Raw genomic sequence first — 57,671 nt, 5'->3', positions numbered from 1 at the left:
AATAAAAGAAATTAAAGAGATACTACCCCATAGATATCCATTTTTACTTGTGGATAGAATTACAGAAATGGAAGAAGGGAAATTAGTTAAAGGATATAAAAATATAACTTTTAATGAAAACTTTTTTCAAGGACATTTTCCACAAGAACCAGTAATGCCAGGAGTTTTAATACTTGAAGCTATAGCACAAGTTGGAGCAGTTGCAATACTTACAAAGGAAGAATTTAAAGGGAAGATTCCACTTTTTGCTGGAGCAGACAAGGTTAGATTTAGACAAAAGGTAGTCCCTGGAGATAAGTTAGAATTAAGCTGTGAAATAATAAAACTTAGAGGACCAGTTGGAATAGGAAAAGGAATAGCTACAGTAGATGGAAAGAAAGTATGTGAAGCAGAAATAATGTTTGCTATAGGATAGGTGAAATATATGTTTAAGAAAGTATTGATTGCAAATAGAGGAGAAATAGCAGTTAGAATAATAAGAGCTTGCAAAGAGCTTGGCATTTTAACAGTTGCAGTATACTCTGAGATAGATAAAGAAGCACTTCATACACAAATAGCTGATGAAGCTATTTGTATTGGAGCTTATCCTGCAAAGGATAGTTACTTAAATATAAAAAATATATTAAGTGCTTGTGTTTTAACAGGAGCAGATGCTATTCATCCAGGATTTGGTTTCCTATCAGAAAATTCTAAGTTTGCTAAGATGTGCAAAGAATGTAATATAAAATTTATAGGACCTGATTATACTTCTATAGAACTTATGGGAAATAAAGCTAAAGCAAGAGAGTTAATGAAAAAAGCACAGGTCCCAGTTGTTCCAGGTTTTGAAGGAATAATTAGGGATGAAAAACATGCATTAACTATTGCAAAGGAAATAGGCTATCCTATTATGATAAAAGCCTCAGCTGGTGGTGGAGGTAAAGGTATTAGAATAGCAAAAAATGATGAAGAATTTAAAAAGGGATATAATACAGCAAAGGCTGAATCATTAGCTTGCTTTGGTGATGATACTTTATATATTGAAAAATTTATTGAAAAACCAAGACATATAGAATTTCAAATATTAGCAGATGAATATGGAAATGTAGTTCATTTAGGAGAAAGGGAATGTTCTCTTCAGAGAAAAAATCAAAAGGTTTTAGAGGAAGCTCCATCTTCAGTTTTAAATGAAAAACTTAGAAGAGAAATGGGAGAAGTAGCTAAAAGAGCTGCTAAAGCTTGTAATTATAAAAATGCAGGCACTATAGAATTCTTACTTGACAAAGATAATAATTACTATTTTATGGAGATGAACACTAGAATTCAGGTTGAGCATCCTATAACAGAAATGGTAACAGGAGTAGATCTTTTAAAGGAACAACTTAAAATTGCAAGTGGTGAACCTTTAAGTTTTATTCAAGAGGATGTTAGAATTAAAGGGCATGCCATTGAATGTAGAATAAATGCAGAGGATCCAGAAAATGATTTTAGACCTTGTCCTGGATTAATAAATGAGCTTTATATACCAGGAGGATTAGGAATTAGATTAGATTCAGCAATTTATTGTGGTTATAAAATTCCTCATTGTTATGATTCAATGCTTGCAAAACTTATATCATATGGAAAAGATAGAGAAGAAGCTATAACAAGAATGAAAAGAGCTTTAAGTGAATTTGGTGTAGGTGGAGTTAAAACAAATATAGAATTCCAATATTCAATTTTAGAAATGGAAGAGTTTTTAAAAGGGGAATATGATACCTCATTTTTAGGAAATAAGATGGTGAAGAGAAATGCTTAAGGATTTATTTAGTAAAAAACAAAAATATGCCACAGTAAAAAAAATAAATATAGAAGAAAATGAAAAACCTAACATACCTTCAGGAATGTGGACTAAATGTGATAGCTGTCACTCAATAGTGTATCATGAGGATTTAGTAAATAATAAATATGTATGTACAAATTGTAATCATCATTTTAGACTTAAGGCTAATGAGAGAATAGAAATATTTTTTGACAAAAATTCTTTTAAAGAATTTGATAAAAACTTAAAAACTAAAAATCCATTAGATTTTAATGATTATGATAAAAAATTAGAATCTGCTAAAGAAAAAACTAAAAGTAATGAAGCAGTTGTTACAGGAACTGGTTTAGTTAATGGAATAAAAGTTTGTTCAGGTATTATGGATAGTTTTTTTATGATGGGAAGTATGGGAACTGTTGTAGGAGAAAAATTAACTAGAATGATAGAATTTGCAACAGAAAATAAACTTCCAATTATAATATTTACTACTTCAGGAGGGGCTAGGATGCAAGAGGGGATATTTTCTCTTATGCAAATGGCAAAGGTAAGTGCAGCTTTAGCTAAACACAGTGATGAAGGACTCCTTTATATAACAGTAATTACTGATCCTACAACTGGAGGAGTTACTGCAAGTTTTGCAATGGAAGGGGATATAATTTTAAGTGAACCTAATGCATTAATTGGATTTGCAGGAAGAAGGGTAATTGAAAATACAATAAAGGAAACTCTTCCAGAGGATTTTCAAAGGGCAGAATTTCTTTTAAAAAAAGGCTTTGTTGATAAAATAGTAAATAGAAAAGATTTAAGAACCTGTGTATATAAGTTATTAAAGTTACATGAGGTGAATATATATGAATAGAATAATGCCAAAAACAATGAAAGCATGGAATAAAGTGCTTATTGCAAGGGATAAAGATAGACCAACTGGAAAATTTTATTTAGAAAATATCTTAGATGAATTTATAGAACTTCATGGAGATAGAAACTTTGGTGACGATGAAGCTATAATTGGTGGAGTTGGTGAAATAAATGGAATTCCAGTAACAGCTATTGCTATTACTAAAGGTGAAAATACAAAAGAAAATATAAAAAGAAATTTTGGAATGCCAAGACCAGAAGGATATAGAAAAGCTTTAAGGCTTATGAAACAAGCAGAAAAATTTAAAAGACCTGTAATTTGTTTAATAGATACCCCAGGAGCTTTTTGTGGTATAGATGCAGAAGAAAGAGGTCAAGGCTCAGCCATAGCTGTAAATTTATTTGAAATGAGTAAATTAAAAACTCCTATAATATCAGTTATAACAGGTGAAGGAGGCAGCGGTGGTGCTTTAGCCCTTGCAGTTGGAGATAGAGTAGGAATGCTTGAACATTCAATATATTCTATACTTTCTCCAGAAGGGTTTGCTTCAATTCTTTGGAAAGATAGTGATAGAGTTTCAGAGGCAGCAGAAGTTATGAAAATTACTGCTGAAGATTTAAGAAAGTTTAAGGTTGTTGATTTTGTAGTTAAAGAACCTAATGGAGGAGCACATAAAAATCCATTACGTATGGCAAAAAGTTTAAAAAAATCTATTTTATCAGAAATTATTTCTTTAAAAGATTTAAAAATAGAAGAACTTTTAGAAAAGAGATATGATAAATTTAGAAATTATGGAAAAGATATATAAATAACTTTAAAAAAAGAATTAGAATAATGATTTATTCTAATTCTTTTTTTAAAATTTATTGACAGTTATGTTATATTAGAAATAATATATAAATATATAAATTTAATGTAATAATTTTATGAGGATGATGAAATGGATATTGAGCTGAAAGAGAAAGTAAAAATTTTTATTGAACTTAATGATGAATTTAAAAGAAATTTAAGGTGGGATGGAAAAGAGATTAATTGTTTAGCTTCTTTAATAGCAAATGTTTCTGAAAAAGGTATTAATGAGAAACGTATGAAGACTATAAGGAAGTATATTAGAAGGAACACTAGATTTAATTCAAAATTCAGAGGAGAGTTTAAGAATATTTTCTCTATTCTTATGAATGGTAGAAAAGACTATGAAGAAGTCTTTGAGAATACCAAATATATAAATTCTTCTTTAATAGATAGAGGATTTAAAGATAATAAAGAAGCACTTTATGCTTCATTTTTATTGTCAAAAAGATTTAAAGGAGAAGAATTAGAAGAAAAGTTAAGTAAATTATTTAATATAAAGTATGAGTTAGAAAAGAATAAATATGATTTTTTATTAAATGAAGACTATATAGTTTATGTGTACCTGACGACAATAGATAAAAACTTTGAGGAAATAATAGAAGAAATAAAAAATATTGATTTAAAAGTAAAAAGTTTAGATTTAAATACTAATGGAAACTTAGAAACCCTTTATGTATCATTATTAGTTACAAATTTAGATTTAGAAAACAAAACTGAAAGAGCAATTAAAATTAGAAAAACTTTAATGGAAAATTATAATTTTATTGATGATGATATATGTCCATTAATAGGACTTGCATCTAGTTTTGTTAAAAATGATGAAGTTTTTTCTAAGGGAGTTTGTAACATATACGAAATGTTAAGTGAAAAGAATAATTTTAATAGTAATGGATTATCAAGAAAATTTATATTTAAAATTTCTTTATGCATTGTATTAATGAGATACTTAGAATATATAAAAGGTGATATAATTGATGTAGATACAGAAGAAGAGGAAGATCTTATATATATTATTGAAGAATATATAGCTTTTTCAGTTATCTTATAAATTAAGGTTTAGAGGATGGAGAGAAGATAAAATGAAAAATACTAGTACTGAGGTAGCTAAGATAGCTACAAAAATGGCAATTTCAAGTAGAGAAGAAGAGGAAGCTTTAAAATTAGAGTATAAGGAAAAGGATTATTTAGTTACTGCTGTAAATATTGGAGGAAACATTAATGATTCAATACACAAAATTTTAGAGAGAGCACTTGTTGCATCAAAGAGAAATGGACTTATAAGAGATGAACATCTTCATGAAGGAGCTGTAATTGGAGCTACTAGAGATGCATTAATGCAAGTAGAAAGTAGAGCTAATGGTCAAAATGTAGGGGGAAAAGTTGGAATTGCAAGGAAAGGTGAACACCTATCAGTTTGTATTTTTTTAAGTATAGGATTACTTCATTTAGATGAAGTGGTAATTGGAATAGGTCATAGAGCAATTTCATTATAGAAATAAAAATAATTTATTCTTAAAAGGAAGAGGTAATATTTATGTACATTGTATTTGGTAGTAAGATTATGGACACAAAGGAAATCGGAGAAAACATTCAAGCAAATACAGAATTTAAAATTCTTAAGGATATGACTAATGGAATAAAAAGAGAAGATGTTTGTGCTTATAATTTAAGTATTCCAGTAGATATACTTAATGAGGAAATAGAAGAATCATATAATATAAATGATATTGATGAAGATACATTATTTGAAGAATATGTGGCAACAGCTGAAGAAATGGCTATGGAAATTGAAGAATATTTGCCAGAGGAAAGTAAAGTTAGATTTGTAACATATAAATGGGATCTATCAGATAATGATATTAAAGGAATAATTGTAGTTGGTAATGAAGAAATAAAAGAAAATAAAATGATGGATGTATTAAAAAGACTTTTAACACAAGTAGAATAATACAATAAAAAATTTGCTCTATGTTTTAGAGCAAATTTTTTTTATTGAGATAATTTATAGTATCTTTCAATATCTCTAATAAGTTTTTCAACACTAAAATACCTAGCTTCCCTTATATATTCTTTTCCATCTATATATAAAAGAACTGCTGGAAATGTAAAAATACTAAAGTCTGCTAATATTTTTTCAGTATTAAAAGGTGGAATTTCATAAGCTGATATATTAGGAAATTTAACTAATTCTGCTTCAAGTTTTGATTTTATTGCAGGACAAGCACTGCAGGTTGGTGAAGCAAAATATAATAAAGTTATACCTTTATTTTTTAATAAGTCTTCTATAGTCTTTTCATCATTTACAATAACCATAGTAACATCTCCTTTATTTAATTTTAGCACATGTGTCAATTTTATTTCCTGGAAAATATTTGAAATAAAAATTATTTATTTGATTAAATATATATAGAAGAATAATATTTTTATTTGGTGATATATGATTATAAAAGCTATAATTTTGCCTACTCCAAAAAGAATTATGAAAGCTATTAAAAGCTATTGTACTAAAGATAGAATATTAATATACTTTTTTATAGGGAGTGGAATTTTAGTAATATCATTAACTGACACAAAATTAAAAGGACTTTCAATTGGGGGATTATTGTATTGTGGTTTTACTTATGAAGTTATTGAAAGAACTGATCCTAAAATTTTAAGTATGATATATAAAAATTCTAATAATATAATCTCTAGAAATTATTGAGGTGTTTTATGAAGAGTGAAAAAGAAAAAATGATAAGTGGAGAATTTTATATGCCATGGAAGGAAGATTTACCAAAGGAAAGAATGCATGCTAAAGAAGTTGTATTTGAATACAATAATCTTAATCCAAAAGAAAGGGAGAAAAGAAAGGAATTATTAAGAGAACTTTTTTTAAATTCTCCAAAGGAGTTTTTAATTGAGCCACCTTTTAGATGTGATTATGGATACAATATTTCATGGGGAGAAAATTCATATGCTAATTATAATTTAACTATATTAGATTGTGCAAAAGTTACTATAGGAGAAAATGTTTTAATTGGACCTAATGTAGGAATTTTTACAGCAAGCCATCCAATAAATCCAGTTGATAGAAAAAGTGGATTAGAATCTGCACATCCAATTATTATTTGTGATAATGTTTGGATTGGTGGTGGAAGTATTATAAATCCTGGTGTAACTATAGGGGAAAATTCTATTATAGGTTCTGGAAGTGTAGTTACTAAAGATATACCTAAAAACGTAATTGCAGTAGGAAATCCATGTAAGATAATAAAAGAAATAGAAAAATAGATTATTTTGAATTTATATAAAGTTTTAATGATTTGTGTAAAAGTGATAAAATAAACCATGTGTGTTATCTTTTAAAAGATAGGAGATGGTTATTATGAAAATATTTAAAAAGACATTAGTATTTTTAATAATATTAATTCTTTGGGAATTAGTTACTTATTTTAAAGTTTGGAGTGGATATATATTACCATCACTTATGACTGTTTTAAAATGTTTTTTTACTATGCTTAATAATGGAGAAATATTTACTAATATAGGAGCTAGTCTTTATAGAATAATAATTGGATTTTTTATAAGTGCTTTATTTGCTGTTCCATTAGGATTTATTTTTGGACTAAAGCCTAAAATATATGAGTATTTTAAACCATTATTTGAGTTTATGAGAAATACTCCACCATTAGCTCTTATACCAATGCTTATATTATGGTTTGGAATAGGAGAGAAATCAAAGATTATAGTTATAATTCTTGCATCATTTTTCCCTATATTTTTAAATACTTTAAATGGTGTTCTTTCAACAGATAATAAACTTTTAGAAGTTGGTATAAGTTTTAATTTAAATAAAAAGGATCTTATAAAGAAAATTATAATGCCAAGTGCTATGCCAAATATTTTAGTAGGTTTAAAACTAGGAATTGGCTATAGCTGGCGTGCAATAATTGGGGCTGAAATGATTGCAGCCTCATCAGGTCTTGGATATTTAATACTTGATGCCAAGGAAATGTCTAGAAGTGATGAAGTTATAGTTGGAATAATTTTAATTGGAACCTTAGGGATTTTAACTGATAAATTATTTGGTATGATTATAACTAAATCTAAGTATGGAAGGAGAAGCAAAGCTTTTGAGTAAGTATTTAATAAAAAATTTAAGTAAGACATACAAAAAAGATAACAAAGAAATTATGGTACTTAAAAATATTAATTTAGAAATAGACTCTAAGGATATTACAGTTATTATAGGAAAAAGTGGATGTGGGAAAACTACATTTATAAGATTGCTTAAAGGATTAGAAGAATATCAAAGTGGAGAAATTCTTTTTAAAGATGATAATGGAAGCTATTGTAAGCCTAAAGTTTCTATGGTATTTCAAGAAAGCAGACTTATGCCATGGCTTAATGTTAAGGAAAATATATTAATACATGGTGAGAATAAAGAAAATTTAGATAAAGTATTAAAGTTAATTAAATTATCAGGTTTAGAAAATGCATATCCATATGAACTATCAGGAGGTATGGCAAATAGAGTTTCTATTGGACGAGCTTTGATATATAATCCAGACATATTAATTATGGATGAACCCTTTGCTGCACTAGATTATTTTACAAGAATGGACATGCAAAAGGAAGTTATTAAAATTTATGAGGAAACTAAAAAAGGAGTTATTTTTGTTACTCATAATATAGAAGAGGCAATGCTTATTGCTACACGGATAATTGTTTTATCAAAGAAAAAAGGAGTCTATGAGTTTAGTATTAATAAAGGGTTTAATAGAGATATTCATGAGAAATACTTTATAGAATTAAAAAAAGAAATTCTAAATATTTTAAAGGAGTAGATACATATGAGAAAAAAGAAATTTTTAGCTTTAATTTTAACAGTTGCAATGGGATTATTCCTTTTTGCAGGATGTGGTAATAATAGTGATAAAAATGATAAAAAAGAAGCTAAAAACCCTAGAGAAATTAATGTTACTTATGTAAAGGCACCACTTAATGTACCATCAATACTTGAAAAGAATGATAAGCTATTTGAAAAGGAATTTAGTAAAGATGGAATAGGTGTAAAATTCCATGAAATAACATCAGGACCAGATCAAACAGCAGCTTTAGCTGCAGGAGAATTAGATTTTCTTCATGCCCTTGGAGGAACATCAGCTATTTTAGCTGCATCAAATGGTGTTGACTTAAAAATATTAAATGTATATAGTAGAGCACCAAAGGGCTTTATGATATTAACTAAAGATAAAAAGATAAAGAATGTAAAAGACCTAAAGGGTAAGAAAATAGCAGGACCTAAAGGAACAGTTTTACATCAATTATTAGTATCAGCTTTAGATAAAAATGGTATGAGTATAAAAGACGTTAAGTTTGTAAATATGGGAATACCAGAAGCTAGTGCAGCTTTAAGTAATGGAAGTGTTGATGCAGCATTACTTGCAGGACCAGCAGCTCTTAAAGCAGAAAATAATGGTGCGAAATTAGTTGTAAATGGTGAAGGTTTAGTAGATGGAACAATAGTTACAGCAGTTAGTGGAAAATTCTTAAATGAACATCCAGACCTTGTAAAGAGATTTGAAAAAGTCCACAATGAAACTATAGAGTACATGAAAAATAATAAAGACAAAGTAATAAAAGAAACTGCAAAGGAAGTTGGATTAACAGATAAGGAAACAAGAGAAATGTATTCTTGGTATAACTTTGATCCACAAATAACTAAAGCAGACATTAAAGATCTAGAAAAAACACAAGATTTCTTAATTAAAAATGGTATGCAAAAAAAGAAGATAGATATAAATAGTATAATATTTAAATAATGTAAGTGTTGATTTTAAATAGCTCTTTAGATTTACTTATTAAGATGGTCTTACAGTTCTATCTAAAATCCACACTAGTATAAAGTGTAAATAAAAGTTAAAGTGAAAAACACAATAACAAATCTTTAAATTAGATTTGTTATTGTGTTTTTTTTGTGCATTAGTTTAAGTGAGTATTTTATTTAATTATAACTATAATCTGATATAATTATTTTTGATAAATAAAATTATAAATGAGGGATTTTGATGTTTAAACCTTTAGCAGATAAAATAAGACCTGAAACTTTAGAAGAAGTATTTGGTCAAAAGCATATATTAGGAGAAAATAAAATTTTAAATAGAATAATAAAAAGTGGAACTATAAATAATATGATTTTTTATGGACCACCTGGAGTTGGTAAAACTACAGTTGCAAATATTATTTCAAAGAGAATAAATAAAAAGTTTTATAAACTAAATGCTACAACAGCTTCATTAAAGGATATTCAAGAAATAGGAAAAGAGTTAGATACCTTTATGGGAAGGGATGGAGTAGTTTTATATTTAGATGAAATTCAAAACTTTAATAAAAAGCAGCAGCAATCTCTTCTTGAATATATTGAAGATGGAAGAATTACTTTAATTGCATCAACAACAGAAAATCCATATCATTATATATTTAAAGCTTTATTAAGTAGGTCAACTATATTTGAATTTAAGCCATTAACTGAAGAAGATGTAATCTGTGCTTTAAAAAGAGCTGTTGAAATTGAAGAAAAGGAATATGAAAATTTAAAAATAAGTATTGATGATGATGCTTATAAATATTTTGCAGCATCTTCAAATGGAGATGTTAGAAAAGCTTTAAATGGATTAGAGGTTGCAATAAATTCTACAAATCCTAATGAAGATGGAGAAATAATAATAGATTTAGAAGTTGCAAAGGAAAGCACACAAACAAAGGTTGTAGCTTATGATATGAATGGGGATAGTCATTATGATATTTTAAGTGCATTTCAAAAATCTATTAGAGGTAGTGATCCAGATGCTGCAATTCATTATTTAGCAAGACTTATTAAAGCAGAGGATTTAATTTCAATATGCAGAAGACTACAAGTTATTGCAAGTGAAGATATAGGGCTTGCTTATCCACAGGCAGCTATGATAGTAAAATCATTAGTTGATTCAGCAAGGGAACTTGGTTTTCCAGAGTGCAGGATACCTTTAGCAGAAGCGACAATACTTTTAGCAACAAGCCCAAAGTCTAATAAAGCATATCTTGCAATAGATGCTGCTTTAAGTGATTTAGATAACATGAAAATAGATGATATTCCAAATTATTTAAAGGATGCTCATTATAGTGGAGCAGCAAAACTTGGAAGAGGACTTGAATATAAATATCCTCATAATTATGAAAATTCATATATTAAGCAACAATATTTACCTAACAATATAAAAAATAAAAAATATTATAATCCGGGAAACAATAAATTTGAAAAAGCTATAGAAGAATACTGGGATAAAATAAAAAAATAAACAAATGAAAAATTTTGTTCATAATTAATTAATATATGATTATTGACAATAGCAGAGTGATTTGGTAAGATATAAACAGAAATCGTAGTAAGTTACTCTACTTTAAGGGGTGATAAAATGAAACTTTCCACAAAGGGAAGATATGGTGTTAAGGCTATGGTTGATTTAGCAATGAATTATGGAGATGCACCAGTATCAATAAAAACAATTTCAAAAAGACAAAATATATCTGAATATTATTTAGAACAACTTTTTAGTCCCCTTAGAAAGGCAAAGCTTATTAAAAGTATAAGAGGAGCTCAAGGAGGATATGTACTTAATAGAGAACCTAAGGATATAAAGGTATCTGATATTATGTATGTTTTAGAAGGTCCTATTGAAATTGCAGATTGCATAGAAGGCGCAAAGTGCGATAATATAGATTGCTGTGCAACAAGGATTCTTTGGAAAAAGATTAAAGACAGTATAGAAAGTGTTATGGAATCAATAACACTTGAAGATATAGTAAATGATTCTAAAAAAATAAAACAAAAGAATGAAGAATTAAATCTTATAAATAGAGGTGAATAGAAATGAAACCAGTATATATGGATTATGCTGCAACAACATATGTTAAACCAGAAGTATTAGAAGAAATGCTTCCATACTTCACAAATAATTTTGGAAACCCATCATCATTCTATGAAATATCAAGAAGGACAAAGATGGCGGTAGATAAAGGAAGAGCACAAGTTGCAAAGGCTTTAAATGCTGATGAAAGCGAAGTGTATTTTACAGGTGGTGGATCAGAAGCTGATAACTGGGCAATAAAAGGTATTGCTTCTGCTTACAAAAATAAAGGAAATCATATAATAACAACTAAAATAGAACATCATGCAGTATTACATACTTGTCAATACTTAGAAAAATTAGGCTTTGATGTTACTTATTTAGATGTTGATGAAGAAGGATTTATAAATTTAGAAGATTTAAAAAATGCAATTACAGATAAAACTATATTAGTTTCTATTATGTTTGCTAATAATGAAATTGGTACAATAGAACCAATTAAAGAAATTGGTAAGATTTGTAGAGAAAGAAAAGTATTATTCCATACAGATGCTGTTCAAGCAATTGGAAATGTAAAAATAGATGTTAAAGATATGAATATTGATCTTTTATCTCTTGCAGGTCATAAAATTTATGGACCAAAGGGAATTGGTGTTCTTTATATAAGAAAAGGTGTTAGAATCCATAACCTTATCCATGGAGGCGGACAAGAAAGAAATAGAAGAGCTGGAACAGAAAATATTGCAGGAATAGTTGGACTTGGAAAAGCTATAGAACTTGCAACAGATAATTTAGAAAATCATATTAAAAATATGACAGTTTTAAGAGATAGATTAATAGATGGTCTATTAAAGATTCCTTACTCAAGATTAAATGGACCAACAGGAGATAAGAGACTTCCTGCTAATGTCAATGTATCATTTGAGTTTATAGAAGGAGAATCAATATTACTTTCATTAGACTTTGAAGGTGTATGTGCATCTAGTGGTAGTGCTTGTACATCAGGTTCATTAGATCCTTCACATGTGTTACTAGCAATAGGTTTACCACATGAAAAGGCTCATGGATCATTAAGATTAACTTTGGGTGATGGTTCAACAGAAGAGGATGTTGATTATTTACTAGAAGTTTTACCACCAATTATTGAAAGACTTAGAAGTATGTCCCCACTTTGGACTGACTTCATTAAGAAGGGAGAAAATTAATTATGATATATAGTGAAAAAGTTATGGAGCACTTTAGAAATCCAAAAAATGTAGGAATTATAGAAGATGCAAATGGTGTAGGAGAAGTTGGAAACGCTAAATGCGGAGATATCATGAGAGTATACCTAAAGATAGAGGATAATATTATAAAGGATGCTAAATTTGAAACATTTGGTTGTGGATCAGCTATAGCTTCATCATCAATGGCAACAGAATTAATAAAGGGAAAGCCAATTGAAGAAGCTTGGCACTTATCAAATCAAGCAGTTGCAGAAGCATTAGATGGACTTCCACCAGTAAAGATGCATTGCTCAGTATTAGCTGAAGAAGCAATTCATAAGGCTATAAATGACTACAGAAAGAGACAAGGATTAGAACCTTGGGATTTCAAAGAACATGGAGATGACCTACATGACCATGTTCATGGCCAAGAATAGGTGATGGAATGGAAAAGAAAAAAGTAGTTGTAGGTATGAGCGGCGGAGTTGATAGCTCCGTCGCTGCTTACCTTTTAAAGAAACAAGGATATGATGTAATAGGAATTACTATGCAAATTTGGCAAGAGGATAAGGAATATGAAGAAAGAGAAGGTGGATGCTGTTCTCTATCTGCTGTAGAAGACGCTAGACGTGTTTGCGAAAAATTAGATATTCCTTTTTATGTTTTAAACTTTAGAGATTCATTTAAAAATAAAGTTATTAAATATTTTGTTCAAGAATATATAGATGGAAAAACTCCAAACCCATGTATTGCATGTAATAAGCATTTAAAATTTGATGAGCTTTTAAGAAAAGCTAGAGGAATTGGAGCTGAATATGTAGCAACTGGTCATTATGCTAAAATAGAAGAAAGAGATGGAAGATATCTTTTAATTAGATCTGATGATGATAAAAAAGATCAAACTTATGCTCTTTATAATTTTACTCAAGATCAATTAGCTCATACATTAATGCCTTGTGGAGAGTACACTAAGGATAAAATAAGAGAAATTGCAAAGGAAATAGGTCTTGCAGTTCATAATAAAAAAGATAGTGAAGAAATATGTTTTATACCAGACAACAATCATGGAAGATTCATAAAGGAAGAACGTCCAAATGAAGTTAAACCAGGAAACTTTGTTGATAGTAAAGGAAATATACTAGGAAGACATAAAGGAATAGTTTATTATACTATAGGTCAAAGAAAAGGTCTTGGATTAGCTCTTGGAAAGCCAGTTTTTGTAATAGGCATAAATCCTAAGAAAAATGAAGTTGTTATAGGATCAGAAGAAAATATATTTAAAACAGATTTAGTAGCTAAGGATGTTAATTTCATTCCTTTTGATGAGTTAAAGGAAGATATGGAAGTTCAAGCTAAGGTTAGATATGCAGCAAGGCCTGCAGATGCTATAATTTCACCACTTAAAGATGGAAAGGTTAAAGTTTCATTTAAAGATAAACAAAGAGCAATAACAAAGGGTCAATCAGTAGTTTTTTATGATGGAAATGTTGTTGTTGGCGGTGGAATAATAGAAGGATTAGCATAAAATATAGTTAAAGAAAAAGTATATAAATTTAAAGTGCCAATTTTATTGGCACTTTTTTTATAGAAAATAATTTCTGTCTGTATATAATTAATAATTGAATATTATTATTTTAGAATTAGATAAAGAGAACCGTACCATAAATAGGTATATTTTTTTTAGATATATTTAAGGCTATTTTTACAGGTAGAAATATTATATCGCAATTAAGATTCAAAATATTTTTATTAAGGAAATTAAAGTAACTAATAGTTAATTTTTATAAATAAAAGATGAAAATGCTTCAATTGTTTAAATTATATAGCTCTGATATCATTTAATTAATGAAGTCCTAAGTTAGTTAAATGTATAAATAAATGGAGGAGTTAATTTTATGAAAATAAGTGAAGTTATTAGAAATTATAGAAAAAAAGAAAATCTTACCCAAGAGCAAGTTGCTAACCATTTAAATATAAGTGCACCAGCAGTAAATAAGTGGGAAAATGGAATATCATATCCAGATATAACATTGCTAGCACCTCTTGCACGTATTTTGAAAATTGATGTTAATACTTTATTGGCATTTAATGAGGATTTAACAGATGCAGAAGTGAAAAAATTTACAAAAGAGATAGGTGAAATGGCATCAAAAGATGGATTCCAAAAGGCTTTTGAAAAGGCTAGTGATTTAATTAAAAAATATCCAAGTTGTGATGAATTGGTATATTGGATATCAGTAGTATTAAGAATACATTTATTGTCGGATCAAATTGAGGAAAAAGATAAATATGAAAGGAAAATAATTGACTGGCTTGAACTTGTATCAGGAAGCAGTAAAGAAAAGACAGCTTCTATGGCAAATTTAGAATTATCAGTAATGTATAGGATGAAAAAAGAGTATAAAAAAGCTCAAGAAGTATTAGATAAAATTCCAGAATTAGAGGTAGATAAAAAAATTCAACAGGCATTGTTATTTGAAAGTAGCGGGAATTTTGATGAGGCTTATGGTATTTATGAAGAAAAATTAAGAAATAATGCTCATGAAACATTCGCTGCTTTATCTTTTATAATAAATCTGTCATACAAAGAAAATAAATTTATTGAAGCAGAAGAATACATAGAGCGTGCTAAAAAGGTTGCTGAAGTATTTGATCTTGGAGCATACCATAAATATCAATTAGAGTTATCTTTAGCAAAAGAAAAACAGGATAAAGAAAAAGCCATAGAAATGATTATAAATATGGTGAATGAAGCAAGTAGCATGAACGATTCTCTGAAATCAAAACTATATAGACATATAAAAATTAATGTGCCCAACAGTTGGGATAGCGATAAATATAAACGATTAGTAAAAGGGATAATTAAAGAAGATAAAACTCTTGATTTTATCAAAAATGATTCTAGGATAAAATTTCTGTTAGAATAGTGCTGAAATTTAAAAAAGTAGTTAAACATATCCTTTTTTGATGAATAATAATATATATTTTAAAAATTTACTTAAAGTCCCTACAAATTTTAAATAAAAAATATATAGGTTTATTTTTTATAAAAATTTGATATAATATAAATAAGAAAATCTTAGTTCGCTAATACTAAGATAAATCTTGGAACATTTATTTTGTTTTAGGGCTATTGGACTAGAGTAATTGAAAATTAATTTGAAGGAAAAGTGCTAATCTTTGCGGGATGGAGCACTTTTTTATTTACTTTTAACTTCTATATCCATATCAAGGTACTTAATTTTAATATTTAAGTGGTATATGAAAAGATTATGTTTTAAAATTAATTTAATTATAAATTTTAATTTAAAGAGGTGATATGAGATGAATACAAGAACTATTATGATTTTTCCTGAATTTAAAAATATTGATGTTATTAATAATATCCGTAAGAAATATGATCCTTTAGCAGATTTAGTATTACCACATATTACTTTGGTTTTTCCTTTTGATAGTGAAATTACTAATGAAGAACTTAGTTTATATTTAAAAGAGTGTTTAAGTGATATACACCAATTTGAAGTTCAATTAGAAGGTTTTAGTAAGCAAGAAAATAAATATGGAAATTATTTGTTTTTAAATGTAGTACAAGGTATGGGTATAATTAAAAACATTCATGATATGTTATATAAAGATAAACTAAAGGAATTTGATTTAGGTTATGAGTATATTCCACATATGACAGTTGGAAAATTATCCTCTGCTGAATTACTTGATAAAGCATTTGATGATGTAAGTAAATGTAATGATAAATTTAGCACTGTGATTAAAAAAATATCAGTTGAAATGATTGGTGAGCATGAAGAATCAATTATTATAATAGAGCAGGAATTAAATTAATAAATTTCAAAGGAAGAAGGGCTTTATTATGCAGGTAAATAGATTATTTGAGATTATATATATTCTTTTAGAGAAGAATATTGTAACTGCAAAAGAATTAGCAGAAAGATTTGAAGTGTCACAAAGAACTATTTATAGAGATATTGAAACACTGTCGGCAGCAGGAATTCCAGTATATATGAGTAAAGGAAAAGGTGGAGGTATATCTATATTATCAGGCTTTGTATTAAATAAAGCTATATTAACAGAAGAAGAAAGATTAGAAATACTATCATCTATAAGAGCCGTTAATGCTATAAGTTTTAATGATGAAAAGATTGAAAAGGTTTTTAGAAAATTAAATAATATATTAGGTAAAAATGATACTGATTGGATAGAAGTTGATTTTTCAAATTGGGGAAATGCAGAAAGAGAAAAAGAAACTTTTAATAATCTTAAATCTTCAATATTAAGTAAAAAAGTAGTGAATTTTAATTATAGTAGTGGCAAAGGTGAAAATATTAGCAGGGAAGTATGTCCATTAAAATTATATTTTAAAGGGCAAAGTTGGTATATGTACGGATATTGTAGGGTGCGAAATGATTATAGATTTTTTAAATTAAGAAGGATAAAGGATTTATATATTTCTGAAGAAAGCTTTAATATTAAAACACCAAAAAAAATAGTGAGGGAAGATAAGATTTTTAATGGTGAATTTATTACTTTAAAAATGAAAATTTCCTCTAAAATGGCATATAGAGTCTATGATGAATTTGAAAATTTTAAGAAACTAGATGATGGTAGTTTTCTAGTTAATATTGAATATCCAAAAGGAGAATGGCTTTTTAGCTATATATTTTCATTTGGAGAAGAATGTGAAATTTTAGAACCACAAGAAATAAGAATGGAAATAAAGAATAAAATTGAAAAAATGCTTTTAAATTATTTTTAATATGACATGTAGTTGTCATATTAACTTAAGTATAATAGCCTTATCAAATATATATGGAGGTTATTAATATGAATTATGAAATTGTTAATTTAGAAGAAAAAATAGTGGTAGGAATTAGTGCGATTACAAGTAATGATGATCCTAATATGGGGAAAATTATCGGAGGTCTTTGGGAAAAAATGTATCAAGATGGGATTAACGAAACAATAAAAAATAAGGTGAATGAATACGCCATAGGACTTTATTCAGATTATGAAGATAATAAGTATACAGTTACAGTAGGCAATGAGGTATGTAAGGCTGAAAATGAAGGGATTACAATAAAGAAAATTCCTTCAGGAAAATATGCTAAGTTTTTTATTGAAGGAAATATGCAAAAAGCAGTTGCAGAAGCTTGGAATGAAATTTGTAAAATGGATTTAGATAGAAGTTATGAAGCAGATTTTGAAGAATATTTAAATGCAGATTTTGATAATGCTAAAATTAATATCTATATTTCATTGAAGTAATTATTAAAAGATACAATGTGTTAGAAGGGGGTTATGATTATATGCATGATGTTATAGTAAAGAGTATTCTATCTAGTAATAATGGAATAAATATTTATAGGGGATGTACTCATGGATGTATATATTGTGACTCCCGAAGTATTTGTTATGGAATGAATCATATTTTTGAAGATATAGAGGTTAAGACTAATGGACCAAAGTTACTAGAAAATACACTTATGAGAAAAAAGAAAAAGTGTATGATTGGAACAGGTGCAATGAGCGATCCGTATATTCATTTAGAAGAAAAACTTCAAAACACCAGAAAATGTTTAGAAATAATTGATAAGTATGGGTTTGGGTTATCAATACAAACTAAATCAAATAGAATATTAAGGGATTTAGATTTGCTAAGAAGTATAAATAATAAAGCAAAGTGTGTCGTACAGATGACATTAACAACTTATGATGAAGAATTATGCAAGATTATTGAGCCAAATGTTTCTACAACAAAAGAACGATTTGAAGCTTTAAAGATATTTAGGGATAATAAAATTCCTACAGTAGTTTGGATAACTCCTATTTTACCTTATATAAATGATACAGAAGAAAATATAAGAGGGATTTTAGATTATTGTATAGAGGCTAAAGTTAAAGGAATTATAGTATTTGGTATTGGGTTAACATTAAGAAATGGAAATAGAGAATATTATTATAAGAATTTAGATAAGCATTTTAAAGGTTTAAAAGAAATGTACATAAGACAATATGGGAATAGCTATGAAGTAATAAGTAAAAATCATGAAAATTTGATGGGAATTATTAAAGAAACATGTCAGAAAAATAATATTATTTGTGACATAAAAGAGGTTTTTAATTATATTAGAGCTTTTGAAGAAAAAAATAATGAAGTTCAAATAGGATTTGATATATAGGAGGTAAAATGGAAAATATTAAAGATATATGGAGTCAAAAGCAACCATATGAAAAAGCGTTATCTATAATTGGTATTATTTGCTCGCTAAGTATAATAGTATTGGCTGGTATACAGATTTTAGCTGCTTGGGAAACTGCAATAAATGTACTTGAACCATTATTAGGTGTATTGATGTTTATTCAAGCAATTCAAAATTGGAAGAAGAATAAAGTAGTTGCAATATTTAGTTTATGTGGTGCAATATTTATTTCAGTAGTTACAATTTTTATATTTGTAATTAGATAAAGTCAAATTTGAAGAATTATTTTCTTATTAAGATTAATAAAGTAGAGTGGGCAAAATTTTGTCCACTTATTTTTATGTTTAAAATTTGATTATCAAGTATATAAGTATATAATAAATGTTAAAGAGAATTGATGAATAATTACTTAAGAGGAATTTTTTTGTAGATAAAAACCTTAATTTAAATGTAATCAATAGTTTACGTTGCAAAAATTTAATAAAAACACTTAATGCAACTAGTAGTTTATAGAAAAAAATAAATTTTTAATCTATATTATTTATAAAATAAATAGATTGGAGGAATTAAAAATGAAATTAAGTGAATATCTAAAAATGTATAGAGAAGCATTTAATTTTACACAAGAACAATTAGCAGAAAAACTAAATGTTTCTAGACAAGCTATTTCAAAATGGGAAAATAATATTTGTATTCCTGATATTGATAATTTAATTAAATTAAGTGATCTATATGATATTTCTTTAGATGAACTTATTCGAGGTGCTGTTTATTTTCCTAAACCTTTTACTGTGGGAAAAAAGGTAGATAAAAAAATATTAATATTTAGTATAATATTTTGTATTTTTACAAGCTTACTTTTTACCGGATTTGGTACTCAACCGCTATGGATATTTTTATTGATTTTAAGTATAGAAATATTATTAGTGTTACCTGTTTGTTTTTCTGAAACTTGGACAATCAGCAGAAAGGGTATTTACTTTCAAGAATTTTCAAATTCATTGCAAAAACTGAGATATTTACTATATATTTTAATTGGCAAAAAACATATGGTAAATAAACTAATTCATTATAATGATATTAATACTATAGATTTTATTTACAAAAAAAGAATTAGAATTAGTCCCCTTGATTTTTCTGCAGATTCTATTTATATAGATATTAATTTAAAAGATGGAGATAGTATTAAATTAGAATTATATAATAATATAATTAGTTATATTCCACAGGTTATGTCTTATTTTGAAAAAAAGGGGATCAAGGTACATGATGAAAATAATATAAGTAAAGCAGTAATTGAGCATAAATGCTTATATGAATTTATCCGTGATAATGATGAAAAAATAATATTAAAAAGTCATTAAAGAATAAAATATATGATTAGAATATAAAGTTAATATAAGTAATAAAGAAAATTCATAGAGTAGAAAGTATTTTAAGAGAGCCATTTTTAAATATATTAAGGGGGAATTAAATATGAAAAAAATAGCAGTAATTATTTATCCATATTTTTCCTTGCAAGAAATTACTACTTTAACTTCTTGTTTAAAATATGGTTTGGCAGAGAGATAGATTATTTAGGAAGTGAAATGAAAATTTATAAAAGTGAAGAAGGCTTTCAAGTCACTCCTACAAAAATTTTTAATGAGGTTAATTTAGATGAGTATAACTGTGTTATATTACCTGGAATAATTAATCCCTTACCTGCTTTGTATGATGATAAACTTATTAATTTTCTTTCTGGACTTAAAAATAGAGATATTTTAATAGGAGCAATATCAAGTTCTCCTATTTTGTTAGCTAAAGCAGGAATATTAGATGAAGTTAAATTTACAGCTGGTCTTTTTATGCAAATGGCTGATATTTTTAAATACATTAATAAGAATAATTTTATTCATAAGCCTGTTGTAAAGGATAAGAATGTCATTACAGCAATTGGCTTTGCTTTTAGAGAATTTGCACAGTTAGTTTTAAATGAATTAGGATTAGATTTAGGTGAAAAATTTATGTATCCTGTTACTAGAGAGTATACAGAAGATGAGCTTACTTTTTATTGGGAAGATGATGATTATAAACAATTTTTAAAAGAACTACATAAATATCAAAATTAATAATATTTAGCTAAACCCAATTGCTTTTATGGTAATATCTGTATCAGACCTTGAAGGTATATCTGCTGTATTTAGAACTTCAAAAACTTTATATGTTGTAAATTTATATAATTGGCAAATTGCAGATGCAAATACAGGAGAGATTTATGTACCTGCAGGTACATAAAAAAATATAACTGAATCTATATGGATTCAGTTATATTTTTTTATTAAATAAGTATTTAAAGTATAGTCCAATAAATAAAGTGACATAAATGTACAATGATTAATAAAAAATTGTATTAACAAAAATTATATGGTAAAATTTTGCTTGTAATACAAAATATGAAAAATATTTAAGAGGAGAATAAGATGAGCAAGATTAAGCTAAATGCAATAAATATTTTTTTAGTAGTAGGATTTACACTATCAATTTTTTGCCTTAGTTTTATAATTAGTTCTAATTATAAAAATTATAAATACGTTATAGAAGAAAACGAATTTTATGATAATTTCAATAATTTTTCTATTTATTCTAATAAAGAAGTAAAATTAAGCAATATAACAAAAACTCTTGAAGATAATAATATACATATATATTCAACTCCACAAATGATTGAACAGACTAAAATTGGAGAAGATATTTATGCAAATAAAGTAATGGGGGTATCTAAATATTTTGATATAAATAAATATACTAAAATTAAAGGAAGAAATTTTATAGAAAAAGATTTCATAGAAAATAGAAAGGTTGCAATTATTGGAAACACACTCAATAAAGCTCTAGAGAAAGAAGGAAATAATGAATATATAGAATTATATGGGGAGCAATATAAAATTATAGGTGTTATATATGATTCAGATTATTTAGCTTTTTCGTCTTTTATACCTATTAATACTATGTCATATTACAACAATTCATATGATAATTTTTTTTATTGGATAGATAAAGAAGACTCTAAAAATTTTAATTATACTGCTAACAATGAAATAAACTATGATATATCTAGTATACCTAGTAAGAATATACTTGAGTTTGTTATGAATAATTCACTAATTATTGAAGAAAGTATTATTGATTTAATTTTATCTATATTAACATTAAATTTATTTTGTATATTTTATGTATATAGTATTAGAAAAGAATTTTCTATTATGCGTATATTAGGAGCAAAGCCCATAGATATTTTGCTCGAGAATATAAAAAAATTAATTCCTATGTACCTAATATCATTATTATTAGGATTAATAACCTCCTATGTAGTTGTATACATATCAAATAAATATATAAATGATATGTTTGCATCTGTTGATATAAATAATATTTTAATTACTATAGTAGTATCATTTTTAATAGTAATTATTGTTTCTTTTATTTGTCTTTATAGAGTAATGAGGTTTAAGATATTAGAGGATATTAGGTGATGATTATGAGAGACACTATTTTTTTTAAGTTTAGTAAAGAAAAAATGATAAATATATTAATTACTCTACAATTAGTATTATGTATTTATTATATATATTCATTTATATCAATAATAAGTTTTAAAGATGATTATATAAAATTATATGAAAAAAGTTATCCTGTTGAGAATGGATTTTTAGTGAATTTTGCTCCAGCTCAATTAAATAATGGAGCCGTAGATATAGAAAAGGTGCTAGGTACATTAGATAACAATAATATTAGTTATGGAATTATGTTAAGTAATTCAGATGAAAAATATAAGGTACCAGTAGAAGAATTAAATATATCATCTAGAGATTTAATTAGTAAGTGTGAATATGCTCCTATGCAGCCACCATCTGTAATAAATCCATGGAAAGTTAATTTTGAAGCATTAAAATATAATGAAAATAAAATTAAAGGAAATATTAATAAAGAAATTTGGAATAGAAATAATGATGATATTCCTATAGTCATTGGAAAGAATTTCGATAAAAAGCTTAATATTGGTGAAAGATTTTATTATAATAAGCAAAATTATATTATAGTTGGAATGTTTGATGATGAGATATTATATTCATCATATTATGATACTGTATTTGATGCGATTGAAATAAGTGGTAGTTTTATGATTCCTACTTCACCTGAAGACTTTAAAATAAATAATGAATTAGCAACTTACAATTATGAGCCTATAACTATATATGGGTATAACGACGGGACAACTATTAAAATAGAGGAACTGAAACAAATTCTTAAAGGTTATATAAGTTTAATAGAAATTTCAGATTATAAAAAGGATTTAAATTGGTTTATGGATGAAATTCATTTTGAAATTTTAAGAAAAATAATTAAAACAAGTATAATAACTATATTAACCATAGCATCACTTATAATATCTATGACATTTAAATTATTAATGAATAAAGAAAAAATAGGTGTAATGTATTCAATTGGACTAAGTAAGAAGGATATATTTAAAACGTATCTTAAGGAATTTATATTATTCATAATAATATCTATAATTTTAAGCTTTATTGTAGTAAGTAAATTTGGGAGGTTTTCTTTTAGATATTTTATGATATATAATAAATTATTTTACTGGTGTGTAGCATTAACAATATTAATTTTATTAGTCATAATATGTTTAATTGTAGTCTTTAATAAATTAAATAAAATGACACCAAAGGATATGATGGGAGGTTTTATTGAATGAGTATAATAAAGCTTGTGGGTATAGAAAAAATTTATGGAAAAGGAAATAATGAAGTTAAGGCATTAAAAGGAATAAATCTTAAAATAGAAAAAGGAGATTTTATTTCTATTATGGGATCATCTGGATGTGGAAAAAGTACATTATTAAATATAATTGGATGTATAGATACTCCTACACAGGGAGAATATGTTTTATATAATGAAAAGATAGATTTTAAGAAAATAAATGATTTATCAGATATAAGAAATAAAAAAATATCTTTTATTTTTCAAAATTTTGCTTTAATAAAAGATATGACAGTTTTAAATAATTGTATATTACCATTAAGATTTAGAAAAGTTAAAATGAAGAAAAAACATGAACTTGCTGAAAAATATTTAAATGAATTAAATATTAGTGATTTAAAATATAAAAAGGTAAGTGAACTATCAGGAGGACAACAACAGAGAGTTGCAATAGCAAGGGCTTTAGTACAGGAGAGTAATATTATTTTAGCAGATGAACCTACTGGGGCATTAGATGAGTCTAATAGTATTAATATATTAAATATATTAAAAGAATTAAATGATAAGTATAATAAAACTATAGTGTTAGTTACTCATGATAATTTGGTATCAAAATATTCAAAAAGGAAGCTTTTTATGAAAGATGGTATTTTAAATGAGATTAGTTAGATAAATTTTATAAGGAGAATTATTTATGAGTATTTGGTCAACAACATGTTTAGTTCTTGCAATGATAAATATTGCCTTTGCATTTCCTTCAATAACAAGGTTATTATCAGCATTACATTTTACTAATACTAGATTATATGGAATGTATACTATTATAACTTCTTTAGTTTTTGCTTTATGTTATGGAGTAGTATATTTAATAACAGCTAAGATTTATTATAAAATTGTAAAATAGGAAATAATCTATGAAAGCTTATATTTGAAAAAAGTTATATGTTTTTATTTAGATTTTTATAAAATGTTTTACTAATATAGAATAAATTATAATAAATTAGAAAAATGGTATTATTTATATAAGTTTGATAATAAAACTTTGCATAAATAATAAAAAATCTTTAGTTAACAAAATAAAAGAAATATAACAAAAGGTGATTATGAAATTGTGGATCTAAATTTAAAAAAGGGAAAAGAAAAAGATAAATTCAATTATATGCTTTCATATTACGGTATAATAATTATATTGACTTTAATGCAAATAATGGTTATAGGTGAATTTTTTGAATATGATTTTAAAGTTAATATGTTTTTAGGAGTATTTTATACAATGATAATTTGTTTTATTACTCAATATTTTTATATAAGTAAAAATAAAGTTGGAACTCTATTTAATTAATAGAGAAAATATTGATTTTATTGAAATTAAATCAAGTAAAAAAATTGTGAAATTAGGTTTTGGTGTATAGAATTTTAAAAGTGGATAGATTGATATGCTTTCATTAAAGAACAGGTTAATTATTTTAACTGTCTACTATAATGGGAACATATTAGAATGTCCACTTTTTCTTTTTGCAGTATTAAACTAGAATTTTTTTTGTATAATTTAGTTATAATTGGTTTTAAAAGTAGCTTTTTTATCTTTATAGATTAATCATAAAATTTGGAAAAATGTAATTATGATGCTAAAATTATTAATGCTTTGCAAAATACATGATTATTTTCTTTGCATTTTAGTTATATAATTTAGATTTAATTAAAATTATTATAAATAAGTTTAGAAAATATTTGTGTAACTTAATATATATAAACTTTACATAGGGGGATAAAATATTGAAAAAACACAAAAGAATAAAAATTTATACAGCTATAACAGGTATAGTAATATTAGGGGTTATAGGATACTTTTTTTGTTATAAAGATTATAAAGTAAATAAAATAATGAATGAAATTATACAATGTATAAATCGAAAGCAGTATGATAAAGCAATAGTAGGAATTGATTCAGCTTTAAGTACAAAGCCAGATTATGAAAAGGCTAAAGGCTTAAAAGATTCAGTAAGTAAATATTTAACTGCTAAAAATTTATATAGTAATAATCAATTTGATGAGGCAAATTCAAAAGCAAATGAAATAAGTGATTATTACGATATTAATGGATTTAAAGAAGATGTAGATAGTTTAAAAAAACAAATAAATACATCTATTGAAAGGCTTAAGGAACAAATAGAAAAACAAAAAGCTTTAGAAAAGAAGCAATTAGCTGAAAAAGAAGAAAATAATAAAAAAGAGAAAATTTTAAATTCAAAAAATAAAACTACTACAAATAATAAACAAGTAAAATCAAAATCAGAAGGAAAATCTGATTATAAAAAAGTTGTTTCAGAAAGTAAAAAGAAAAAAGTAGAGAAAAATAATAATGAAGATAGTAATGATGTAAGATTTAAAAAGATTTTAACAAATGATGAGGCTCTTGCATTAATTAAAGAGAAGTTAGGTACAAAAAAGAAATATAAATTTGAAGGGATAGCTGCATCAGACCTTGAAGGTATATCTGCTGTATTTAGAACTTCAAAAACTTTATATGTTGTAAATTTATATAATGGGCAAATTGCAGATGCAAATACAGGAGAGATTTATGTGCCTGCAGGTAGATAAAAAGATATAAATATTAAGACTTTTAGAATTCTCTATGATGAAACAGAAAAATTATTTAAATTTGTTCTAATAAATCATTAACAATTTAGTTTAAAAAAGGAAATTTAGGAAAAGATAAAGTTAATGAGTTTAGGAGGACATTTATGCTTAGAAGTAAAGATTTTTATATGAAAAGTGTATATGATGTTAGAGGAAAAAAGATTGGAATAGTAGAGGATTTATTTATTGATTTTTTTAAGGAAAGAGTTAAAGGATTAAAGGTATCAAACTATAGTTTATTTTCTAAAAAAAACTTTATTGAATTTCAAAGTATAATTTCTATAAATAAAGATATAGTTGTAGAAAAAAGTATTCAAGGAAAAGGGCTAGAACTTAAAAATATTAAAGGGATGGATATAATAGATTTAAATGGAAATATTAAAGGTGTAGTGGAGGATATAATAATTGGAGAAGAAGACTTTTCTATTAAAGGTATTGTAATAAGTACAGGAATTATAGAAAGACTTTTAAAAGGAAAGGATATTTTACTTTTAAGTGAATGTATTTTAGGAGAAGAGTACATATTATATATAGGTAAAGAAGGTGTTACTTTAAAATCTATGCCTAGAAAGGTAGATAAAAATGAAGCTACCAATTAAAAACAAAACATTAATTATAAGGTTTATTTTAATATTTGTTATAATTTTATTCTTAGTTTTATATTTAAATTGGAAGGTATTTAGAGAAGTTATAAATATTATAATTATTTCAGCTCTTTTAGCCTACATATTAAGGCCTTTAAGAAATTTAATCATAGGAAAAGAAAGAATATCTAGGAGAAAAGCAACTCTCATAGTTATGTTTGGAATAACTTTAATAATTATATTAATTCTTTATATATTAATCCCAAAACTTATGAAAGAAATGGGTAATACCGCTTCTATTATAGATAAAATTTCAATTTATATAAATAATATTATAGAAAGTTTAAAGATAAATAACTCATCTATTGGATTAACTATTTATGAGGAAGTAGAAGAAAAGTTGTGGGGATATATTATGAATTTATCACAAAATACAATAACATGGGCTATTAATTTTACAAGCAATATAGCTTCAATTGCTATAATACCTATTGTCACATATTATTTTTTATCAGATGGAGAAATAATTTCTAATAAGATGTATTTATTAATACCTGTTAAAAAGAGAAAGATAGCCAAGAAAATTATTGAAGATGTTAATTTACTTTTAGAAAGATACATAGTAAGTCAAGTTATCTTGTCTATTGCAACAGGAATTATGTGTTTAATATTATTTTTGATTTTAGATATAAAATTTGCTCTTTTACTTTCAATTATAAATGGAATATTTAATATAGTTCCTTATTTTGGGGCTTTCTTTGGAGGTATACCTGCAGTTTTAATTGCATTTTTTGATTCTGAAGCAAAGGGACTTTGGGCAATAATTGGAATATTAGTAATTCAGCAAATAGAAGGAAACATATTAGCACCTAAAGTTACAGCAGATAGTACAAATATACACCCTCTTTTAATTATAATATTACTTCTTATAGGAGAAAAGTTAGGGGGAATTACAGGTATGGTTCTTGCTGTTCCAATTGGAGTTATTTTAAAGGTTATATATGATGATTTAAATTATTATCTTTTTTAATCATTATATATTTTAGAAAAATAACAAAAAATTATGAAAAATATTGACATATTTAAGTATATAAAATATAATTTCTTTAGTTAATTGAATATTTAGCTATGATTAGGATGAGTAAATTTGATTTTATTTTTTTAGAGAAGAAGTGGTTGGTGAAAACTTCTAAATAATTCATTTTGAAGCTACCTAGGAGCTATAACCATTTAAAGTGATGTAAATTTAATTTACATAATTAGGGTGGTACCGCGGAAGAGTTAGCTTTCGTCCCTTAAGTCTTTTGGGATGAAGGCTTTTTTATATTGCAATGGAGGTAAAATATATGAAGTATATGGGAACAAATGAGCTTAGAGAAGCTTATTTACAATTTTTTGAAGGAAAAGGACACTTAAGATTAAAGAGTTTTCCTTTAGTACCAAAAAATGATAAGAGTTTATTATTAATTAATGCAGGTATGGCGCCACTTAAGCCATATTTTACAGGAATACAAAAACCACCAAGAACTAGAATTACAACATGTCAAAAGTGTATTAGAACAGGGGATATCGAAAATGTTGGTAAGACTTCAAGACATGGTACTTTCTTTGAAATGCTTGGAAACTTTTCTTTTGGAGATTACTTTAAAGAAGAAGTAATTCCATGGGCATGGGAGTTTATAACAGAAGTTCTTAAAATGCCAAAGGATAAGTTATATGTAACAATTTATTTAGATGATGATGAAGCTTTTGAAATTTGGAAAAATAAAACTGATATAGATACAAACAGAATATTTAGACTTGGAAAAGAAGATAACTTCTGGGAACATGGTGCAGGTCCATGTGGTCCATGTACAGAAATTCATTTTGAAAGAGGAATAGGAGTAGAACCAGTTAAGACAGCAGAAGAGTTTGTTAAGGCTAGTGATGAAGATAGAATAATTGAATTCTGGAACTTAGTATTCACTCAATTTGATGGAGATGGAAAAGGAAATTACGAAAGACTAAAGCATCCAAACATTGATACAGGAATGGGACTTGAAAGACTTGCTACATTAATGCAAGGTGTTGAAAATATATTTGAGATAGATACTGTTAAAAATATATTAGGAAAAGTTTCAGAACTTTCAGGTGTTAAATATGGGGAAGATCCTCAAAATGATGTTTCTCTTAGAATAATAACAGACCATGTTAAATCAGTTACTATGATGATTTCAGATGGTGTTCAACCAAGTAATGAAGGAAGAGGCTATGTACTTAGAAGACTTTTAAGAAGAGCTGCAAGACATGGAAGAGTTCTTGGAATAAAGGGATTATTCTTAAAGGATATAGTAGAATCAGTTGTTGAAAATTATGGCGTTGAATATGATGAACTTATATCTAAAAAAGATTACATTAAAAAGATAGTTACCTTAGAAGAAGAAAGATTCAACGAAACAATAGATTCAGGAATGGGAATACTTTTAGGATACATTGAAGAACTAGAAAAAGAAAATAAGAGTGTATTAGATGGAGAAAAAGCATTTAAGCTTTACGACACTTATGGATTCCCATATGAATTAACAGAAGAAATATTAGAAGAAAAAAATATGACAATTGATAAAGAAGCTTTCAATAAGGAAATGCAAGAACAAAGAGAAAGAGCTAGAAGTGCTAGAGGTGAATTTACTTACATGGGAAGTGAAGAATCACCAATTAACTCAATTGGCAATGAAATAAATTGTGAATTTGTTGGATATGATAATGATGAAATAGTAGGAAAAATATTATTTTTAGCAACAGATGAAGAAGCTGTTTCAGAATTAAAAGAAGGCCAAAAGGGATATATTGTAACTGACAAAACTCCTTTTTATGCAGAAATGGGAGGTCAAGTAGGTGACAAGGGAATAATAAAGGGACATAGCTTTGAAGCTTATGTTTATGATACTAAAAATAATGTTTCAGGAAAAACTATTCATTATGTAAAAGTTAATAGTGGAATAGTTAAATTAAATGAAGAGGCTGACTTAAAAATTGATGTAAAGAGAAGAAACAATATACGTAAAAATCATACAGCAACTCATATGTTACATGAAGCATTAAAGGAAGTTTTAGGAGAACATGTAAATCAAGCAGGTTCATATGTTGATGATGAAAGATTAAGATTTGACTTTACTCATTTCCAAGGATTAACTAAAGAAGAAATTCAAAAGGTAGAAGACTTAGTTAATGAAAATGTAATGGAAACTTACAAAGTAGATACAAATCTTATGACATTAGAAGAAGCAAAGGCTAAAGGTGCTATGGCTTTATTTGATGATAAGTATGGCAATAAAGTTAGAGTTGTAGAAGTTGGGGATTACTCAATGGAATTATGTGGTGGTACTCACGTATTAAACTCAGGAGAAATTGGACTATTTAAGATAGTTAATGAATCAGGAGTTGCAGCAGGTGTTAGAAGAATAGAAGCATTAACAGGATTTGCAGCTATTAAATATGTTGAGCAAAAACAAAATATGCTTATGGAAGCTTGCGCAGCATTAAAATGTAATGAAAAAGATATAATAAATAAAATTTCAATTCAAAATTCAGAAATAAAAGAAAAAGAAAAAGAAATATCAGAATTAAAAGCAAAACTTACAAGTGGAGCAGAGGATGATATATTAAATACAGCAAAAGATATTAATGGGGTTAAGGTAATATCTTATGCTTTAGAAGATGTTGATGGTAATGCTCTAAGAGATCTTGGTGATAAGATTAGAAATAAGGATAAAAAATCAGTAGTTGTATTAATAAGTAATGTAAATGGAAAAGTTAATTTAGTTGCAATGGCAACAAAGGATGCAGTAGCATCAGGAATTCATTGTGGAAAAATAATTAAGGAAGTAGCACAAGTTGTAGGCGGCGGTGGTGGTGGAAGACCAGACATGGCTCAAGCTGGCGGAAAGCTACCAGAAAAAATTAATGAAGCAATAGAGAAATCATATTCTATAATTGAAAGTTTAGTAAAATAGTGTACTTTTAAAAAGATATGGGTTATAATTAGCTTATAAGTTTTGTATATAATAGAATGTGTATGGATAATACTATTAATATATATAGATTTCCTTTAACAATAAGGTAAGGGGGTGAGCTGCTATAAAAGCAGCGTGAATATGAGTAACAATTTAGAACATACAATGCAATTTGATTTATCAAAAAATAAAGAAGTGTTAACAAAATCAATCTTAACAGAGGTTTATAATTCACTTCAAGAGAAAGGGTATAATCCTATTAATCAACTTGTTGGTTATCTAATATCAGGAGACCCTACTTACATTACAAATTACAACGGAGCAAGAGCTTTAGTAAGAAAACTTGAAAGAGATGAAATTCTTGAAGAAGTTATAAAATCTTATTTAGAGATAAAATAAAAAAGGTGCCCTGTTGAGGGGCGCTTTTTGTTTTCAAGGAGATAATATGAGAATATTAGGATTAGATGTTGGACAAAAAACAATAGGAGTTGCTATATCAGATCCACTAGGATATACAGCCCAAGGAATAACAACTATAAGAAGAACAAAAAAAGTTTCCGATGTAGAAGAAGTAAAGAGAATATGTAATGAATATTCTGTAGAAACTATAGTTGTTGGGTTACCTAAAAATATGGATGGCTCAATTGGATTTGCAGGAGAAAAAATACAAGAATTTAGTGAGCTTTTAAAGGGATCAATTGATTTAGAAATAGTTTTTTGGGATGAAAGGCTTACAACAGTAGCAGCTCATAGAGCTATGCTTGAAGCTGATTTATCAAGAGGAAAAAGAAAAAAGATAGTTGATAAAGTTGCAGCTACTTATATTCTACAAGGTTATTTAGATAGAATAGCAAATAAATAAATGATTATTAATTGAAAATAGTTATTGACAATACTTGATTATAGTAATTAAAATATATAAAAAGGAGAATGATTATGGAAAAAGATATAGAATACATTGATTTATTAGATGAGGAAGGAAATGAGTTATCATTTAAAGTGGTAAGCTTTTTTAAGATAGATGATTTAAATAGTGAGTATGTAGTTTTAACTCCAGCTGATGAAGAGAGTGAAGAAGCTGTTGTACTTAAAGTAGTAAGTGACGAAGATGGAAATGACAATCTTATAAATATAGAAGATGAAGCTGAATTCGCAATGGTAGAGGAAGCTTATAATTTATTAATGCAAGAAGATTAGAACATGGAAAGAGGTGTTGTAAATGGAAAGCTTAATTTCAGTTGACATGCAAGAACTTAAAGAAGATTTAAAGAAAAAAGGATATAAATTAACTCCTCAAAGAAGAGCTATAGTTGATACTATAATAAAAAACGAAGGTAGACACTTAACTGCGGAAGAAATATATGATGAAGTAAAAAAAGACTGCCCTGAGATAGGATTAGCTACTGTATATAGAACAGTATTATTACTTGAGGAAGTAAAATTATTATCTAGATTAGATTTAAGCGATGGATGTAGCAGATATGAAATTATTCATAAAGATGAAGAACATAGACATCACCATTTAATATGTAATCAATGTAATAAAGTTATAGAAGTTGAAGAAGATTTATTAGAAGAATTAGAAAAAAGAATTGAAACAAAGTATGGATTTGAAATTCAAGACCATAGTGTGAAATTCTTTGGAATATGTAATGAATGTAGAAAGAAAGAAAAGGAATAATTAAAGGAGAATCCTCTCAAAATAAAAAAGAGATGACATCCTTTGTTTATACATATCTTAAATAAGGAGGGGAAATATGAAAAATGAAAGAGCTAAGGTTAAAATAATTCCTTTAGGCGGAATAGATGAAATTGGGAAAAATCTTACAGTTGTAGAATATAAAGATGATATTGTTATTATAGATTGCGGCTTAAAGTTTCCAGATGTAGACATGTATGGAATTGATATAGTAATACCAGATGTTTCATATCTACTAAAAAACAAAGATAAAATTAAAGGAATATTTTTAACTCACGGACATGAAGACCATATTGGTGCATTACCATATGTTTTAAAACAGTTAGATGTACCTATATATGGAACAAAGCTTACTCTAGGTATTGTAGAAACAAAGTTAAGAGAACACGGTCTTTTAGCAACTACAAAACTATTTAGAGTAAAACCTAAAGATAAAATAAAATTGCAAAATGTAACAGTTGAATTTATTAAAACAAACCATTCAATAGCGGATTCTGTTGCAATAGCTATTCACACACCACTTGGAGTTGTTCTTCATACAGGAGACTTCAAAATTGACTATACTCCTATAGATGGAGGAAAAACAGATTTTGCAAGATTTGCAGAACTTGGTAAAAAAGGTGTTCTTGTAATGATGGCAGATTCTACAAATGTAGAACGTCCAGGATACACAAAATCAGAGAAGGTAGTTGGAGAAAATTTAGAAAGATTATTTAGTAAGGCAAAAGGAAGAATACTTGTAGCAACTTTTGCATCAAATATTCATAGAATTCAACAAATAATAACAGCAGCTGAAATGTATGATAAAAAGGTTGCTGTATCTGGAAGAAGTATGGAAAATATTGTTCAAGTAGCAATAGATCTTGGATATTTAAAAATGCAAAAGGATACATTAATAACAATTGATGCAACTCAAAAGTACAAGAATGAAGAAATTGTTGTTATAACAACTGGAAGCCAAGGAGAACCAATGTCAGCACTTGCTAGAATGGCAGCTTCTGAACATAGAAAAATAACAATTGTTGAAGGGGATACTGTTATAATATCAGCAACACCAATACCTGGTAATGAAAAATTAGTATCTAAAGTTATAAATCAGTTGTTTAAAAAAGGTGCAGAAGTAATATATGGAGCTAATGAGAATGTCCACGTTTCAGGTCATGCATGTCAAGAAGAATTAAAGCTTATGCAAACTATTATAAGACCTAGATTTTTTGTGCCAGTTCATGGTGAGTTTAGACATTTAAAGCAACATGCAGAATTAGCTGTAAGTGTTGGATTAAATCCAAGAAATTACGTATTACCTGAAACAGGAGATGTAATTGAAATTACTCGTAATTCAATTAAGAAAAATGGTTCTGTGACATCAGGTCAAGTTCTTGTAGATGGTTTAGGAGTTGGAGATGTTGGTCATATTGTATTAAGAGATAGAAAACATCTTTCACAAGACGGTATTTTAACTGTAGTTGTAACTCTTGATAGAGAAAGTGCATCAGTTATTGCAGGTCCTGATATAATTTCTAGAGGATTCGTTTATGTTAGAGAATCAGAAGGTCTTATGGATGAAGCTAGAGAAATAGTTAAAGCTGTATTAAGTGAATGTGAAAAATCAAAAATTACAGATTGGGCCACTATTAAAAGTAGAATTAGGGATGAACTTAGAAATTTCTTATATGAAAAAACTAAGAGAAAACCTATGATACTTCCAATAATAATGGAGATTTAACAGAATAAGTACTTTGTTAAATTATCATTTATATTGACTTTTTAAAAAGTAAAGATTAGAATATAAAATGGTGCGAGAATTGGGTACACAAAAGTATCCAATTTTCTTTTTGAAAAAAAATATTATAGGTTTACATAGAAAAATACAAAAGTAAAGCTAAAAACATGGAGGAAAATAATGGAATTATTTAAAAGAGAAGATATTAGAAACATTGCAATCATTGCCCACGTTGACCATGGTAAGACTACATTAGTTGATGCCCTATTAAAAGATAGCCATACTTTTAGATCAAATGAAAAAGTAGAAGAAAGAGTAATGGATTCAAATGACTTAGAAAAAGAAAGAGGTATTACAATTCTTTCAAAGAATACTGCTGTACATTATAATGGAGTAAAAATAAATATAGTTGATACTCCAGGACATGCTGATTTCGGTGGAGAAGTTGAACGTGTACTTAAAATGGTAGACTCAGTATTATTAGTTGTTGATTCATATGAAGGACCAATGCCTCAAACTAAGTTCGTTCTTAAAAAGGCATTAGAATTAGGATTAAATCCAATAGTTGTTATAAATAAGATAGATAAACCAGATGCTAGACCAGAAGCAGTTATTGATGAAGTATTTGAATTATTCTTAGAACTTGGAGCTAATGATGAACAATTAGATTTCCCAATAATATATGCTTCAGCTAGAGAAGGATTTGCAAGAGTAAATGTTGAAGATACAAATACAAATATGATACCTTTATTTGATACAATAATTGAACATGTTCCATGTCCAGAAGGATATGTTGATGGACCTTTCCAAATGCTTGTTACAACATTAGATTCAAATGAATATGTTGGTAGAATAGCAATTGGTAAAATCCATAGAGGAACTATTAAAAAGAACCAACCTGTAGTTTTAGTAAGACAAGATGGAACTACATCAAATTACAAAGCAACAGCATTATTTGGATATAATGGTCTTAAGAGAGAAGAAGTTCAAGAAGCTAGTATGGGAGATATAATAGCTTTAAGTGGTGTAACTGATGCAAACATTGGAGAAACAATAGCTGATTCACAATGTCCAGAAGCTCTTCCATTTGTAGAAATTGATGAGCCAACACTTAATATGAACTTTATGGTAAATGATTCACCATTTGCAGGTCAAGAAGGAGACTTTATTACTTCAAGACACTTAAGAGATAGATTAATGAAGGAATTAGAAACAAATGTTAGTTTAAGAGTTAGAGAAATAACTCCAGATTGTTTTGAAGTATCAGGTAGAGGAGAACTTCATCTTTCAGTATTAATCGAAACAATGAGAAGAGAAGGATATGAATTACAAGTATCAAAGGCTAATGTTATCTTTAAAGAAGAAGATGGTAAGAAGTTAGAGCCAATGGAATACTTAACTATAGATGTACCTGAAGAGTTCATGGGACCTGTAATGGAAAAACTTGGACCAAGAAAAGGTGAAATGGTTAATATGACTTCAGCTGTAAATGGATATACAAGATTAGAATTCATAATACCAGCTAGAGGACTTATAGGATTCAGAAATGAATTTATGACAGATACTAAGGGTAACGGTATAATGAACCATGTATTTAATGGATATGCACCATACAAGGGAGAAATTCCAGGTAGAAGTAGAGGATCAATAGTATCATTTGAACAAGGAGATGCTATTGCATATGGATTATTTAATGCTCAAGAAAGAGGATCTTTATTTATAGATGCTGGTGTTCCAGTATACCAAGGAATGATCGTTGGAGTATGTGGAAGAGCAGAAGATATAGATATAAATGTATGTAAAGGTAAGAAACTTACTAATACAAGATCATCAGGAGCAGATGATGCTGTTAAGTTAGTTCCACCAATAAAGATAACTTTAGAAAAAGCACTAGAATTCATTAATGGTGATGAATTAGTTGAAGTTACTCCAAAGAGTATAAGAATGAGAAAGACTATATTAGACAGTGCTGAAAGAAGAAAGAAGATTAGTAGAAGCAAAAAATAATTTGTCAAAAAGTATCTTTATAAAATGAAAAAAAAGTATTATAATAAAGTGAATAGCCGAAATTTAGGCTATTTACTTTTATATATAGGGGGATTTTATGAGAAATTTTAAAAAGAAGTTTTTAGGACTTTGTATAGTACTAATTATTATATTAGGTGGAACTATATTTATGTACAGTAGAACTGTAAATCATCCCTTAAAATCTAATGAAGAAAGTATTGAAGTTCAAGTTAATCAAGGAGAAGGTTTTTATACATTACTTAGTGAATTAAAAGCGAAGAACTTAATAAAAAATGAGTTTTTTATTAAACTTTATATAAAACTAAATAATGTTGTACCTAAAATAGAATCAGGAACATATACAGTAAAAACAGATGTAACATTAAGTGAATTTCTAAAAACTTTAGAAACTAAAGATGTAACTAATGTTGTAATACCTGAAGGTTATACTGTGGTACAAATAGCAGACGTTCTTCAAAAGGATGGATTATTTTCTAAAGAAGAATTTTTAAAGGCAGTTAAAAATTATAAGCTTCCAAGTTACATAAAGGAATCAAATAAAAGAAAATATCCATTAGAAGGATTTTTATTCCCAGATACCTATTCATTTGAAAAAGGAGTTACTCCAGATAAGGTTATAAAGACAATGCTTGATAAATTCCAAGAAACTATGAAGCAGGTTCAAACTGAAACAGGGGTAACTATACCTAATAGTGAAATTGATGAAATAGTAACAAAGGCATCTTTAATAGAAAAAGAAGCAAGAACAGAAGCAGATAGACCTCTTATATCATCTGTTATTGATAATAGATTAAAAAAGGGTATGCCTCTTCAAATAGATGCAACTGTCATATATGCTTTAGGCACACACGTAGATCAGGTGCTATATAAGCATTTAAAAATTGATTCACCTTATAATACTTACAAATTTAAAGGATTGCCAGTTGGACCAATTGCAAATCCAGGTAAACCATCATTAATTGCTGCAGTTAAACCAGCAAAAACAAATTATTTATATTATTTATTAATCCCTAATTCAGATGAACATAAATTTACAGCAAGTGGTGCTGAATTTAATAAACTAAGAGAAGAATACGGATATAATAAATAATATTGGAGGAATATATGAGCGGAATTACTTATGACTACATGGAAGAATATTTAAGAAATTTAATTGGAGAAAATAATGGCAGACTTAAGGAAATGGAAGACTTTGCAAAAGAAAATGGAGTGCCTATAGTTCAAAAAGAAACAGGTAAATTTTTAGAATTTATGGTTAGTATGAAAAAACCACTTAAAATTTTAGAACTTGGTACTGCAATAGGCTATTCTTCTATACTTATGTATGAAGCCTCAAAAACAAATCCTGATATTGTTACAATAGAAAGAAGTGAAGAAATGATTAAACTTGCAAAAGCTAATTTTGAAAAGTTTAATCTTCAAGATAAAATTAAAATAAAAGAGGGAGATTGTCTTGAAATTTTAGAAGACCTTAATGAAGAATTTGATTTAATATTTATTGATGCAGGTAAAGGCCATTATAATCATTTTCTACCACATTGTTTAAGATTATTAAAAGAAGATGGAATTATAATTGCAGACAATGTTTTATTTAGAGGTATGGTTCCTTCACAGGATTTAGTTAAAAGAAGAAAAATTACCATAGTAAAAAGAATGAGAACCTATTTAGAAATGGTTTCAAATGATGAAAACTTAATAACCTCTGTCATTCCAATGGGAGATGGTATTGCAATTACAAAAAGGAGGTAAAATTTATGAGAAAACCAGAAATACTTGCACCAGCAGGGAATTTAGAAAAGTTAAAAATAGCAATAGATTTTGGAGCTGATGCTGTATATATAGGTGGAAGTAAATTGAATTTAAGAGCCTTTGCAGGAAACTTCACAAATGAAGATATAGTAGAAGGTGTTAAATACTGTCATGAAAGAGGAAGAAAACTTTATGTAACAATGAATGTTTTCCCACGTAATTTTGACTTAAATGGAATAGAAAGTTATATAAAAGAAATTGAAAGTTTAGGAGTTGACGCTATTATAGTTTCAGACCCTGGAATAATAGCAACAGCTAGAGAAGTAGCTCCTAATTTAGAAATACATTTAAGCACTCAAGCAAATACTGTAAACTGGAAAGCGGCTAAGTTTTGGTATGATTTTGGAGTTAAGAGAATAGTTCTTGCTAGAGAATTATCTTTTAATGAAATACATGGATTTAGAGATAATTTACCAGAAGGTTGTGAACTTGAAGGATTTGTTCATGGTTCAATGTGTATGGCTTATTCAGGAAGATGTTTAATTTCTAATTACATGTTAGGAAGAGACTCTAATAAGGGTACATGTGCTAATGTTTGTAGATATAAATACTTTTTAGTTGAAGAAACAAGACCAGATATATACTTCCCTGTAGTAGAAGATGATAAGGGAACATATATAATGAACTCAAAGGATTTATGTATGATACATCATATACCAGAATTAGTTAATAGTGGTATATATTCTTTTAAAATTGAAGGCAGAATGAAAAGTGAATTTTATGTTGCATCAGTTGTAAAAGCTTATAGAGAAGCTGTAGATAGTTATTTTGAAGATCCAGAAAACTATGAGTTTAAACAAGAGTGGATGGATATATTATTAAAAGTTAGCCATAGACCATATCATACAGGATTCTTCTTTGGAAAAACTGGAGAACAAAACTATGAAGATTCATCATATATAAGAGAATTTGATATAGTTGGTATGGTTAAGGAATATGATGAAGAAACAAAAACAGCTACTATAATGCAAAAGAATAGAGTATTTGAAGGTGATAAAGTTGATGTATTAAGACCTTATACACCTAATTTTTCAATAAATATGAATTCAATGTATGATGTTGAAAAGGATGTTGAAACTAATGTTGCCAATAGAGCACAAATGATTTTTAAAATGAAGGTTGATACTCCATTAAAGAAAAATGATATGCTTATTAAAGGAAAACAAACTTTAGAAATTGGAGATAAATAGGAGGAGAACTAATGAAAAAACCTATACTTATTGGAATAACTGGAGGAACAGGTTCAGGAAAGAGTACAATTGCAGATGAGATATATAATAGTTTTGATGAAGATTGTATAGCTATGATACAACAGGATGCCTACTATAAGGATCAAAGCCATCTTACAATGGATGAAAGAGTAAAGACTAACTACGATCATCCAAGAGCTTTTGATAATGATTTATTAATTGAAAATTTAAAATCTCTAATAAATGGTGAAGCTATAGAAAAACCTATATACGATTTTACAGTTCATACAAGAGCTGAGGAAAAGATAAAGGTTAATCCTAGAGATATTATAATAGTTGAAGGTATACTTATTTTAGAAGATGAAAGATTAAGAGATTTATTAGATATAAAAGTATATGTTGATACTGATGCAGATATAAGAATATTAAGAAGAATGATTAGAGATATAAATGAAAGAGGAAGAACTGTTGATTCAGTTGTTGAACAATATCTTTCAGTAGTTAGACCAATGCATATGCAATTTATTGAACCAACAAAAAAATATGCAGATATAATTGTTCCAGAAGGTGGACACAATAAAGTAGCCATTGATATATTAGTTTCAAAAATTAAAGATATATTAAAATAGAATATATTATAAATTTACTGTATAAAACATCTTTTCTTAGTCAAGAATTGCCTAAGAGGAGGTGTTTTTCCTTTTTATGAAGAAAATAAATTTATATAGGTGTAAGGTTTTATTAGGAATATTAATTAGTATATTTTTTGCTTTGTCAGTAAGGTTATATTTTTTAAATATACATCCAACAGAAAGAGTTGAAGCAAATTATAAAAATCATCAAACAGAAAGTATAAGTGATAATAAATATATGCTTTTAGATACAAATGGTAAGGATTTAATAAATTATAAGAAAAACTATGTTCTTGTAATAGATTCTAAACCCTTTAGTTTAAATAATTATGGAGAAACCCTAGAGGATTTAATGGCCTTAAATTTCATTATGAAGGGTGAGGATAATACATTTAATTATGTAGATGTAATGAAGAGTCAAGGAAAACTTTATTATACAATATCTGAAGAAACTTATAATAAAATAAAAAAATTAAAAAATTTAAAAGGAGTATACACTTTTATTAGAGATAACGTTGATAAGAAAGAAGCGTGGTCTGTTAATGGAATGTTATCAAATATAAATAGTGAAAATATTGTTAAAGGTTCTTTAGAAGAAGAAATATATAACAATATAAAATATAATGAAATTCCTAAGAAGAATTTTTATTTAGATGAGAAAAATATTTATTCAACAAGTGAACTTGATATTAATAAGAATAATAAAAACTTAAGGTTAACAGTAGATAAAAATTTTGAAAACAAAATCAGAAAAGTTTTATCTAAAGAAGAATATTTAAAATATGATAATATTGGCGTAATAATTATGGAAAAAGAAAGTGGTAAAATTAAATCATTAGTACAAAAGGATGAGAGTAAGGCAAACATTAATTTAGGAATAGAAGGAATTGGTTATGAACCAGGTTCAATATATAAATTAATAACTTATGGAGTAGCTCTTGAAGAAGGAATTATAACACCTTATAATACTGTAAGCTGCAACGGAAAGATGTGTAATGGGAAGGTGCATGGAAATATTACTGTCAGTGATGGACTTACAAAATCATGTAATGATGTTTTTGGAGCAATAGGACGTAAAATTGGATATGATAAACTTATGGAATATAGTGAAAGACTAGGGTTATTTAAAAAAGTTATAGGAATAGAAGGACAAGGGAGAAATGAAACTAAGGGAGTTAAGCCTTTAAATGAAGATCCTACTAATAACAACAAAATGGCTCTTATTCCAATTGGTCAATCAATTAATGTATCACCAATGCAAATGTTAGGTGCTATTAATACTTTTGTTAATAATGGAGTATATGTAAAACCGTATATACTTGAAGGCATACTAGATACGGAAGATAAGGTTATTAAAGAATATAGCACTAAAAAAGAAAAATTATTTACGGAAACAACTAGTAAAATCGTAAAAAATGGAATGCAGCAAGTAGTCTTAAAGGGAACAGGAATAAGTGCTTTTGTTGATGGAGTAAATATGGGAGGAAAAACTGGATCATCATCAAGTAGCAACAATACAACTCATGGGTGGTTTGTTGGATATTTTACAATAGAGAATAAAGAATATACAATGATGGTTTTTATTCCTGATTTAGTTGAAAAAGAGAATGAAAATATAGGAGGAGGAAATACTTCAGCACCTATATTTAAAGATATTGTACTAGAATTAAAATCAAAATAACAAATTACTATAATTAAAATATAATTTTTTATAAAAATTTATATTTTTTATAAGTTGAAGCAAGTTTCTTATAAAAAAATCATATGATAATACTAAGCACTATAAGGAGGATGAAAGTGTTAGTACTATCGAATTTTATTGATTTATTGTGTAATACTTTATTTTTAACAGGATATATATCTAACAATAACACTTTCCCAACACCCCTTGATGAAAAAGAAGAGGAAAAATATTTGAGAAAGTTAAAGGCTGGAGATAAGAAAGCTAAAAGTATTTTAATCGAAAGAAATTTACGGCTAGTAGCTCATATTGTAAAGAAGTATTCTTTTCCAAATAAGGATGTTGATGAATTAATATCTATTGGAACAGTTGGGCTTATTAAAGCAATAGACTCTTTTGATGTGGATAAAGGAACAAGGCTTGCAACATATGCTTCTAGATGTATAGAAAATGAAATACTAATGTTATTTAGAAATAATAAAAAACAAAAGGGAGAAGTGTACTTACAAGATCCTATAGGAATCGACAAAGAGGGAAACGAAATCTGTTTAATTGACGTTTTAAGTAGCGAAAAAGATTCTGTTCTTGAAAAAGTAGAAAATAATCTTCAGATAAAGGTATTATATAAAAAAATGGAGGAAATACTTACAGATAGGGAACATGATATAATCATTATGAGATATGGACTTAGGGATGGAAAAAGTAAAACACAAAGAGAAATTGCTGCAAAGCTTAATATTTCAAGGTCTTATGTTTCTAGAATAGAAAAAAAGGCTTTAAAGAAATTGCAAAAAGTTTTATATGGAAAGTGTATGTAAACTTATTCTAAATTCCTCTATATAAAAATAGAGGAATTTATTTATGTTTATAGAAAATAAATCATAATAATAAGACGGAGGAAAACTGATGATTACATTAGAGGAATTATTAAATAAAACTATAGAATTAGATGCTTCAGATTTACATCTTACACCTGATATTCCACCAATAGTAAGAGTAAATGGGGATTTGATACCTTTAGGTAATGAAAATTTAAGTAAAGATTCATTGAGAGAATTTGCAAAGGAAATTTTAAAGGATGAATATGAAAAATATATTGAGTTAGGAGAAATGGATACTGCATATTCATTAAATGAAAAAGGAAGATTTAGAGTAAATGTATTTAAACAAAGAAGTGGAGATGCAATAGCATTAAGATCAATAAAGCTAAAGGTACCAACATTAGATGAATTAGGTCATCCTAATATTATTAAAGAGCTAACTAAGAAACAAAGGGGATTAGTTTTAGTTACTGGACCTACAGGTAGTGGTAAAAGTACAACCTTAGCAGCGATGATAAATGAAATTAATTTAACAAGAAGTGAGAATATAATTACAGTAGAAGATCCAATAGAATATGTTCATAAACATAATAAATCTATAATAAATCAAAGGGAAATAGGAAGAGATACTAAAAGTTATCAAAATGCATTAAGAGGGATTTTAAGGGAAGATCCAGATGTTATACTTATAGGAGAAATGAGGGACCTTGAAACTATAAAAATAGCAATAACTGCAGCTGAAACTGGACATTTAGTTTTTTCAACTTTGCATACAATAGGAGCTGCAAAAACAATAGATAGAATTATTGATGTTTTTCCACCTCATCAACAACAGCAAATAAAAATTCAACTTTCAGCTGTTATGCAAGGGGTAATATCACAGCAGCTTATTAAAACAGAAGATGGAAAAGGAAGAGTTGCAGCTTTAGAGATAATGACAATGACTTCTGGTATACAAAATCAAATTAGGGAAGGAAAAACATATCAAATTGAATCTGCAATGCAAACTGGTGCTAAATACGGCATGAAGACCATGGATATGGCACTTGCAGAGCTTGTAAAAGAAGGAACTATATCAGCTGAAAATGCAATGGCATATTCAATTGATAAGGAAATATTAGAAAGAATGATAATGACAATTTAATGAATAATAAAATAAAGATTTTATTAAGATGTTAATAATAAAAAAATTTAAAAAGGAATTTACAAATATGTGTTGAATATATAAATTGTATGAAGAAACTAATATGACAGGAGGGAGGACTAAAAGATGCAAGAATTTTTAGTTACAGCTGTAGATATAGGAACTAAAAAGATTTCAGCTTCATGTGGAATATCAGCAATTGGGCAAGAAGTTGAAATATTAGGAAGTTCTTGTGTTTATTCAGAAGGTGTTGAAAATGGACAAATAGTTGATATTGATAGGTGTCGAGAAAGATTTCTTGAAGTTTTAGATAAATTAGAAAAAAATATAAATAGAGAAATTAAAGAAATTTACATAGGTATATCATCTTCAAATGTTGAACTTAAGGAAGAAAATTGTGAAGTGGATATAGATGGTGAAGTAACACCTAAACATATAAATGAAGTTAAAAGAAAATTAAAACAAGAAATTTCTTTAAATGAAGATGAGGAAATATGTGATATTGTAATAAACTATTATAAAGTAGATGATAAAAAATCATTTGATCTATCTGAAAAATTAAGTGGAAATAAACTTATAGTTAATGCTACAGTTATTGTTTGTAAAAAAGATATAATTAAAAGGTATATAGACTTATGTATAGGTACAAGATATGAAATCAAAGGTTTTGTAGTTAACATAATGTCACTTAAAAAGATATTCTTATTTAAAGAACAATTAGGAAATAGAGTATTAATAGAAAGTGGAGCTTCTTCCACAGAAGTTGCAGTTTTAGAAGATGGAATAGTTAAAGAATTATTTTTTATACCATTAGGTGGAAATAATATAACAAATGACCTTACTATTTGTGCAGATATTTCTAATGAAATCGCTGAAAAGATTAAATGCAATTATAGTGAAACTTATAAAAGTATTTGTAACCAAACAGATGGAGAAAGTATTTCTTTTGAGGGAAATAAGATTAATAAAGAACTTTTTTATAAAGTTTGTGAAGCAAGAATTGAAGAAATACTTAAATATGTAAAGAATAAGTTAAAAAATACTAGTAATTACAAGGATTTTTGTAGTATAATTTTATGTAGTGATTCTTTAACTAATTTTGAAAATATAGAGGAATTATCAAATAGAATTATAGGCGAAAATATGCATATAATTACAAAAAATGAGTTTAATATGCAAAATTTTTCAAATATTACTTCATTAGCTATTGTTAAAGAGGTGCACGATAGGGTAGAATTAATATATGAAGATTTTACAAAAGAAGTTAAAGATAATACTTTAAGATTTGAAAATTTAAATGATATAAATAGAAAGCATGAGTGTAAGCTAGATAATACTAGCCACGAAATAGAAAAAAAGAATAAAGGCATTATAGGAAAATTAAGAAGTTTACTAGAGGATATTTTCTAAAGGAGGAATTGTTTTGTTAGATTTTGAAGTGGATATGCAAGAATTAACTAATATAAAGGTAATAGGTTGTGGAGGCGGAGGAAGTAACGCTGTAAACAGAATGATAGTTGAAGGATTAAAAAATGTAGAATTTATAGCTATAAATACTGATAAACAAGCACTTATGTTGTCACATGCTAATCAAAAGATTCAAATCGGAGAAAAGCTTACTAAAGGTCTAGGAGCTGGAGCAAATCCAGAAATTGGACAAAAAGCAGCTGAAGAGAGTAGAGAAGAAATAACAGCAGCAATTAAAGGTGCTAACATGGTATTTATAACTGCTGGTATGGGTGGTGGAACTGGAACTGGTGCAGCACCAGTTGTAGCTGAAATCGCTAAATCATTAGAAATACTTACAGTAGGTGTTGTAACTAAACCTTTCCCATTTGAAGGAAAGAGAAGAATGAGACATGCTGAAATGGGTATTGCTAAATTAAAAGAAAAGGTTGATACATTAGTAATAATACCTAATGAAAGACTATTATTTATGGCTGATAAGAAGACAACTCTTTTAGATTCCTTTAGATTAGCTGATGATGTATTAAGACAAGGTGTTCAAGCTATTTCAGACTTAATAACTATTCCAGGGGTAGTTAATGCTGACTTTGCTGATATAAAAGCAGTTATGTTAGATAAAGGATTAGCTCATATGGGTGTTGGACATGGTAAAGGGGATAATAGAGCCTCTGATGCTGTTAAAGAAGCAATTGCATCACCATTACTTGAAACTTCAATTGAAGGAGCTACAGGAGTTATTCTTAACTTTACAGGTGGTTCAGATCTTGGAGCATTAGAAGTATATGAAGCAGCAGATGTTGTAAGAGAAGCAGCAGATGCAGATGCAAACATAATATTTGGTGCTGTTATAGATGAAACTTTACAAGATGAAATAAGAATAACAGTTATTGCTACAGGATTTGAAGAGGACGGAATTGGAGCTCCATCAAAAGAAAGTACTAAAATTGATGTTAAGCCTCAAATAAAACAAAGAGTTGAAGAAAATGCAGAAACACCTAAAGAAGAGGTAGCTGCAACTACTGAAGAAGAAACAGTAAGTTCAACAATTACTTATACAGAAGAAGATTTATCAATTCCTACTTTCTTAAGAAGACCAAGAAGATCAAATTAAATATGTGTATTAAGTTTTAACCTTGGAAATTAATTTCCAAGGTTTTATTTTTTGTTCATTTAGGTTACAAAAAAATTAAGAAAAAGTGAAAAAAGAAATAATGAAGCTGTTTAATAGAATAAGAAAATATGGTAAAATTAAAGAGAATATTAATAAAATAGAAAAATAATGTAGTATATGGGGAGATATGTATGAATAGGAAAAAAATTACAACAATGTTGTTAGTTGTAGCAGCAGCTACTAGTTCATTACTCTTAGATAGTACAAAAGCATTTGCAGATACTCATAGTCATAATAATAAAAACAACGTCAGGTCTTTTGCATCAGAAAGCAATTCACATAAAGGGAAAGTAATAAATGTAGATACTAATTTAAGAGTAAGAAAAGGACCAAGTACAAGTGACGGTGTTATAGGATATCTTAGAAATGGGCAAACTTTTGATATAATCGGTAGAGATGGTTCATGGTATAAAATAAAATATGAAGGAAGAAATGGATACATTCATAAAGATTATGTAAAAGAGTTAGATAATGATAATGATGTAGAAAAAGGAAAAGTAATAAATATTACTTCAGTTTTAACATTAAGAAAAGAAGGATCAACTAAAAGCAAATCTTTAGGATACCTTAGAAATGGACAAACTTTTGATATATTAGCTAAGGAAGGTTCTTGGTATAAAATAAAAGTTGATGGAAAAGTTGGTTATGTTTACGGAGAATATGTAAAAGTAACTAGCAAAGGTAATGAAAATACTTCTAGTAAGGATAATTCTAAAAAAGATAATAAATCAAATGAGAAGAAGTCTTCAGAAAGTATAAAAGAAGGAAAGGTAGTAAATATAACTACTAGTTTAACAGTAAGAAAAGATTCAAGTACAAGTTCAAAATCAATAGGATACTTAAAAAATGGAGAAAAGTTACAAATAGTTTCAAAATCAGGATCATGGTACAAGATAAAATATAAAGGTAGCTATGGTTATGTATACGGTGAGTATGTAAAGGTAACTAATGAAAGCAGTAGTAAACCAGAAAATAAACCAAGCAGTAAGCCAGAAAATAAACCTTCAGAAAGTATAAAAGAAGGAAAGGTAGTAAATATAACTACTAGTTTAACAGTAAGAAAAGATTCAAGTACAAGTTCAAAATCAATAGGATACTTGAAAAATGGAGAGAAACTAGAAATAGTTTCAAAATCAGGATCATGGTACAAGATAAAATATAAAGGTAGCTATGGTTATGTATATGGTGAATATGTAAAAATAACTAATGAAAGTAGTAGTAAACCAGAAAATAAACCAAGCAGTAAGCCAGAAAATAAACCTTCAGAAAGTATAAAAGAAGGAAAGGTAGTAAATATAACTACTAGTTTAACAGTAAGAAAAGATTCAAGTACAAATTCAAAATCATTAGGATACTTAAAAAATGGAGAGAAACTAGAAATAGTTTCAAAATCAGGATCATGGTACAAGATAAAATATAAAGGTAGCTATGGTTATGTATATGGTGAATATGTAAAAATAACTAATGAAAATAGTGGAAGTAGTAAGCCAGAAAATAAACCAAACAATAAGCCAGAAAACAAACCAAGTGAAAAACCTTCAAATAAATTTGAAGGAACAGGCAAGGTTATAAATATCACAAGTAACTTAAGAGTAAGAAAAGGACCAGGTACAAATCATGGAATAGTTGGATATTTGGTAAATGGAGATACTTTTGATGTTTTAGGAAAAGAAGGATCATGGTATAAAATAAAAAAAGGAAGTTTACAAGGTTATATAAGTGGAGAATATGTAAAATTCTATTCAAAAGATGAAAAACCTGATAACAAGCCTGATAATAAACCAAATGTAAAACCAGAATCAACAAAAAAATATGGAAGAGTTAATGTTGGTAGTGAGCTTAGAATTAGAGAAAAACCAAATACAAATTGTAAGATAATAGGAAACTTAAGAAATGGCGAAGTAGTTGAAATACTAGGAGAAGAAAATGGTTTCTATAAAATAAAAGATGCTGGAATAACTGGATATTCATCAAAAGAATATATAAAAGAAATTTCAGAAGGTGACATAAATAATAATATTACTCCTGATAATGGAACTGGTATCCATACAAATTATCATATGTCAATGAGTTCTTATATAAAATTACAACAAAGAAGAGTTTCTTCATATAGTTATGATTACTTTGAAAAATATATTAATCCTAATAAGGCAAGTAATGTAGAACAATTTTTAAGATTAGATGAATTTAGAAATGTTAGTATAAGCAAATTAAATAGTTATTTAAGTAATTCAGGAGTTTTAGCTGGACATGCTCAAGGATTTGTTAATGCTTGTAAAAAGTTTGGCATGGATCCAATATATTTTGTTGCACAATCAGTTCATGAAACAGGACATGGTAAGAGTAAATTAGCTAAAGGCGTTAGAATAACTGAAATAGCTAATCCAAATAAAGAAATAAGAAATAGTAAAGGTGAACTAATTGGTTATGAAATGATAAAATTAGATAAACCTGTAACAGTATATAATTTATTTGGAATAGGTGCTTATGATAATTCAAAAGCCTTCCCTAATAGAGCATTAATACTTGGAACAACATATGCTTATACTCATGGTTGGACAAGCGTTGATAAAGCAATAGAAGGAGCTGCAAAATTTGTATCAGATAATTATGTAAATAGCTCAACTTATAAACAAAATACACTTTATAAAATGAGATTTATTCCTAATGTTGATTTAATTTGGCATCAATATGCTACAACACCATGGTATGCTAAAGAAATAGGAGATTTAATCCACGAAATGAGACATATATATTCAGGAAATAATGATTTTGTTTATGATAAACCTGCATTTAATTAGAAAATAAAAATTTTAATATTAAAGACTCATATTAATAAACTAAAATAGTTTATTAAATATGTGTCTTTTTTTTATGTAAAAATATAAAAAAATAGATGAATTATAAATTTAAATATCAATAAAAAGTAATAAAAAAAATAAAAAATATTTTGGTGTAATTAAATGTAAAAAAAATTAGTTGAAAACTATAATTTATAACAATTAATATGACAAAATTTTAAAGAATATAGTTATATAATTTTCTTAGGGGGTATGCTAGTGGATATATATGTAGACGTATTAATAATTGAAAATTTAGTAGTTAATTTATTTTTATTAATAATATCATATAAAGTAATTAGAGAAAGGTATTCTTTTAAAAAATGTGTATTATCAGCGTTTATAGGAGCTCTGTATACTTTAACTATGGTTTTTAATGAATTAAATTTTTTATCTAATAATGTATTTCAAATTATAGTTTCATTAATTTTAGTTTATATTCCAATTTACAATAAAAAAATAAGTAATGTTTTAAAATGTGGTCTCACATTTGTAGCATCATCTTTTTTGTTAAGTGGAATTTGTTTTAAATTTGCTATAGCAACTAAGGAATATTCAATTAAAAATGGAATTGTTATAAATGATTTTAATATTAAATATTTAATTTTATCAGTGGGAATTATTTTTATTTTTTTAGAAAGAATTACAAGTTATATTAGAGAAAAAAATATTATAAGAGATTTCTTTTATGATATTGAAATAAGCTTCAAAGATACAGAGATATTAGTAAAAGGATTTTTAGATTCTGGTAATGAGTTAAGAGAACCAATTACTAATTTGCCTTGTATTTTAGTGGAAGAGGATTATTTAAAGGAGCTAGATATTAATAATGAAGGTGTACTTTATATTCCATATAGTGCTATTGGATACAATGGTAGTTTAAAGGGATTTAAAGTTAATAATATTAAACTTAGAAAAAGTGGAGAATTATTTAGAGAAATAGATGCAATATTATGTCCTTGTAAGGATACTTTAAGCAGAGATAATGAATTTAATGCATTACTATCAAGAGGGGTAATATAAGGAGGATTTTATGATAAATATACAGGTTTTATTAAATAGGGTATTAGAAAAATTAGGATTGTTTAGAAAAAAACTTCACTATGTAGGAGGAAATGATGCACTTCCACCACCACTATCTAAGGATGAGGAAGAGGAATTAGTAAATAAATTAAAAGATAGAGATGAAAGTGTAAGAAGTACACTTATAGAAAGAAATTTAAGATTAGTTGTTTATATAGCAAGAAAATTTGAGAATACTGGAGTATATGTTGAAGATTTAATTTCAGTTGGAACAATAGGGTTAATAAAGGCTGTAAACACATTTAATCCTGAAAAAAAAATAAAACTTGCAACTTATGCATCAAGATGTATTGAAAATGAAATACTTATGTATTTAAGGAGAAATAATAAAATTAAAGCTGAAATATCATTTTATGAACCTTTAAATATAGACTGGGATGGAAATGAGCTACTTCTATCAGATATATTAGGAACAGAAAATGATACAGTTTATAATTTAATTGAAGATGAAGTAGATAAGCAGTTATTATTTATTGCATTAAAAAATTTAAATGAAAGGGAAAAAGAGATAGTAAGATTAAGATTTGGATTAAATGGAACTAATGAGAAGACACAAAAAGAGGTAGCTGACATATTAGGAATATCCCAATCTTATATATCTAGACTAGAGAAAAAAATAATAAATAGATTAAAGAAAGAAATAAGCAAAATGGTTTAGGTTGTCTTTAGTATAAAACTTTTCTCATAAGGAAATACTCTTTATTGTGATGACATTACTTCTAAGGAGCTGATGACTTTGATCATTAATAAAGTTGAAATATGTGGAGTAAATACTGCAAAACTTCCTATACTTAAGGAAAAAGAGAAAAGAGAACTTTTATTAAAGATGCAATCTGGAGATGGCAGTGCAAGGGAAACCTTTATAAAAGGTAATTTAAGGTTAGTTTTAAGTGTAATTCAAAGATTTAATAATAGAGGCGAAAATGTAGATGATTTATTTCAAGTTGGATGTATTGGACTTATGAAAGCTATAGATAATTTTGATTTATCTCAAAATGTTAAGTTTTCAACCTATGCAGTTCCAATGATAATTGGAGAAATCAGAAGATATTTAAGAGATAATAATTCTATAAGGGTTAGTAGATCCTTAAGAGATATAGCCTATAAAGCTTTGTTAGTAAGAGATAGATTAGTTAAAAACAATAATAAAGAGCCAAATATTTCTCAAATAGCGAAGGAATTAGAACTTCCTAGGGAAGATGTTGTTTTTGCATTAGATGCAATTCAAGATCCAGTATCTCTATTTGAGCCTATATATCATGATGGTGGCGATGCAATATATGTTATGGATCAGATTAGTGATTCAAAGAATACTGATGAAAATTGGCTAGAAAATATATCAATAAATGAGGCTATGAAAAGATTAACAGATAGAGAAAAATTAATATTAAATCTTAGGTTCTTTAAGGGAAGGACACAAATGGAAGTAGCAGATGAAATTGGAATATCACAGGCACAAGTATCTAGATTAGAAAAGACAGCACTTAAACACATGAGAAAATATGTATAGGAGAAGAACTCGTAAAGAGTTCTTTTTCTATATATAAATATAATAAATAAAGAGTTTTCAGAATATAAATTAAGGTATAGAAGGGAGAGGTATATATGGAAGAAAACTTACATTCAATTAATTCAATGAGAAGTATGGAAATAATAGAGGTAAATACAGGAAGAAAATTAGGCTTTATAAGTGATATAAAACTTGATTGTGAAGAGGATAAAGTTCAATCATTAATTATTCCAGGAGAAGTTAAAAGTTGGTTTGGAAAAGGGGAAGAAATAGAGATTCCATGGGAAAATATAGAGAAAATTGGCGTAGATGTTATATTAGTTTCTTTAGATGAAGTTAATATAATTAGTGGAAAGTAGAATATTTCTATATAATAACTAGTCAGGAATGTAAAAAATATGTATAATAACCATATAGGCTAAGGAATTAATGTACAGAAAGGTGGGAATTACTTATGAAATGCCCTTTTTGTTCTTTTCAAGAAAGTAAAGTAGTTGATTCAAGATCAACAGATGATAATACTACAATAAGAAGAAGAAGAGAATGTTTAAGATGTAATAAGAGATATACAACATATGAAAAGGTAGAAGATATTCCAATATTAGTTATAAAAAAGGATTTAACTAGAGAAAATTTTAACAAAGAAAAGATTGTAAATGGATTAATTATAGCTTGTCAAAAGAGACCTATTTCCAGAAAGCAAATAGAAGATATTGCAGAGGATATAGAAAAAACTATATCCAATAAGATGATGACAGAAGTTCAATCTAACTATATAGGGGAAATGGTAATGGAAAGACTTAAGGAAATTGATGAAGTTTCATATGTAAGATTTGCATCTGTTTACAGACAATTTAAAGATATTAATACCTTTATGGAAGAAATAAATAGATTAATGAAATAACAAAAGGCATTTTAATTCTTATTATAGAATTAAAGTGCTTTTTTAGGTTAAAGTTAAGTAAAAATATAAATTGTTCAATAGATAATATATGCAGTAAATGTTAAAATAATATTAAAAGATAGGGAGGATATTATGAATATTATAAATATAGAAGATTTTAATGAAAAAAGAGATTTTTTAGTTTTAGATAATAATAAATCAAAAATCGTCTTTTCAACAGCAAAAGAAAATAGAAGTTTCAATAGATACACTGAAGATGGAATTAAAGCATTAAATAGTATAAAAGAAGATTTTTTAGTAGATGAAGTAATTTATTTAAATCAAATTCATTCTGATAAAGTTTTAAAATATAATGGAGAAGAAAACTTTATTGAAAATGATGGTGATGGGATAATTACAAACAAAAGAAATATTGCAATAGGAATATTTACTGCTGACTGTGTTCCAGTAATTATTTTAAATGAAGAAAGTGGAGTAATTGGTGCAGTTCATAGTGGATGGAAAGGTACATTTAATTCAATTACAAAAAAAGCTTTAGAAAAAATGAGAGATTTATATGGAGTTAATCATAAAAATACAAAAATTTATATAGGTGCTCATATAAGAAAATGTTGTTATGAAGTATCAGAGGAACTTAAAGAAAAGTTTTTAAAGGAAAAAGATATAGATGAAAATATATTATTTGAAGGTAGAAATTTAAATTTAGAAAGTTGTATTGAAAAAGATGCAATTGATAGTGGACTTTTAGATGAAAATATTTATAAGTTAAACTTATGCACTTATTGTGAAGAGAAAATAAAACTTCATTCATATAGAAAATCAGAAGGGTCATATGGAAGGTTATTTTCATTTGTAATATTAAAATAAAGGAGGTAATATTGTGGCACAAGATAAGATTTTAATAGTTGATGATGAGGAACATATATTAGAATTACTAAAATTTAATGTTAAAAATGCAGGATATGAAGTTATTACAGCTAATAATGGAGTAGATGCTTTAAAAATTGCAAAGGAAGAAAAACCAACACTAGTCCTATTAGATTTAATGATTCCAGGAATGGATGGGTTTGATGTATGCAAAGAAATTAAAAAAAATAGAGAAACTAGTAACACTGCTATAATAATGCTTACAGCAAAGGGAGAGGAACTTGATAAAATATTAGGTTTAGAACTTGGAGCAGATGATTATATAACAAAGCCTTTCTCAATTAGAGAACTTTTAGCAAGAATTAAGGCAGTTCTTAGAAGAAGTTCAATTGCAACAGTAGATAAAGAAGAATTATTCTATGAAAATGGTAGATTTAAAATAGATTTTGAAAGACATGAAGTTTCTATTAATGATGAAAAAATTGATGTTACTTTAAAGGAATTTGAACTTTTAGAAATACTTATTAAAAATAGAGGAAAAATATTAAGAAGAGAAGTTTTACTAGATAAAATTTGGGGATATGAATATATTGGAGAGACTAGAACTGTAGATGTTCATATCAGATACTTAAGAAAGAAAATAGAAGAGGATGATAAGAATCCAAAACTTATTGAAACTATAAGAGGGGTAGGATATAGATTTAACGGGTAAGTGTTATGAAAAAGAAAATTATAACTTCAGTAATAATTACAGTAATATTTGCTCTTGTAGTAATAACAGCCTCTTTTGTAGCTTTATCAAGTATGCAGGAAATTCAAAATACAAGAAACATATTAAAAAATTATAATGAAATAGTTTCAAATTGGAAGAATGTAGACAAAGAAGATTTAAACATATTTAAAATAAATAAAACAAATATAAGATTTACTATAATAAACAAAGATGGAAAAGTAACTTTTGATTCTTTTGAAGATAATGATTATAAAAATTATAGTGAAAGAGAAGAGGTACAAAAGGCTAAAGTTAAAGGTGTTGGATATTCAGATAGATATAGTGACACCTTAAAAACAGATATGATTTATTGTGCAACTAAATTTAAGGATGGAACAATAATAAGAAGTGGCGTACCAGAATCTACAATAAAGATATTTTATAAAGGAAATATGAAATATTATATAGCAGTAAGTATTATGGTTTTAATTTTTTCAATAGCATTAGCATTTAAACTTGTAAGAATAATAGTTGATCCAGTTAAACATTTAGAATGTGTTACATCAAAAATAGCTAATGGAAATCTTCAAACTAGGGTAAACATTTCATCTAATGATGAGCTTGGACAACTTGGTAAAACCTTTAATAATATGGCAGATCAACTTCAAAGTAAAATAAATGAGGTTTTAGATAAACAAAGTAGCTTAGAATCTATTTTAAATTGTATGCAAAGTGGAGTAATTGCTTTAGATAATGATAATAAAATAATTACAATTAATCCTTATGCACAAATTATATTTGGAATAAATTTTGATGTAACAGGAAAATTTTTAACTGATTGCATTGAAGAGAAGAATATAAAAAATATTTTAGAGGATGAAAGTGATAATGAAGTTGAAATTAAAATTAAAAAGCCAGTTGAAAGATTTTTAAAGATAAAAAGAGCAAATATAATCAAAGGATATAAAAGAATTGGACGCGTTATTGCAATTCAAGATATAACAGAAATGAAAAGACTTGAAAATATAAGAACTCAATTTGTTGCTAATGTTTCCCATGAACTTAAAACACCACTTACATCAATTAAAGGCTTTGCAGAAACTTTAAGATATGTTGATGATGAAAAAACTAAATTAAAGTTTTTAGATATAATTGATAAAGAATCAGTTAGACTTACAAGACTTATAAATGACATATTAGTTCTTTCAAATTTAGAAAGTGCTGTAGTTGAAGAAATGGAAGAATTTTTACCTGATGACATAATTGATGATGTAGTTAACATTTTAAGTGATCAGGCAATGAAGAAAAATATTAAATTAAATTTTAATAGGGAAAATGTTAATTATATATTAGGACAGAAGGATAAGTTTTTCCAAGTTGCTATTAATATAATAGAAAATGCAATAAAGTATTCAAATGAAGGTGCAACTGTTAATGTTAGAAGCTATTCTTCTCATGGATATTACACATTTGAAGTTGAAGATAATGGAATTGGTATACCAGATGAGGATATACCAAGAATATTTGAAAGATTTTATAGGGTAGATAAAGCAAGAAAAAGTGGAGGAACAGGTCTTGGACTTGCTATAGTTAAGCATATAGTTAAAAGTTTTGCAGGAACAATAGAGGTTTATTCTAAATTAAATGAGGGAACAAAATTTGTTCTTAAAATAAAATATATATGATTTATTTAATTTAATTAAAAGTGTTAGTAAAAATATAATGTTTTGCTAACACTTTTTACATTAAATTTAGAAAAAAATTGTATTATAATAAAAGAGATGGCATAAGAATATACTGAAAAAAGGGGGATATTATGAAAAAATATATTAGATTTGAAATTGTGACAGAAGATAGACTTGGTATAACTTTAGATATATTAAAACAATTTTATAAGTTTGATATAAATATTATTGCATTAGAAGTATTTTCAAAAAAGGTTTTTGTAAAAATGCAGGATGCATATACAAGCAAAATAAATTTTTTAATTAATGGATTATATAAAGTAAAAGGTATAGAAAAAGTAAATACTATTGAGTTATTAGAATATGAAAAAAATGAAAAGAAACTTCTTGCAATTATTGATGCAGTAGATGATGGGATAATGTATATTAATAGAAATTCAGAAATTGAAATATTTAATCGTTATTGTGAGGATGCATTTAAATGTAAAAAGGAACAAGTATTGGGGAAGAAAATTAATAATATTGTAAAAAATGAATCAATGATACAACTTCTTAATAATGGTGGTAGGTATGATAATATAGAAATGAATTTAAAAAATGATAAAGAAAATAATAAGTATTTAATTACTGGAATACCAATAAAAAATGATAATAATACAACTATTGGAGTAGTAGCTTCAATAAGAGATGTAAAAAAGGCAATGGAAATTGTAAATGTTGTTTCAAATTCAGATGATGGGGTTTTTAAAGACATTATTGGAAGTAGTCCTAGTATGGAAAGGGTAAAGGAGATAATTAAGTCTGTATCTAAAAATAATTCCACAATAATGTTAAGAGGTGAAAGTGGAACTGGAAAGGAACTATTTGCAAAAGCAATTCATAAATTTAGTGATAGAAAAGATAAAAGTTTTGTTCCTATAAACTGTGCAGCTATTCCAAGTAATTTAATTGAAAGTGAACTTTTTGGATATGAAAAGGGAAGTTTTACTGGAGCTATTAAAAGTAAAGATGGTCTTTTTAAAGAAGCTAATGGTGGTACTTTGTTTTTAGATGAAATTGGGGAACTCCCATTACTTATGCAGGCTAAAATTTTAAGGGTTTTACAAGAGAGTGTTGTACGAAGAATAGGAAGTAATGTAGAGGAAAGAGTAGATGTTAGAATAGTTTGTGCAACTAATAGAAATTTAGAGGACATGGTTAAAAAAGGTCAGTTTAGAGAGGATTTATATTATAGATTAAATGTAATACCTATATTTATTCCACCTTTAAGAAAGCATATAGAAGACATTCCTAACTTAGTTACATTTTTTATAAATAAATTAAATAAAAAATTAAATAAACATATTTTAGGTGCAGATATTCAATTTATAAATAAACTTTTAGAATATAATTGGCCAGGCAATATTAGAGAATTAGAAAACATAATAGAAAGAAGTATGAATTTATGTAATGAGGATTTTTTAAAGGAAGAACATTTTATAATTCATTTTAATAAAGATTCAAAATTGGAAGAGGATAAAGATAATGATTTAATTAACTTTAAATCCTGTGATGATAATTTAAAATTAAAAAATATAATTGAAATTTATGAAAAGGAGGCAATAATAAAAGCCTTAAAGAAAAATAAAACTTTTAGAAAAACAGCAATTGCCCTTGGAGTATCACATACTACTGTAATTAATAAAGTTAAAAAATATGGAATAGAGTGGAAAGAATAATTTACACTTGTAAATAAAGTTTCCATAAAACTTAGCATAATGGATAAAATTTTTACATATCAAAAATATATTAAAGCAAAAGTAGACTAAAAGCCCTTTATAGATAACGTTTTCATAAATTAAAAATAATTGGCACAATAAATGCTAAGTATATAAGTGAGAGGTTAAATTAAAAAAGTTTTTAATTAAAATAAAAAAATCTAAGGGGGATTAAGTTTATGAGTAAAGATTGTA

The 57,671-nt window shown here is 26.9% G+C and carries 61 protein-coding genes and 1 other annotated feature (1 of these 62 running past the window's edge); of the genes, 60 read left to right on the top strand and 1 reads right to left on the bottom strand.

All coding sequences use genetic code 11. The features are described from left to right. From fabZ to J2S18_RS00275, 7 genes are all read left to right on the top strand, one after another. Window positions 1–415, top strand: the 3' portion of a protein-coding gene (gene fabZ, locus J2S18_RS00305) for a 3-hydroxyacyl-ACP dehydratase FabZ (RefSeq protein WP_307481725.1). Its footprint begins 8 nt before the window's first position; only the last 415 of its 423 coding nucleotides appear in the window; the start codon falls outside the window, past its left edge; its stop codon occupies window positions 413–415. A gap of 9 nt (window positions 416–424) precedes the next feature. Beyond that, window positions 425–1,777, top strand: a complete 1,353-nt coding sequence (locus tag J2S18_RS00300; RefSeq protein WP_307481723.1) for an acetyl-CoA carboxylase biotin carboxylase subunit — start codon at window positions 425–427, stop codon at window positions 1,775–1,777. After that, window positions 1,770–2,639: an acetyl-CoA carboxylase, carboxyltransferase subunit beta gene (gene accD, locus J2S18_RS00295; protein WP_307481721.1), complete on the top strand. Its 870-nt coding sequence runs from the start codon at window positions 1,770–1,772 to the stop codon at window positions 2,637–2,639. The genes J2S18_RS00300 and accD overlap by 8 nt, the downstream gene beginning before the upstream one ends. Further along, entirely contained in the window at window positions 2,632–3,447 is an 816-nt protein-coding gene (locus J2S18_RS00290; RefSeq protein ID WP_307481720.1) for an acetyl-CoA carboxylase carboxyltransferase subunit alpha, read from the top strand. The genes accD and J2S18_RS00290 overlap by 8 nt, the downstream gene beginning before the upstream one ends. Before the next feature lie 132 nt (window positions 3,448–3,579). Beyond that, complete coding sequence (locus tag J2S18_RS00285; protein ID WP_307481718.1) at window positions 3,580–4,539, top strand: DUF4003 family protein; 960 nt, start codon at window positions 3,580–3,582, stop codon at window positions 4,537–4,539. A gap of 31 nt (window positions 4,540–4,570) precedes the next feature. Then, window positions 4,571–4,984: a HutP family protein gene (locus J2S18_RS00280; RefSeq protein ID WP_307481716.1), complete on the top strand. Its 414-nt coding sequence runs from the start codon at window positions 4,571–4,573 to the stop codon at window positions 4,982–4,984. Window positions 4,985–5,025: 41 nt separating this feature from the next. Next, window positions 5,026–5,439, top strand: a complete 414-nt coding sequence (locus J2S18_RS00275; protein WP_307481714.1) for a hypothetical protein — start codon at window positions 5,026–5,028, stop codon at window positions 5,437–5,439. A 41-nt stretch (window positions 5,440–5,480) separates the two neighbouring features. Here J2S18_RS00275 and J2S18_RS00270 read toward each other — a convergent pair whose 3' ends face one another. Next, window positions 5,481–5,804, bottom strand: a complete 324-nt coding sequence (locus J2S18_RS00270) for a thioredoxin family protein (protein WP_307481713.1) — start codon at window positions 5,802–5,804, stop codon at window positions 5,481–5,483. 124 nt (window positions 5,805–5,928) lie between these two features. Here J2S18_RS00270 and J2S18_RS00265 point away from each other — a divergent pair, with 124 nt between their 5' ends. The 53 genes from J2S18_RS00265 to J2S18_RS00005 all read left to right on the top strand — a co-directional run bounded on the left by J2S18_RS00265 (window position 5,929) and on the right by J2S18_RS00005 (window position 57,437). Next, the gene (locus tag J2S18_RS00265) at window positions 5,929–6,195 is read left to right on the top strand and encodes a hypothetical protein (RefSeq protein ID WP_307481711.1); all 267 of its coding nucleotides are present in this window, start codon (window positions 5,929–5,931) and stop codon (window positions 6,193–6,195) included. An 8-nt stretch (window positions 6,196–6,203) separates the two neighbouring features. After that, complete coding sequence (locus J2S18_RS00260) at window positions 6,204–6,764, top strand: sugar O-acetyltransferase (protein ID WP_307481708.1); 561 nt, start codon at window positions 6,204–6,206, stop codon at window positions 6,762–6,764. 94 nt (window positions 6,765–6,858) lie between these two features. Beyond that, window positions 6,859–7,614, top strand: a complete 756-nt coding sequence (locus tag J2S18_RS00255) for an ABC transporter permease (protein WP_307481705.1) — start codon at window positions 6,859–6,861, stop codon at window positions 7,612–7,614. Continuing rightward, window positions 7,607–8,320, top strand: a complete 714-nt coding sequence (locus tag J2S18_RS00250) for an ABC transporter ATP-binding protein (protein WP_307481703.1) — start codon at window positions 7,607–7,609, stop codon at window positions 8,318–8,320. The genes J2S18_RS00255 and J2S18_RS00250 overlap by 8 nt, the downstream gene beginning before the upstream one ends. Window positions 8,321–8,326: 6 nt before the next feature. Further along, a complete protein-coding gene (locus J2S18_RS00245; RefSeq protein ID WP_307481701.1) occupies window positions 8,327–9,298 on the top strand; it encodes an NrtA/SsuA/CpmA family ABC transporter substrate-binding protein in 972 nt (323 codons plus the stop codon). Between the two features lie 246 nt (window positions 9,299–9,544). Continuing rightward, entirely contained in the window at window positions 9,545–10,813 is a 1,269-nt protein-coding gene (locus J2S18_RS00240; RefSeq protein WP_307481699.1) for a replication-associated recombination protein A, read from the top strand. A gap of 117 nt (window positions 10,814–10,930) precedes the next feature. Next, on the top strand, window positions 10,931–11,383 hold the full coding sequence (locus tag J2S18_RS00235; protein ID WP_307481696.1) for an RrF2 family transcriptional regulator: 453 nt from the start codon (window positions 10,931–10,933) through the stop codon (window positions 11,381–11,383). Window positions 11,384–11,385: 2 nt separating this feature from the next. After that, window positions 11,386–12,567, top strand: a complete 1,182-nt coding sequence (gene nifS / locus J2S18_RS00230) for a cysteine desulfurase NifS (protein ID WP_307481693.1) — start codon at window positions 11,386–11,388, stop codon at window positions 12,565–12,567. Window positions 12,568–12,569: 2 nt separating this feature from the next. Continuing rightward, window positions 12,570–13,004 (top strand): Fe-S cluster assembly scaffold protein NifU, encoded by a 435-nt coding sequence (gene nifU / locus J2S18_RS00225; protein ID WP_307481690.1) that lies wholly within the window; start codon window positions 12,570–12,572, stop codon window positions 13,002–13,004. Window positions 13,005–13,012: 8 nt separating this feature from the next. Beyond that, window positions 13,013–14,092 carry a tRNA 2-thiouridine(34) synthase MnmA gene (mnmA, locus tag J2S18_RS00220; protein WP_307481688.1) on the top strand — a complete coding sequence of 360 codons (1,080 nt, stop codon included), beginning with the start codon at window positions 13,013–13,015 and terminating at the stop codon, window positions 14,090–14,092. Window positions 14,093–14,462: 370 nt separating this feature from the next. Next, complete coding sequence (locus tag J2S18_RS00215; RefSeq protein WP_307481686.1) at window positions 14,463–15,494, top strand: helix-turn-helix domain-containing protein; 1,032 nt, start codon at window positions 14,463–14,465, stop codon at window positions 15,492–15,494. Between the two features lie 397 nt (window positions 15,495–15,891). Continuing rightward, entirely contained in the window at window positions 15,892–16,407 is a 516-nt protein-coding gene (locus J2S18_RS00210; protein WP_307481683.1) for a 2'-5' RNA ligase family protein, read from the top strand. Between the two features lie 28 nt (window positions 16,408–16,435). Next, on the top strand, window positions 16,436–17,338 hold the full coding sequence (locus J2S18_RS00205) for a helix-turn-helix transcriptional regulator (RefSeq protein WP_307481681.1): 903 nt from the start codon (window positions 16,436–16,438) through the stop codon (window positions 17,336–17,338). Between the two features lie 68 nt (window positions 17,339–17,406). Next, on the top strand, window positions 17,407–17,847 hold the full coding sequence (locus J2S18_RS00200; RefSeq protein WP_307481679.1) for a GyrI-like domain-containing protein: 441 nt from the start codon (window positions 17,407–17,409) through the stop codon (window positions 17,845–17,847). A gap of 41 nt (window positions 17,848–17,888) precedes the next feature. Further along, the gene (locus J2S18_RS00195) at window positions 17,889–18,761 is read left to right on the top strand and encodes an SPL family radical SAM protein (protein WP_307481676.1); all 873 of its coding nucleotides are present in this window, start codon (window positions 17,889–17,891) and stop codon (window positions 18,759–18,761) included. An 8-nt stretch (window positions 18,762–18,769) separates the two neighbouring features. Beyond that, window positions 18,770–19,048 carry a hypothetical protein gene (locus J2S18_RS00190; RefSeq protein ID WP_307481674.1) on the top strand — a complete coding sequence of 93 codons (279 nt, stop codon included), beginning with the start codon at window positions 18,770–18,772 and terminating at the stop codon, window positions 19,046–19,048. Between the two features lie 306 nt (window positions 19,049–19,354). After that, the gene (locus J2S18_RS00185) at window positions 19,355–20,146 is read left to right on the top strand and encodes a helix-turn-helix domain-containing protein (RefSeq protein WP_307481671.1); all 792 of its coding nucleotides are present in this window, start codon (window positions 19,355–19,357) and stop codon (window positions 20,144–20,146) included. A 225-nt stretch (window positions 20,147–20,371) separates the two neighbouring features. Further along, window positions 20,372–20,893 (top strand): DJ-1/PfpI family protein, encoded by a 522-nt coding sequence (locus J2S18_RS00180; RefSeq protein WP_307481668.1) that lies wholly within the window; start codon window positions 20,372–20,374, stop codon window positions 20,891–20,893. A 28-nt stretch (window positions 20,894–20,921) separates the two neighbouring features. Beyond that, window positions 20,922–21,059: a hypothetical protein gene (locus tag J2S18_RS00175; protein ID WP_307481665.1), complete on the top strand. Its 138-nt coding sequence runs from the start codon at window positions 20,922–20,924 to the stop codon at window positions 21,057–21,059. A 185-nt stretch (window positions 21,060–21,244) separates the two neighbouring features. Further along, window positions 21,245–22,297, top strand: a complete 1,053-nt coding sequence (locus J2S18_RS00170; protein ID WP_307481664.1) for an ABC transporter permease — start codon at window positions 21,245–21,247, stop codon at window positions 22,295–22,297. A 5-nt stretch (window positions 22,298–22,302) separates the two neighbouring features. Further along, window positions 22,303–23,532: an FtsX-like permease family protein gene (locus J2S18_RS00165; RefSeq protein WP_307481661.1), complete on the top strand. Its 1,230-nt coding sequence runs from the start codon at window positions 22,303–22,305 to the stop codon at window positions 23,530–23,532. Next, window positions 23,529–24,206 (top strand): ABC transporter ATP-binding protein, encoded by a 678-nt coding sequence (locus J2S18_RS00160; RefSeq protein ID WP_307481660.1) that lies wholly within the window; start codon window positions 23,529–23,531, stop codon window positions 24,204–24,206. The genes J2S18_RS00165 and J2S18_RS00160 overlap by 4 nt, the downstream gene beginning before the upstream one ends. Window positions 24,207–24,231: 25 nt before the next feature. Next, complete coding sequence (locus J2S18_RS00155) at window positions 24,232–24,441, top strand: hypothetical protein (protein WP_307481657.1); 210 nt, start codon at window positions 24,232–24,234, stop codon at window positions 24,439–24,441. A 207-nt stretch (window positions 24,442–24,648) separates the two neighbouring features. Next, complete coding sequence (locus tag J2S18_RS00150; RefSeq protein WP_307481655.1) at window positions 24,649–24,879, top strand: hypothetical protein; 231 nt, start codon at window positions 24,649–24,651, stop codon at window positions 24,877–24,879. Window positions 24,880–25,313: 434 nt separating this feature from the next. Further along, window positions 25,314–26,138, top strand: coding sequence for a hypothetical protein (locus J2S18_RS00145; protein ID WP_307481654.1), 825 nt, complete (start codon window positions 25,314–25,316; stop codon window positions 26,136–26,138). 143 nt (window positions 26,139–26,281) lie between these two features. Further along, window positions 26,282–26,776: a PRC-barrel domain-containing protein gene (locus J2S18_RS00140; protein ID WP_307481652.1), complete on the top strand. Its 495-nt coding sequence runs from the start codon at window positions 26,282–26,284 to the stop codon at window positions 26,774–26,776. Beyond that, window positions 26,760–27,791 (top strand): AI-2E family transporter, encoded by a 1,032-nt coding sequence (locus J2S18_RS00135; protein WP_307481649.1) that lies wholly within the window; start codon window positions 26,760–26,762, stop codon window positions 27,789–27,791. The genes J2S18_RS00140 and J2S18_RS00135 overlap by 17 nt, the downstream gene beginning before the upstream one ends. A gap of 89 nt (window positions 27,792–27,880) precedes the next feature. Next, window positions 27,881–28,060, top strand: a binding site (T-box leader). 47 nt (window positions 28,061–28,107) lie between these two features. Continuing rightward, a complete protein-coding gene (alaS, locus tag J2S18_RS00130) occupies window positions 28,108–30,753 on the top strand; it encodes an alanine--tRNA ligase (RefSeq protein WP_307481646.1) in 2,646 nt (881 codons plus the stop codon). 141 nt (window positions 30,754–30,894) lie between these two features. Further along, window positions 30,895–31,152, top strand: coding sequence for an IreB family regulatory phosphoprotein (locus tag J2S18_RS00125; RefSeq protein ID WP_209795345.1), 258 nt, complete (start codon window positions 30,895–30,897; stop codon window positions 31,150–31,152). 46 nt (window positions 31,153–31,198) lie between these two features. Next, entirely contained in the window at window positions 31,199–31,615 is a 417-nt protein-coding gene (ruvX, locus tag J2S18_RS00120) for a Holliday junction resolvase RuvX (RefSeq protein ID WP_307481642.1), read from the top strand. A 74-nt stretch (window positions 31,616–31,689) separates the two neighbouring features. Then, complete coding sequence (locus J2S18_RS00115) at window positions 31,690–31,950, top strand: DUF1292 domain-containing protein (protein ID WP_307481640.1); 261 nt, start codon at window positions 31,690–31,692, stop codon at window positions 31,948–31,950. A 22-nt stretch (window positions 31,951–31,972) separates the two neighbouring features. Then, window positions 31,973–32,434 carry a Fur family transcriptional regulator gene (locus tag J2S18_RS00110; RefSeq protein ID WP_307481639.1) on the top strand — a complete coding sequence of 154 codons (462 nt, stop codon included), beginning with the start codon at window positions 31,973–31,975 and terminating at the stop codon, window positions 32,432–32,434. A 76-nt stretch (window positions 32,435–32,510) separates the two neighbouring features. Continuing rightward, window positions 32,511–34,178, top strand: coding sequence for a ribonuclease J (locus J2S18_RS00105; RefSeq protein WP_307481636.1), 1,668 nt, complete (start codon window positions 32,511–32,513; stop codon window positions 34,176–34,178). 177 nt (window positions 34,179–34,355) lie between these two features. Next, a complete protein-coding gene (typA, locus tag J2S18_RS00100; RefSeq protein ID WP_307481634.1) occupies window positions 34,356–36,182 on the top strand; it encodes a translational GTPase TypA in 1,827 nt (608 codons plus the stop codon). Window positions 36,183–36,279: 97 nt separating this feature from the next. Further along, entirely contained in the window at window positions 36,280–37,293 is a 1,014-nt protein-coding gene (mltG, locus tag J2S18_RS00095) for an endolytic transglycosylase MltG (protein WP_307481631.1), read from the top strand. A 14-nt stretch (window positions 37,294–37,307) separates the two neighbouring features. After that, window positions 37,308–37,952 (top strand): O-methyltransferase, encoded by a 645-nt coding sequence (locus J2S18_RS00090; RefSeq protein ID WP_307481628.1) that lies wholly within the window; start codon window positions 37,308–37,310, stop codon window positions 37,950–37,952. Window positions 37,953–37,957: 5 nt separating this feature from the next. After that, window positions 37,958–39,202 (top strand): peptidase U32 family protein, encoded by a 1,245-nt coding sequence (locus J2S18_RS00085; RefSeq protein WP_307481625.1) that lies wholly within the window; start codon window positions 37,958–37,960, stop codon window positions 39,200–39,202. An 11-nt stretch (window positions 39,203–39,213) separates the two neighbouring features. After that, window positions 39,214–39,831: a uridine kinase gene (udk, locus tag J2S18_RS00080; protein WP_307481623.1), complete on the top strand. Its 618-nt coding sequence runs from the start codon at window positions 39,214–39,216 to the stop codon at window positions 39,829–39,831. Window positions 39,832–39,907: 76 nt separating this feature from the next. Next, window positions 39,908–41,515, top strand: coding sequence for a penicillin-binding transpeptidase domain-containing protein (locus J2S18_RS00075; protein ID WP_307481619.1), 1,608 nt, complete (start codon window positions 39,908–39,910; stop codon window positions 41,513–41,515). Between the two features lie 116 nt (window positions 41,516–41,631). Further along, window positions 41,632–42,333, top strand: a complete 702-nt coding sequence (gene sigK, locus J2S18_RS00070) for an RNA polymerase sporulation sigma factor SigK (RefSeq protein ID WP_307481618.1) — start codon at window positions 41,632–41,634, stop codon at window positions 42,331–42,333. Window positions 42,334–42,421: 88 nt separating this feature from the next. Beyond that, entirely contained in the window at window positions 42,422–43,480 is a 1,059-nt protein-coding gene (locus J2S18_RS00065) for a type IV pilus twitching motility protein PilT (protein WP_307481615.1), read from the top strand. Between the two features lie 126 nt (window positions 43,481–43,606). Further along, window positions 43,607–44,890, top strand: a complete 1,284-nt coding sequence (locus tag J2S18_RS00060; RefSeq protein ID WP_307481612.1) for a cell division FtsA domain-containing protein — start codon at window positions 43,607–43,609, stop codon at window positions 44,888–44,890. 13 nt (window positions 44,891–44,903) lie between these two features. Continuing rightward, the gene (gene ftsZ, locus J2S18_RS00055; RefSeq protein WP_307481609.1) at window positions 44,904–46,058 is read left to right on the top strand and encodes a cell division protein FtsZ; all 1,155 of its coding nucleotides are present in this window, start codon (window positions 44,904–44,906) and stop codon (window positions 46,056–46,058) included. 191 nt (window positions 46,059–46,249) lie between these two features. After that, window positions 46,250–48,919, top strand: a complete 2,670-nt coding sequence (locus J2S18_RS00050; RefSeq protein WP_307481606.1) for an SH3 domain-containing protein — start codon at window positions 46,250–46,252, stop codon at window positions 48,917–48,919. 258 nt (window positions 48,920–49,177) lie between these two features. Then, the gene (locus tag J2S18_RS00045; RefSeq protein ID WP_307481605.1) at window positions 49,178–49,981 is read left to right on the top strand and encodes a sigma-E processing peptidase SpoIIGA; all 804 of its coding nucleotides are present in this window, start codon (window positions 49,178–49,180) and stop codon (window positions 49,979–49,981) included. Between the two features lie 10 nt (window positions 49,982–49,991). Beyond that, complete coding sequence (gene sigE, locus J2S18_RS00040; RefSeq protein WP_307481603.1) at window positions 49,992–50,699, top strand: RNA polymerase sporulation sigma factor SigE; 708 nt, start codon at window positions 49,992–49,994, stop codon at window positions 50,697–50,699. Window positions 50,700–50,777: 78 nt separating this feature from the next. After that, window positions 50,778–51,551, top strand: coding sequence for an RNA polymerase sporulation sigma factor SigG (gene sigG, locus J2S18_RS00035; RefSeq protein ID WP_307481600.1), 774 nt, complete (start codon window positions 50,778–50,780; stop codon window positions 51,549–51,551). A gap of 95 nt (window positions 51,552–51,646) precedes the next feature. After that, the gene (locus J2S18_RS00030) at window positions 51,647–51,910 is read left to right on the top strand and encodes a YlmC/YmxH family sporulation protein (RefSeq protein ID WP_307481599.1); all 264 of its coding nucleotides are present in this window, start codon (window positions 51,647–51,649) and stop codon (window positions 51,908–51,910) included. Window positions 51,911–52,005: 95 nt separating this feature from the next. Next, a complete protein-coding gene (gene nrdR, locus J2S18_RS00025; RefSeq protein WP_307481596.1) occupies window positions 52,006–52,455 on the top strand; it encodes a transcriptional regulator NrdR in 450 nt (149 codons plus the stop codon). Between the two features lie 132 nt (window positions 52,456–52,587). Then, the gene (gene pgeF, locus J2S18_RS00020) at window positions 52,588–53,322 is read left to right on the top strand and encodes a peptidoglycan editing factor PgeF (protein WP_307481594.1); all 735 of its coding nucleotides are present in this window, start codon (window positions 52,588–52,590) and stop codon (window positions 53,320–53,322) included. Window positions 53,323–53,335: 13 nt separating this feature from the next. Further along, window positions 53,336–54,034: a response regulator gene (locus J2S18_RS00015; RefSeq protein ID WP_307481591.1), complete on the top strand. Its 699-nt coding sequence runs from the start codon at window positions 53,336–53,338 to the stop codon at window positions 54,032–54,034. A gap of 5 nt (window positions 54,035–54,039) precedes the next feature. Next, entirely contained in the window at window positions 54,040–55,719 is a 1,680-nt protein-coding gene (locus J2S18_RS00010; RefSeq protein WP_307481590.1) for a sensor histidine kinase, read from the top strand. Window positions 55,720–55,850: 131 nt separating this feature from the next. Continuing rightward, complete coding sequence (locus tag J2S18_RS00005; protein ID WP_307481588.1) at window positions 55,851–57,437, top strand: sigma 54-interacting transcriptional regulator; 1,587 nt, start codon at window positions 55,851–55,853, stop codon at window positions 57,435–57,437. The last annotated feature ends 234 nt before the right edge of the window (window positions 57,438–57,671 follow it).

This window comes from Eubacterium multiforme (assembly GCF_030813415.1).
In the GTDB taxonomy this organism is placed as follows: Bacteria; Bacillota; Clostridia; order Clostridiales; family Clostridiaceae; genus Clostridium; species Clostridium multiforme.
The sequence above is the reverse complement of the archived record's forward strand: the minus strand, read 5'-3'. Positions and strand labels throughout refer to the sequence as shown.

Excerpts from the sequence above, each read along its gene's own strand:
- nifU (WP_307481690.1), top strand. The coding sequence starts at position 12,570 with ATGATATATAGTGAAAAAGTTATGGAGCACTTTAGAAATCCAAAAAAT.
- J2S18_RS00205 (WP_307481681.1), top strand. The coding sequence starts at position 16,436 with ATGCAGGTAAATAGATTATTTGAGATTATATATATTCTTTTAGAGAAG.
- J2S18_RS00180 (WP_307481668.1), top strand. The coding sequence starts at position 20,372 with ATGAAAATTTATAAAAGTGAAGAAGGCTTTCAAGTCACTCCTACAAAA.
- J2S18_RS00165 (WP_307481661.1), top strand. The coding sequence starts at position 22,303 with ATGAGAGACACTATTTTTTTTAAGTTTAGTAAAGAAAAAATGATAAAT.
- J2S18_RS00290 (WP_307481720.1), top strand. The coding sequence starts at position 2,632 with ATGAATAGAATAATGCCAAAAACAATGAAAGCATGGAATAAAGTGCTT.
- J2S18_RS00050 (WP_307481606.1), top strand. The coding sequence starts at position 46,250 with ATGAATAGGAAAAAAATTACAACAATGTTGTTAGTTGTAGCAGCAGCT.
- J2S18_RS00210 (WP_307481683.1), top strand. The coding sequence starts at position 15,892 with ATGAATACAAGAACTATTATGATTTTTCCTGAATTTAAAAATATTGAT.
- J2S18_RS00060 (WP_307481612.1), top strand. The coding sequence starts at position 43,607 with ATGCAAGAATTTTTAGTTACAGCTGTAGATATAGGAACTAAAAAGATT.
- J2S18_RS00285 (WP_307481718.1), top strand. The coding sequence starts at position 3,580 with ATGGATATTGAGCTGAAAGAGAAAGTAAAAATTTTTATTGAACTTAAT.
- J2S18_RS00275 (WP_307481714.1), top strand. The coding sequence starts at position 5,026 with ATGTACATTGTATTTGGTAGTAAGATTATGGACACAAAGGAAATCGGA.
- J2S18_RS00115 (WP_307481640.1), top strand. The coding sequence starts at position 31,690 with ATGGAAAAAGATATAGAATACATTGATTTATTAGATGAGGAAGGAAAT.
- J2S18_RS00265 (WP_307481711.1), top strand. The coding sequence starts at position 5,929 with ATGATTATAAAAGCTATAATTTTGCCTACTCCAAAAAGAATTATGAAA.
- J2S18_RS00260 (WP_307481708.1), top strand. The coding sequence starts at position 6,204 with ATGAAGAGTGAAAAAGAAAAAATGATAAGTGGAGAATTTTATATGCCA.
- nrdR (WP_307481596.1), top strand. The coding sequence starts at position 52,006 with ATGAAATGCCCTTTTTGTTCTTTTCAAGAAAGTAAAGTAGTTGATTCA.
- typA (WP_307481634.1), top strand. The coding sequence starts at position 34,356 with ATGGAATTATTTAAAAGAGAAGATATTAGAAACATTGCAATCATTGCC.
- J2S18_RS00245 (WP_307481701.1), top strand. The coding sequence starts at position 8,327 with ATGAGAAAAAAGAAATTTTTAGCTTTAATTTTAACAGTTGCAATGGGA.
- udk (WP_307481623.1), top strand. The coding sequence starts at position 39,214 with ATGAAAAAACCTATACTTATTGGAATAACTGGAGGAACAGGTTCAGGA.
- sigE (WP_307481603.1), top strand. The coding sequence starts at position 49,992 with ATGATAAATATACAGGTTTTATTAAATAGGGTATTAGAAAAATTAGGA.
- J2S18_RS00010 (WP_307481590.1), top strand. The coding sequence starts at position 54,040 with ATGAAAAAGAAAATTATAACTTCAGTAATAATTACAGTAATATTTGCT.
- pgeF (WP_307481594.1), top strand. The coding sequence starts at position 52,588 with ATGAATATTATAAATATAGAAGATTTTAATGAAAAAAGAGATTTTTTA.
- J2S18_RS00105 (WP_307481636.1), top strand. The coding sequence starts at position 32,511 with ATGAAAAATGAAAGAGCTAAGGTTAAAATAATTCCTTTAGGCGGAATA.
- mltG (WP_307481631.1), top strand. The coding sequence starts at position 36,280 with ATGAGAAATTTTAAAAAGAAGTTTTTAGGACTTTGTATAGTACTAATT.
- J2S18_RS00125 (WP_209795345.1), top strand. The coding sequence starts at position 30,895 with ATGAGTAACAATTTAGAACATACAATGCAATTTGATTTATCAAAAAAT.
- J2S18_RS00110 (WP_307481639.1), top strand. The coding sequence starts at position 31,973 with ATGGAAAGCTTAATTTCAGTTGACATGCAAGAACTTAAAGAAGATTTA.
- J2S18_RS00030 (WP_307481599.1), top strand. The coding sequence starts at position 51,647 with ATGGAAGAAAACTTACATTCAATTAATTCAATGAGAAGTATGGAAATA.
- J2S18_RS00090 (WP_307481628.1), top strand. The coding sequence starts at position 37,308 with ATGAGCGGAATTACTTATGACTACATGGAAGAATATTTAAGAAATTTA.
- J2S18_RS00185 (WP_307481671.1), top strand. The coding sequence starts at position 19,355 with ATGAAATTAAGTGAATATCTAAAAATGTATAGAGAAGCATTTAATTTT.
- J2S18_RS00240 (WP_307481699.1), top strand. The coding sequence starts at position 9,545 with ATGTTTAAACCTTTAGCAGATAAAATAAGACCTGAAACTTTAGAAGAA.
- J2S18_RS00075 (WP_307481619.1), top strand. The coding sequence starts at position 39,908 with ATGAAGAAAATAAATTTATATAGGTGTAAGGTTTTATTAGGAATATTA.
- mnmA (WP_307481688.1), top strand. The coding sequence starts at position 13,013 with ATGGAAAAGAAAAAAGTAGTTGTAGGTATGAGCGGCGGAGTTGATAGC.
- J2S18_RS00280 (WP_307481716.1), top strand. The coding sequence starts at position 4,571 with ATGAAAAATACTAGTACTGAGGTAGCTAAGATAGCTACAAAAATGGCA.
- J2S18_RS00270 (WP_307481713.1), bottom strand. The coding sequence starts at position 5,804 with ATGGTTATTGTAAATGATGAAAAGACTATAGAAGACTTATTAAAAAAT.
- ruvX (WP_307481642.1), top strand. The coding sequence starts at position 31,199 with ATGAGAATATTAGGATTAGATGTTGGACAAAAAACAATAGGAGTTGCT.
- J2S18_RS00255 (WP_307481705.1), top strand. The coding sequence starts at position 6,859 with ATGAAAATATTTAAAAAGACATTAGTATTTTTAATAATATTAATTCTT.
- accD (WP_307481721.1), top strand. The coding sequence starts at position 1,770 with ATGCTTAAGGATTTATTTAGTAAAAAACAAAAATATGCCACAGTAAAA.
- J2S18_RS00140 (WP_307481652.1), top strand. The coding sequence starts at position 26,282 with ATGCTTAGAAGTAAAGATTTTTATATGAAAAGTGTATATGATGTTAGA.
- J2S18_RS00065 (WP_307481615.1), top strand. The coding sequence starts at position 42,422 with ATGATTACATTAGAGGAATTATTAAATAAAACTATAGAATTAGATGCT.
- J2S18_RS00005 (WP_307481588.1), top strand. The coding sequence starts at position 55,851 with ATGAAAAAATATATTAGATTTGAAATTGTGACAGAAGATAGACTTGGT.
- alaS (WP_307481646.1), top strand. The coding sequence starts at position 28,108 with ATGAAGTATATGGGAACAAATGAGCTTAGAGAAGCTTATTTACAATTT.
- J2S18_RS00190 (WP_307481674.1), top strand. The coding sequence starts at position 18,770 with ATGGAAAATATTAAAGATATATGGAGTCAAAAGCAACCATATGAAAAA.
- J2S18_RS00215 (WP_307481686.1), top strand. The coding sequence starts at position 14,463 with ATGAAAATAAGTGAAGTTATTAGAAATTATAGAAAAAAAGAAAATCTT.
- J2S18_RS00160 (WP_307481660.1), top strand. The coding sequence starts at position 23,529 with ATGAGTATAATAAAGCTTGTGGGTATAGAAAAAATTTATGGAAAAGGA.
- J2S18_RS00300 (WP_307481723.1), top strand. The coding sequence starts at position 425 with ATGTTTAAGAAAGTATTGATTGCAAATAGAGGAGAAATAGCAGTTAGA.
- J2S18_RS00135 (WP_307481649.1), top strand. The coding sequence starts at position 26,760 with ATGAAGCTACCAATTAAAAACAAAACATTAATTATAAGGTTTATTTTA.
- J2S18_RS00170 (WP_307481664.1), top strand. The coding sequence starts at position 21,245 with ATGAGCAAGATTAAGCTAAATGCAATAAATATTTTTTTAGTAGTAGGA.
- nifS (WP_307481693.1), top strand. The coding sequence starts at position 11,386 with ATGAAACCAGTATATATGGATTATGCTGCAACAACATATGTTAAACCA.
- J2S18_RS00085 (WP_307481625.1), top strand. The coding sequence starts at position 37,958 with ATGAGAAAACCAGAAATACTTGCACCAGCAGGGAATTTAGAAAAGTTA.
- J2S18_RS00235 (WP_307481696.1), top strand. The coding sequence starts at position 10,931 with ATGAAACTTTCCACAAAGGGAAGATATGGTGTTAAGGCTATGGTTGAT.
- J2S18_RS00155 (WP_307481657.1), top strand. The coding sequence starts at position 24,232 with ATGAGTATTTGGTCAACAACATGTTTAGTTCTTGCAATGATAAATATT.
- J2S18_RS00195 (WP_307481676.1), top strand. The coding sequence starts at position 17,889 with ATGCATGATGTTATAGTAAAGAGTATTCTATCTAGTAATAATGGAATA.
- J2S18_RS00200 (WP_307481679.1), top strand. The coding sequence starts at position 17,407 with ATGAATTATGAAATTGTTAATTTAGAAGAAAAAATAGTGGTAGGAATT.
- J2S18_RS00175 (WP_307481665.1), top strand. The coding sequence starts at position 20,922 with ATGGTAATATCTGTATCAGACCTTGAAGGTATATCTGCTGTATTTAGA.